Source organism: Paenibacillus sp. FW126-R14 (assembly GCF_058789495.1).
Genome location: NZ_JBYTBS010000061.1, coordinates 1 through 44,714 on the forward strand (window position 1 = coordinate 1; position 44,714 = coordinate 44,714).

Consider the following 44,714-nt stretch of genomic DNA (forward strand, 5'->3'; position numbering starts at 1 on the left):
TTGGGCACGTACGGATCTGTGAGGGGCAAGGGGCACAATCCAAGACGGAAAGGCCCCGCCTACTCGACTATTTTGCTAGAAATAGTCCTTTTAGCAAGGGGATGGGAACTGGGAGCCGCTATTCCGTCATTCCGAGCAGCAAGTTAGATCATTGAGGCGAAATAAGACCCTGTAGTTACCCTCTTGCTCCTGAAAATCCGCTTATCGCCAAAATAAGGGAATACAGTTCCCACATCGCGTGGATCTCAAATTTATGATGGAATAAGACCAATTATCATGCCTATTCATTTGCTGTTACGCATGAAAAGAAGCATACCGATCCATAAACACCGGATAAACGTCATCCGGCAATTCCAACAAATCCCCTGTGGCCCGCATATGTTCTTTGATGTGTCCAAGCAGCGAAAGGATTTTATCCCGCTGAGCGTCTTCAAATGCGAGATTGACCCGTTCTTGGGGGTCATGCCCCGTATCGTACAATTCAAGAAATAGTTCGTCTTTAAACCAGTCCACTATGAGCTTAAAGTTTCCTTCGATCACGCAGCGCTGGAAGTTGCCTCTGGCTCCGTTGCCGTCAAACTGAATGAAAAGGCGCTCACGGTCTAATTGCCCGTCATGCACAAGCGGCAACAACGAGGTTCCCGCAACACCTTCGGGAATCTCAATGCCCAAAAAATCGCATAACGTCGGCAAGATATCTATAGCACTGACAAGAGCATCCGAATCACAGGCTCCGGTCTTGAAGCTTTCGGGGAATTTCATGAATAAAGGAGTGCGTACGGACTCTTCGTACATGCACATTTTCTGCCAGAGGCAATGGGAGCCGAGCATTTCACCGTGATCGCTGGTGAAGATAAGAAGCGTATCGTCATAGATTCCCTGCGCTTTTAATTCTTCAACGATTCGGCCTACGCAGTCGTCGAGCAGCCGGACAAGTCCGGCATACACGGTCCAAATCCGGTGCCAGTCCTCTCTGGAGTAACGGACCCCTATCGCGCCTGTCAGGTTGTAAAGCTGAAGCGGCGACTGGTTTTTGGCCCATACGCCCACATTCTCCGGAAGCGGTATATCTGCTTTTGCGTACATCGAATACCATGGATCCGGAATATCCAGCGGCGGATGGGGAGCGAGGAACATGGCGCTCAAGAACAACGGTTTCGTCTGATCCCGCTGCTGCAAAGCGCATAACGAATCGTTCAGGATGAATCCGTCGAAGAAAGCGTCAAACCCTTCTTCATAACATCCGGTCGCAGGAATGGAATATGTTGCGGCACGGGTTGTCGTTCCGCCTGCCATTTCCGGAACAATTCCTTGGAAAGCAGCTCCCCCAGGCGCTCGTTTTCCTTGCTCTTTGAGGTGCTTGGCATATCGACCCTCCAGCGGCAGCCAATGGGTTTGCGAGCGGACGGAACGATCGAAGCGATCCTCTGTCAGCAGATGCTGCTTCCCCGTATGCCAGCTGTCCCAATCTTTTTCAAGGAGCTTATATAAATTGGGGGTGTTCTTGCGCACGTATCCATGAGAGGCATCCTGCTCCTCCCAAGGATTGATTAAACAGCCGGTCTGATTCGGATACCGCCCCGTAAAGAACGATCCGCGTGCAGGAACACACAAAGGTGAGGCACAGTAAGCCCGGTTGAAACGGAAACTTTCCTGTGATAGCTTGTGGATATTGGGCGCGAATTCGGGAGTGAGCAGATCGATGCGCAATTGATCTGCCATAAGGATGACGACGTGCGGCTTCGTTTGATTGTTCATATGCAGTTCAACTCCTATGCAACTTCAAATCTCATACTAGCATTCACTCTACGTGCACATAAGAAAGACTGTCAATGAAGCTGACGGAGAAGTAACAAATCGGATACGCATATCGGAATCGGATACCGGCGGAAGTTGGTTTTGGATGATGCATCCATGATATCGCTGATTTCTAATCGCTCGCCGGCTAGCTAATATAGTTTTGTAACCGCTGTTACAGGGGGCCATAAAGGGAGGATGAAGGTCATATGCAAATTCGAAAGTCATCAAGTTCGAAAAGAAACCATAGGGCAAGCCTGCTGCTGATATGTCTTTTAGTAGGTAGCCTGGCTGCTGGATGTACGAATCAAGGTTCTACCGGCGAAAGCGCAGCAACTCCAAAAAGCTCGGATAAAAGTTCGGATAAGATCAGTTACAAATACTGGTCCCCGCTGAATCCGAATGCGGCATCGGTCGTCAAAAATTTGGGCGAAGTAGAGATGTATAAGAAACTGGAGAAGCGGACGGGAATCCATGCCGAGTTCTCTCACCCGCCACAGGGGAACGAGAAAGAGCAGTTCAATCTGTTAATCGCTTCACGAGATTTGCCTGACCTGGTTGAATATGACTGGATCACGTATCCGGGAGGACCGGAGAAGGCTATTAATGACAAGGTCATCATTAAGTTAAATGATCTGATTGATAAGTATGCGCCTAATCTGAAGAAGTATTTGAACGATCATCCGGAAAGCGCTAAGCAGGTCAAAACCGACAACGGCACCCTGTATGTGATTCCATCGCTCGGAATCGGCAAAGTGAATACGTTTAGCGGTCCCCTTATTCGTAAAGATTGGCTGGACGAACTGGGGCTGGCAGTCCCGGAGACGCTGGACGAGTGGACGAAGGTGCTGCGGGAATTTAAAACAAAGAAGGGCGTGGCGGCGCCGTACACGACTTATATCGATAAAGCGGATCCGAATAAGCTCAATGACTTCGTCGCCGGCGCGTTCGGGATCGGAAGAGATTTCTACTTGAACAACGGTCAAGTGAAATACGGTCCGATGGAGCCTGCCTACAAGGAGTATTTGAGCTTCCTGCGCAGCTGGTATAAAGAGGGATTGATCGATCCCGATTTTGGGGCCAATGATAAGAAAACGCTCGATTCCAAAATGACTTCGGGCAAGTCCGGGGCGGTCTTCGGCTATGCCGGCAGCAGCATTGGCGTCTACATGAAAAGCGGCGTGGAGAAGGATGCCAAATATAATCTGGTTGGCGCCCAATACCCGGTGCTCAAAAAAGGTGACGAGCCTCAGTTTGCCAACAAGGACTTTACGTACCGCTCCAAGGGAAGCGTAGCCATTACGACAGCGAACAAGCACCCGGAAGAGGCCGTAAAATGGCTTGACTACTTGTTCAGCGATGAGGGCCATATGCTGGCAACTTTCGGCGTGGAAGGAACCAGCTTTAAGATGGAAAACGGTTCTCCCAAATATACCGATTTGATCATGAAAAACCCGGATAAGCTCGCCGTCTCTCTCGCCATGACCAAATATACGCGTGCGAACTACCCGTCTCCCGGCTTAATCAACGATGATCGTTACCTGGAACAATTCTACGAGCTTCAGCAGCAAAAGGATGCGGTTCAGGTATGGGGGAAATTCGAGAAAAACACGGATAAAGTCAAAATGCCTTTAGTCAGCGCAACGCAGGAGGAATCGGAGCAGCTTGCTAAAATCATGGCGGAAGTCAGAACGTTCAGCGATGAAATGTACACGAAATTTATTATGGGCTCCGAGCCGGTCGATAACTTTGACCAGTACGTCAATCAGCTGAAGAAGATGAATGTTGAGAAGGCCATCCAACTGCAGCAGGCTGCGGTAGAGCGTTACAACAAAAGATAACGTTGAAAGAGGTGTAGGCTATGCCGCATTTGCCAAGTCATCCAGCGCTTGCGGCAAAAGCCCGTAAACCGGGGTCGCCTCCCCTTGCGGGCTTTTGCCGGCTTGCCATGAAAGATATTGTACGGAACAAGGCCATTTATGTCATGCTCCTTCCCGTTCTTCTTTATTATGCGATCTTTCAGTACGGTCCCATGTATGGGGCTGTCATCGCCTTCAAACAATTCGATTTGGCTGCGGGAGTTTGGGCCAGTCCGTGGGTAGGGTTTGATCATTTTCGCGAATTTTTCCAGGGATACTATTTCTGGCGGGTCATACGCAATACGTTTGCTATCAGCCTGCTGCAGTTGGTGTTCGCTTTTCCGGCACCGATACTGCTTGCGCTTTTATTGAACGAACTCACGCGAAAATGGTTTAAGCAGCTTGTTCAGACCGTCACCTATATGCCTCATTTCATCTCTCTGGTTGTCGTATGCGGGATGATCGCCCAATTTACATCGAGGGATGGCATCATTACGAATATCGTCGTTTGGTTGGGAGGAGAGAGAACCTCCCTGCTTGCTCACGCGGACAACTTCCGAACGATCTTCGTCACATCAGGCATATGGCAGCAGGTCGGTTGGGGCTCCATCATTTATTTGGCCGCATTGTCCGGCATTAACCCTGAGCAGTACGAGGCTGCGACTGTGGACGGGGCCGGCAGGTTCCGCAAGCTTTGGACCATCACGATCCCGGGTATTCTTCCGGTCATCGTCATCCTGTTTATTTTGCAGATCGGCCATATGATGGATGTTGGTTTTGAGAAAATCGTGCTGCTGTACAATCCGAATACGTATGAAACCGCTGACGTCATCAATTCGTTCGTGTATCGCCAAGGATTGGGAGGAAGCTTTGAATACAGCTTCACAACGGCAGTTGGCTTGTTTCAATCGCTCATCAACTTTACCTTGCTCATAAGTGCAAACTATATTAGCCGCAAGCTGAATGAAACGAGTTTATGGTAAAGCGCAGAAAGAAAGGCGGTTAGCATTGTGCACAAAAAATCATACGGCTCTGTGCTGTTCGATGCTTGTAATGTCGGGTTGATGTGTTTGTTCATCATCGTTACAGCGTATCCTTTCCTTTATGTCATTGTTGCTTCCTTAAGTAATTCCGATTTGCTGATGAGTCACAACGGCTTGTTATTTAAACCGCTAGGATTTCAAGTGGATGCTTATAAAATGGTGCTGAAGAACCCGAATATTGTTTCGGGTTACCGGAATACGCTGTTCATTGTCGTTGGAGGAACGATCCTCAATGTATGTTTAACTTCGCTGGCTGCGTATGCGCTGTCACGCAAATCGCTGCTGTTCGGGCGGCCGATTATGATCGCCATTGTGTTTACGATGTTTTTCTCGGGAGGTTTGATCCCTACTTATTTACTCGTGTATAATACTCTTCATCTGGGTAACAATCTGCTCGCCCTTGTTTTGCCGACAGCCATCTCGACATGGAATTTAATTGTCTTGCGAACGTCGTTTGCGGCCATTCCCGAAAGCCTGCTCGAATCGGCCAAAATGGATGGCGCAGGGGAATTTACGACTTTGTTTCGGATTGTTGTCCCCTTATCTATGCCCGCTATTGCCGTTATGATTTTGTTCTATGGTGTGGGTCATTGGAATTCATGGTTTCCGGCGATGATTTATTTGCGGGATCGTGAACTATATCCCCTGCAGCTGATTATGAGGGAGATTCTCCTTCAAAATAGTACGGATTCGATGACGGGCGCAGGGGACCAGTTCTCGATTGGAGAAAGTATCAAATACGCTACGATTGTTGTCGCTACCGTGCCGATCTTATTTGTATATCCGTTCTTGCAAAAGTATTTTGCGAAAGGCGTGATGGTCGGGGCCATTAAAGAGTAAGAAAATGAGAAGAGGAGGGGCGGTGATCGAATTGAAGAGAAGAATCAAATTTCAACGTTGGAGCATCTTGTGGTCATGGTTTCTCTCCTATTCGCTCATCCTGCTGATTCCTATCTTGATTGGTTTTTTTGTGTACGTGCAGGTCCGGCAGCTGGTGGAAACAGAGATCAACCGCGCCAATGCGGCACTTCTCCAGCAAGTCAAACAGGTCCTGGACGCGCAAATCGAGAGCGTCAATCGCATGAGCGTACAAGTTGCCTTCCTGCCTCAGGTCAGGGGGCTTCTCTATGCCGAACAGCCGTTGACCGAGCAGTCGCGGTATGCCATCACCTTGGCATTAAGCGAATTCAAAGGTTTAAGGATGGCCCACGAGATGGTCACCGATTCTTACATCTATTTTCGAAAAGGCAACTTTCTTCTGTCGCAAAGCGCTGTCTACGATCCCGACGATTATTATCAAACGCATCATGAAACGGCGAATAACCCGAGAAGCGAATGGTATTCGCTGCTTAACCGCAAGTATATGGGCGATTTGGTTGTGTACCCGTATACGAACGATGTCGGAATCACGAAACAGGCGATTCTCTACATGCGGTCTCTTCCCGCCGAAGACCGTGGGGAGCCGCTTGCTACGAGTGCCATCGTATTAGAGATGGAACGTTTTCAAGAACCGATTCAGAAAGTGAACTGGATTAATCAAGGTTCTGTTTTTATTTTAAATGAAGAGAACGGCGTTCTGGCATCGACCAAAGATATTCGCCTGCCTTCCTCCATTTCCTATGATCTGCTGCCCGGGAGCAGCGGTACGGTCTATGAAACCTGGGATGGGGAAAAAATGGCGGTGTCCTACATTTCCTCCGAAAGCGCCAAATTGAAATATATATCCGTGCTGCCTGTGAAAGTATTTCAGGAAAAATCTTCGTATATCCGCAATCTGACGATTGCTGGGCTTCTGGCAACGCTTATGATCGGCGCGGCAACGGCTTATTGGCTTGCCAGACGCAGCTATCATCCGGTACACAACCTTGTGCGTTCGCTGTCAAGCCAAGCCCAGTTTTCGCTGGCTGAAGTCAAGAACGAATATTCGCTAATTTTTCACGCACTCGATCAGCAAAATAAAGTGCTGCGCAATTATTTGTTCGAACGTTTGATGAAGGGGAGGTTGGAAGTGAATTTCCCGCTAAGTGAGGTATTGGAAACGTACGGTATCACGTTTATTGGTGAACGCTATGCTTTTTTGCTGATCTATATGGAAGATTACTCGGAAATGTTCAAAAATGAGCAGGGCGACAGCGAACGCCAGAGCAAGTTCGTTCAAATGATCGTAGGCAATATTGTCGAAGAAATGTGCCGGCAGCGGCATCTCGCCTATGTGACGGATTTGGACGATATGCTGGCTGTACTGATTAATGTGCAGGTCGGCTCGGACGAAGAGGTGCAGGAGGAGCTGTACCGGCTCATGGGTGAAGCGCGGCAGTTGATTAAAACGAAGTTCAATATTCATTTTACAACTTCAATAAGCCGTATCCACCTTTCGACCGGCGGTATTCCCATTGCCTATCTGGAAGCTTTGAAAGCCATGGAGTACATGATGCTGATGGGCAGTACGGAAATCATCCAGTATGAACAATTGCAGAGCCATGAACCCGAGTACTGGTTTACTTGGGAGAAGGAACAACGGCTGATCACAGCGATCAAGGCGGGGGAGACCGTTCTGACGCTTGCGATTCTCGACGAGGTCTTCGACGCTATGCACGCTCATAAGCTTCTGCCAATCGAGATGGTCCGATGCTTTCTTTTCGATATGGCCGGGACGGTTATGAAAGCTTTGTATGAAGCGGACTACAGCCGTGTGTCCATGACGGACCAGCAGAAGGCTTTATGGCGGTTATTGGAATGCGAAAATGTAAACGATATTCAAAAGGGTTTGTCTGACATTTTGGGGCAAATTACGAATGACTTAAGTCAGAAAAAAAGCCGCCCTTCAGCCCTGGTAGATGAGTTGACAGTCTATATCCAGGCGCATTACCAGGAAGCTAATTTGGGAGTGGCTGCTATTGCCGAACATTTTGGCATGAATCCGGTCTATTTGACCCGCGTCTATAAAGAGCATACTAAAGATACCTTGCTGGATGCCTTAAATAAGGCGAGAATACACGCAGCCAAAAATCTGCTCGCGGGTGGCGATCTTGCCATCAAAGATATCGCCGAACAAGTCGGTTTCTTTAGCAGCAATACGTTTATTCGCACGTTTAAGAAGATGGAAGGTATTACGCCCGGGATGTACCGGGACATGCTGAAGGGGATTACGAAGTCCGAGCATTGATCGGAATGTTGAAGATGTGAAAGCTGTCGAGGATGTCAAGGATGTCGAGGATGTGAAGGATGTCAAGGATGTCAATGATGTCAATGATGTCAATGATGTCAAGGATGTCAAAGCTGTCAAGGATGTCAAGGATGTTAAAGCTGTCAAAGCTGTCCAGGCATTCTCCTAAGACGCCTTTGCTTGCAAGATTTAAAGCTCCCAATGCCTTGTTGTTAAGGTGTTTGGGAGCTTTTTTGGCATTATGGCCGGGGAGCTTTCCAGTCTCCAGTTTAAATGCTTGGCTGGAAGATAGGGGGAACTACAAGCCGCTATTTTGAAGAAAAGATCCCTTTGCGTGAGGGAGAGGGAACTGGAGGCCGCTATTTCACCATCCCTGCAGCACGATAGACTGTTGAGGCGAAATAAAACCCTGCAGTTCCCCTTGGGCGCCCGAAATTCCACTTTTCGCCGAAATAAGGGAATGGAGTTCCCATTACTATGGGGGGGCATTCCAGCCGCTTGAGCAGACGTAATGGTGTTAGCGCAGTTCCTGTCGCCAACGGACAGAGAGGCTCTTATTCGATGGAAAAGAACCTTTTCGCCAGAGGGACGGACACCAGCGCTGTTACTTGCTCACTTGAGCATCGATTTTGCCCTGAAATTGGAAAATAAAGTCTCTGTTGTCCGTTAGCAGAGAGCCACGACGCTTTCCGCGAATATAACGGTCGCTGTGTCCGAAACGTGATAAGACATAACCTTCCTTCAACCGAATCGGGTAAGAGAAGTCGATGGCCGCGCTCGATTTTGAGGAACGGTTGGAATTCCTTACCCAATTCTCTCCCCCGTACGCTCCAACGCATGAGTTTAGACAAGGACCTAGCCGCAGGCTGGTTTTTTACTGCAAAGATATAGACAAATGTTTGTTTATAACATAATATAATGTTATAAACAAACATTTCTTAAAGGAGGCGATTTTATTGTCGCGAAAACCAAGACTAAATCGCATGTTCAGCGAACAAGGCAAATGTTTCGACGTTGCCATCGATCACGGATTTTTTAACGAGGCCTCATTTCTATCCGGTATTGAAAATATGAAGCAAGCCATTTCGACCATTGTGGAAGCAGGGCCCAATTGCATTCAGTTAAGCGTCGGTCAGGCGGCGCATCTGCCATCGATTCCCGGCAGCCGGAAAATCGGGCTCGTTTTGCGAACAGATGTAGCGAACATTTACGGTCATACGCTGCCCAGCTATTTGTTCAGCGAGCTTATCGATAAGGCGATTGAGCAGGCTGTCCGCTTGGATGCGGTGTCCGTATGCGTCAATCTGCTGCTGCTGCCCAATCAGCCTGAACTTCATTACCAGTGCGTCAAGAACGTGGCTAAGCTCAAAACGGAATGCGAGAAATACGGCATGCCGCTCATGGTAGAGCCGCTGGTTATGCTGGCCAATGAAACGAAAGGCGGGTATATGGTAGACGGCGATATTCAGAAGATCATGCCGCTAGTTCGTCAAGCGGTTGAATTGGGAGCGGATGTCATTAAAGCTGATCCTTGCGATGATGTTCAAGAGTATCACCGCGTGATCGAGGTTGCTTCCGGAATACCTGTGCTTGTGCGCGGAGGCGGAAGAGCCAGCGATGAGGAGATCGTAAGCCGTACGATCGAATTGATGAAGCAAGGTGCATCCGGCATTGTGTATGGACGCAACGTCATTCAGCACGAGAATCCTTCCGGTATGACAAAAGCGCTGATGTCCATCGTCCACGAGGGAGCCACGAAGGAGCAGGCAATGGCTTACTTGGCTGCGCCTAGCGGTATTTTCAAATAAAAGGAGAGCACCTGGCTATGTCTAAAACAAACATACGCTTCGGCGTTATCGGCTGCGGTTTAATGGGCAAAGAGTTTGCCAGCGCGGCAGCACGCTGGTGTCATCTTACGGGGATTGATTTTGTGCCGAAAATTACGGCAGTCTGCGACGCGAACGAGGCTGCTGCGCAATGGTTCAAAGAGAACGTATCCAGCGTGGAAGCTGTATACACGGACTATAAGGAACTCCTCGCAGATCCTTCGGTCGATGCGGTTTATTGCGCAGTCCCGCATAATCTTCATGCGCAAATTTATGTGGATATTATTACGGCAGGCAAGCATTTACTGGGCGAAAAGCCATTCGGCATCGATCAAGCGGCCAATCAGCTTATCCTGGAGGCCATTGCCCGGCATCCGCAGGTGATCGTTCGCTGTTCCTCGGAGTTTCCTTTTTTCCCGGGAGCGCAGCAGATCTATCAATGGGTGCAAGAACGCAAATTCGGTAAAATCATTGAAGTTGAAGCGGGCTTCTGGCATTCCAGCGATTTGGACCCAACCAAAGTCATCAATTGGAAAAGGCGAATAGCGACGAATGGCGAATATGGATGTATGGGCGATCTGGGCATGCATGTTTTGCATCTTCCGATGCGTTTTGGCTGGAAGCCCAAATCCGTTCGTGCTTTACTGTCCAAAATCGTGCCGGAACGACCGGACGGACAAGGGAACATGGTTCCTTGCGAAACGTGGGACAACGCCATTCTGGCGTGCGAGGTGGACAGCGAAGACCAGCAGTTCCCGATGGTTCTATCCACGAAACGGATTGCTCCAGGGCATGCCAATACGTGGTTTATACGCATCACGGGAACTGAAATGTCGGCCGAATTCACGACGAAAAATCCGAAACAGGTCGCTTCACTGCCCTATTCGCCAGGAGGCGTTCAGGCTTGGCATCTCGTAGATGCTCCCTACAAATCGGCTTATGGAACGATTACCGGAGGTATTTTCGAGTTCGGCTTCTCGGATTCTATTTTGCAAATGTGGGCCGCGTTTTGCGATGAGCTGGCGCACGGCAAGCAAACGCAGCAGCCTTTCTACTGCGCAACGCCGGAAGAGACCGCATACAGCCACCGTATTTTCACAGCAGCATTGGAATCAAATAAGAAGGGGCAAACCATTTCAATAGATTGGAGAGGTTAGCTTTGAGCCGTCAGGTTGCGGAAGTTATCGTCGCGGGGCATATTTGTTTGGATATTATACCGGCGTTGGATGATAAACAGTCCGGAATGGGTGCTTTACTCGTTCCGGGTAAGTTAGTGAATATAGGTCCCGCTGTGATTTCAACGGGAGGCGCTGTTTCGAACACGGGGATTGCCCTTCATCGGCTTGGCAGCCAAGTCAAACTGATGGGGAAAATCGGCAAGGATCCGTTCGGCGAAGCTATCCTTGCGCATTTGCGGCAGCAGGATGAATCCCTGGTAGAAGGGATGATCCTAACGCCCGGGGAACATAGCTCTTATTCCATCGTAATCAGTCCCCCTCATACGGACCGTGCCTTTTTGCATGCAACGGGCGCTAATGATACGTATTCCGCTGCAGATGTTAAAATCAAGCAGCTCGAGGGAGCGCGATTATTTCATTTTGGTTATCCGCCCCTCATGCGGAGAATGTATGAACATAACGGCTCTGAATTGACCCGTATGTTGAAGCAGGTCAAAGCCTGCGGATTAACCGTCTCCTTGGATATGGCTAAGCCCGACCCAGAATCGGACGCCGGGAAGGCGGATTGGATCGCCATTTTGGCCGATGCGCTGCCTTATGTGGATATCTTCATGCCCAGCTTCGAAGAAGTTCTCTATATGCTGAATCGTGAACGCTTTCATCAGTTAGCGAAGGAAGCCCCTTCAGGCGATTTGCTGTCTCTAGCGACCGGATCGCTGTTATCCGAGCTGTCGACGCAATTATTGGAGATGGGCGCAGCGATTGTTGTGCTCAAGTTTGGTGAACACGGTCTATATGTTCGTACGACTTCTGATGAGGGCCGCCTATCGGCAATGGGGCGCTGTAAGCCGTCTCCAAGCATGCTCAAGGAGTGGCTGGGCTGCGAATTTATTACCTCCTGCTTTGAAGCAGAGGTGAAAGGGACAACAGGAGCGGGAGATTGCACGATAGCAGGCTTTCTTTTTAGCTTATTAAAAGGAACGACGATCGAAGAAGCCATTCACACGGCTGTAGGCGTAGGCGCATGCAATGTGGAGCAGCCCGATGCAACAAGCGGCATTCCTCCTTGGTCGGAGGTTGTCAGCCGAATCGAACGGGGATGGGCCAAGCGCAAGATGAATCTTGACTTGACCGATTGGTCGATCAACGAGCGGCAGCTGTGGATTGGACCGCATGATAAAGGGTACCGGACAGGAAGGGATGCCGAATGAAAAGAAGCGAGGTTGTACGCGCGCAAAAGCAAGCGGCGGCGATGTTGGAGGGCAGCGGCATAGCGCTGACGGAGCATGAAAAGGAGCAGATCGAAGTCGCCGGATTCGGCCTCGGTCAGCTTGATCTGCAGGGCTTGCAGTTGGTTACGTATGTGAATACGGATCGATATTGCGCCAAGGAATTAGTGCTGTTTGCCAACCAAACGTGCCCTGAGCATTTGCATCCGCAGGTACAAGGCGAACAAGGTAAAATGGAAACATTCCGCTGCCGCTCAGGAAACGTGTATTTATATGTAGAAGGAGAGGCAGCGCCTGTCATTCAAGCGAAAATACCGGCAGGCAGCGAGGCCTATTACACGGTGTTCCATGAAGTGGCGCTGTCGCCTGGAGAACAGTATACCATTCACCCTGGCGTCAAGCATTGGTTTCAGGCAGGTGACGAGGGAGCCGTCATTTCTGAGTTTTCCAGCACGAGTCGGGATGAGTATGACATTTTCACCGATCCGCGAATTCTGCGCATGCCTGTGATTCAGGAAGATGAGTAGGCTTGCATGAGACTGTACGGGAAAGAGTGGACGAGGCGGGAGTTGGAGGCCCGTGTAGGCCGGATCGAGCAAATTGCCGGCATACGGCGTTTCATGGGCACGGAAGGGAAAGAAGCGGGCGTTGAGCAGATTCAAGTCCGCACCGGAGCAGGACTTAGCTATTATGTTACGCCCACGAAGGGGCTGGACATTTCATTGGCGGAATTCCATGGGGTGCCGATCAGCTGGCAATCCTGCAACGGCGATGCGCACCCCATGTTTTATGAGGGGGAAGGCAGCGGCTGGCTGCGAACGGCATCAGGCGGTTTGCTGATGACCTGCGGGCTCATGCAAGTCGGGTCATCCTGCGAAGATCAAGGCGAGAGGCTTGGACTGCATGGCCGCATGCATCATACGCCTGCGAGCCAGGTTTCTGCCGAAAGCAGCTGGAACGAAGATGAAATGGAAATGAGAATAGCTGGATGTGTGGAAGAGACATCGATATTCGGAGGTCGCCTGCGCTTAACGAGGCAAATTCGCAGCAGGCTAGGAGCGAATTCCCTTCTCATTCAGGACGAGGTGAGGAATACAGGCTTTGCACGTTGTCCGCATATGATTCTTTATCACTTTAATTTCGGTTTTCCTTTGTTAAGCGAAGAGACGACGATAAACTTCCATTCGGCAGCGGTGCAAGCGCGTGAGCAGGAGACACCGACGGATGGATATCAGGTATGGCATGCCCCGGATAAGGATTATCAAGAGCGAGTGTATTACCACCGTACAAGCAGCAATCCGCTGGTGCAGATCGACAACCCGAATTTCCCTCTCCATACTGGAGGGGCGCACGTTCGGGTTTCGCTGCAATGGTCGGCCAATACGCTGCCAAATTTGGTCCAATGGAAAATGCCCGGGGCCGGCACGCATGTGTTGGGTATTGAGCCTGCCAATTGTTACGTCGCAGGCAGAAGGGCAGAGCGTGAGCGCGGATCGCTCGTCTTCCTTGAACCGGGGGAAACCGTCAACTATGAAATAAGGTTGAACCTTGCGTGAGATGTTGGGATAATAGAGACATCGAAATGAAGGAAATGAGGGTGCTCATGACGCAGCAGCAACTGAACCAACGCCAGCAAATCATCCTCGAGCGGATGGGACATGCCGGTGAGGTGAAACTTGCCGAGTTAAAAGAAATGTTCGAAGTGACGGAAATGACCCTGCGCAGGGACATGGAGAAGCTGGAGCAATGGGGGTATATCCGCCGGACCTTTGGCGGGGCTATTTTGCAGGGCAAAGATATCGCCCTGCATGAACGGACGAATGTCCACATCGAGGAGAAGATGCGGATCGGCAAGCGGGCGGCGAGCTTGGTGGGGGTCGGAGACTCCATCTTCCTGGATGGGGGCTCGACGACGCTGCAGATCGCCAAGTTTTTGGTACCGGACCGCAGCATCACCGTGGTCACCAACGCGCTTAACATTGCCGCTGAGCTCCAAGGCAAGCGGATTCCGACGATCGTCGTCGGAGGCATGATGATGGATGACACGGCGACGCTGGTCGGGCCCGTTGCCGCTGCGGCCATCGCGAAGATGGCGTTCAACCGTGTGTTCATCGGAACGACAGGCATCACCGCGCAGCACGGCTTCAGCAACTCGAACATGCACGAGGCGGAAATCAAGCAGCTCGCGATCGCGAAAGCTGCGGAAGTGAACGTTGTGGCGGACAACACGAAGTTCGGCAAACAGGATTTGTTCTCATTCGCGCCCCTGCACGGCGTGCATCGTATTATTACGGATAGCCCGCCGGATGAGACGTTAAGCGCTGTTTTACAGGAAGCTTCTGTAGATATCCTGATAGGCTCTTGATTTTAGGCAAGAAACAAAGAAATCTCTCTTTAGATTGGATGGATGGTATCCCCATTCCGCTAAAGAGAGGTTTCTTTTTTTGTTCTTAATGGGAATGCAGGGACGGGGAGTCTCCATGCCTCGCTTGATGGAGGCTGATGTGACAGCTGAGACGTCGTTTTTCAGTGTTAAAGTAGGCGGAGAAAGCAAAAGGTTGAAGTTAACGCTGCAAAACGAGCTAAAAGTTGTGGAATAGCCCCTCCTCCCCTCACCTTCGCTAACGGACCGAGCTGCCCTTATTCGATGGGATAGAACCTCTTCGAGTATGTAACGGACACCAGCGCTGTTACCTGCTCACTTGGAGAGTGATTTCGCCCCGAAATCGGCAAATAAGGACGCTGGAGTCCGCCAGCAGAGTGACATAACGCTTCTCGCGAAGATAACGGCTGCTGTGTCCGAAGCGTCACGAGACATAGAACCCCTTCAACCGAATCGGGATAAGAGAAAGCTCCCCACGCTCCAACAGGACCTAGCCGCAGGCTGGGTCCTTATTTAGTTTCCGCAAGTTCCCCAAGTTCCACAAGCTCCCCAAGTTCCATTTCCGCGCCTAAGTTTGAAATCTGACTTTTCGGCCGGAATAAGCAGTATTCGAACTATGCAGACTCATCCGGATTCATTAAGGTAAGGGTGCAGACAGCAGCAACGTCAACAGACAGGAAGGAGTATCAGGCTTATGAGCTTCATTAGGGAGATTTCAAGGAACCGTCAGCTGTACGTATTGGCCGTTCCGGGCATTATCTTTTTGGCGATCTTCTCCTACATTCCGATGATGGGACATTTGATTGCGTTCCAACGCTTTCAACCGGTCAAAGGGATTTGGGGAAGCAAATGGGTGGGCTTTGACAATTTCAAGTTTTTTTTCGGAGGACACGATTGGGTGCGAGTCACGTTCAATACCCTGTATCTGAACCTGCTCTTTCTCATCTTCGGTATAGGGATGGCCATCGTTCTGGCGATTATCGTGAATGAAGTCAGGTCGACGCTCTTCAAGAAATTGAGCCAGTCGCTCATTTTCCTTCCCTATTTTATTTCCTGGTTGGTGGTCAGTCTGATGATGCTCGCTTTTATGAGCACGGAAGGCTTGATGAACAGCTTGCTCAAGAGCTTGGGGATGGATACGATAAATTGGTATCAAAGTGTGCATCTGTGGCCGTTTCTTTTAACACTTGTGTACATCTGGAAGTTTTCTGGCTACTATTCCATCATTTTTTTGGCCGCGATTGTTGGCATTTCCAACGAATACTACGAATCGGCGAAGATCGACGGGGCGACCCGGTTCCAGCAAATCCTGCATATCACGATTCCTTCGATCCGCTCGGTGATCGTCGTGCTGATGCTGCTCGGTGTCGGACGTATTTTCTTCGGGGACTTCGGCATGATCTACGGAATTATCGGGGACAATTCGATTCTGTATCCTACCACCGATGTCATTGATACGTATTCGTTCCGTGCACTCCGCCAGCTGGGCAACTTCGGCATGTCTTCGGCCGTCGTGCTGTATCAATCGTTGATGGGCCTGATCACCATCCTCATTTTTAACCGAATCGCGAAGAAAATTGATTCCGATTCCAGTCTTTTTTAGGAGGAGCTTATGGAAGTCACCGTTATGGCAGCACCTGATAAAACGGCCCGAACGCGAATCCAATCGGATACGTCCTGGCGTGAGAAACTGTTTCTAGGTTTCATCTATGTATTCATTGCAGCTTTCAGCCTTGTTTGCGTGATTCCCTTCTGGATCGTCTTGGCGGATTCTTTCGCTTCCGAGGCCAGTTTCCTCCAATATGGGTATCAAATTCTTCCCAGCGAGTGGAGTCTGGACGCTTACAAGTATTTGCTGCAAGGGGGGCAATTCCTCACCAGCTACAAAAATTCTCTCATCGTCACCATTGCGGGAACCGTGCTGGCCGTCATCATGACCTCTATGTTCGCCTATGTGCTGGCGCATCCGAAGGTGAAATACCGCCATGTCCTTTCCTTCTTAACCTACTTGGCGATGGTTCTCGGCGGCGGCTTAGTTGGCTTCTATATCATGGTGACCAATTGGCTTCACCTGAAGGACTCTTTGTGGGCGCTCATTCTTCCCTATTTGCTGAATCCTTTCTATGCGTTCATTCTCGTTGCTTTCTATAAATCGCTGCCTTATGAAATTAACGAGGCCGCAACGATTGACGGTGCAGGGGATATTCGCCTTTTCTATAAAATTATTGTACCGATCTCCACACCGGTCATTGCGACGGTTTCGCTTTTTTATGCGATTCAGTATTGGAACGACTGGTATTTATCGTTGCTGTTCATCGACAATTATAAACTGCATCCCTTGCAGCTGATGATCCGCCAATTAATATCGAATCTCAATGTTTCCTCTTATGTCGGCGGAGGGGCCAGCTATCAAGTATCGGCTCCGACGAGCGCCATTCAATTGGCAACGGTTTGTCTAACGATCGGTCCGATCGTGTTCCTCTATCCTTTTCTGCAAAAGTATTTCGTGAAAGGCATTACGATTGGCGCTGTAAAAGGTTAAGTTCAGGACGGCTTCACCCGAGTCTCTCGGTTTAACATATTTCTACAGGAGGTCGCAACAATGAATCGAACAAAATGGACAGGTACCGCTCTAACGATGGTGATGCTGGCAAGTGTGCTTGTGGCCTGTACGAGTAAAAATGCCGAGCCGGCTGCGACAAATGCGCCTGGCAGTACGGCAAATGCCGTGGGAGCGAAGAAGCTGGACCCCGTCACGCTCAAAATTATGGTGCCCGGAGACAGGCCCAAAGATTTCGACGCCGTGATTCAGGAAGCGGAGAAAAGGATGGCGGGTTCCCTAAACGTGAAATTGGACGTTGTCTTCGTGCCATGGGCCGATCTGGCTCAGAAAACGCAGGTTACGCTTTCATCCGGCGAAAACATCGACTTGATCTTCGATGCGCCGTGGCTGCATCTGACGCAGCAAATCGCCGCCGGCAGCTATGAGCCGCTTGATGATCTGCTCAAGCAGTACGGGCCGAACATTCTTAAGAACCGTCCGCAGCAAATGTGGGATGCTAACAAATTCGACGGAAAAATCATGGGCATCCCCAACGGCAACTCCTTTGTTCAGGGACGTGTTTACTACGTGAGGAAGGATCTTCGCGAACAGCTTGGCATCGCCCCCATCAAAACCTATGACGATTTGATCAAATTTGCCTATGCGGTAAAAGAGAAGGTGCCGAACATCACGCCGCTGGTGCCGGCCGGTCAAGATGTGAACAAAGGCCTCTCGGAAGGCGCATTCCGGCATTATTGGGCGGATAATAAGGCCAATATTCAACCAAGTCCTGCGTTATCCGAATCCCTCACGTTGTACACCAAGAACAATGATGGCAAAGTGTACAATCTGTTTGATGAGATGGATCCGATGGTATGGTCATGGATTCAAAATGCCCGCAAACTGTATCAGGATAAGGTCATCAGCCCGGATGTACTGGCTATCAAAGATGTCATGGAGCCGGCCAAACAAGGCAAAGCGGCGATCATTGCCAGTAATGATTTTGGCGTGAAGGACGATATCCAGAAAGCCCTAAAAAGCGGCAATCCCAAGGCGGAATTCGAAGCTGTCACATTTATGAATCTGAATAAAGGCGCTGTCTTGACGAACTCGCTGCAGTACAATTTCATCTCGGTTCCTGTCGTGAGCAAGCACAAAGAGCGGGCCATTCAGTTCCTGGATTGGGCCAATCAGAAGGATAATTACGATCTGTTAGTGTATGGAGTCAAGGATAAGAACTGGGAAGCGATCGGAGACGACCAGTATACGTTCAAAGGCGACGGCTACACCTGGTTCCCTTATGTATGGATTTGGAATCCGACGACAGACCGGCAGGATGCCAGCCAAAACGAGGAGACCAAGAAGCTGAACAAGTGGACGGCGGATGCCAGCAATTTCACGATCGACAAGCTGTCCGGGTTTACGTTCAACAACGCGCCGGTCAGCAACGAGATTTCCCAATACACCAGTATTGAGGCCAAATACTATTCCGCTTTGTTCAACGGGGTTGTCGATCCTGACGCTTATTGGGCCAAATTCAAAGCCGAAGCGGCGCCTTTAGCGAAAAAAATTCAACTCGAAGAGCAGAAGCAAATTGACGCCTTTCTTGCAAAAAAGTAAAAATCAAACCTCAGAATCAATTTTGGAACCTCACAGTTCTTCCTAAATGTGCTTTAATAAATAGGGACAAGAAACGATGAAGGGGAGTTCAGATGCTGAGATTTCTGCCAGAAAAAACGTACCTTCGCAATTTTTTGAATATGGGACTGCTGTTTACAGTAATCATCCTGTTGTTCTCCTATTTATTAAGGCAGCAATATTCCAAACAGGCTTATGAGGATATCAACCAATTGATGGCAACGAAGACCGACAGTTTGAGTCAAGGCTTCGAGTATCAGCTGGACCACCTTCGTTCCTATGCGTTGAACATTTACCAGGACCCCGAGATTACGAATTGGCTGCTGTCCGATCAGAGCGAGCCCTTATCTACGGCGGCGGCCTTCAGATCCGTTTCTAAATATATGAGTCTGCAATCGTTCATCGCCTCGACGTACTTGGTGAACATGAAGACGGAGCAGGTCATTAATTCGAAAGACGGCATTCATACTTTTGCTAATTTTGAAGATCAGGCGATGCTCACGCGTGTCCGCAATCAGCCGCCGACGATGCTCCGATTTTTCGATCATACACTGGCTAACGAATCTTACTTGGCGTTGACGGTGCCATCCAACCGTTCCAAAATCGCTAGCCAGGGGTATGTCGTTATTTTGCTGAACAAGAGTTTGCTGGAAAAGTATTTGCTGCAAAATTTGAATGATGCGACGGCCAATATTTTGATTGTGGATGGCAATCAGCAGGTCATTCTCGGAGGCTCCGACGCCTTCGATGCCAAGCAGCTGCTCCAGCCGGATTTGAAAAATCATCAAGTATATTTGGACCATAATGTGTATTTGATTCATGCTCACGCGTTTCAGGTGGAGGATTGGACCCTCTACTCGATCGTAAAACTGAAGGATATCAGCAAAAATATTGACAGGATCGAACTGGAAATTCTGGGCATGTGCTTGTTTCTGCTCATTCTGCTGTCGGCTCTGACCTTCTGGAACTCGCGGCGTCATTTCATGCCATTCAGCCAATTGGCCACCCAAATGAAGGAAGCGGTCGCTTCAACTTTGCCTGTGGCGGAGAACAAGCATCCTACAGAGTTTTCGATTATTAAATCAGGCTTGGATCATATGGTCAAAACGATGGAGGAGATGAACAGCGTCATTCGCAACCATCACGAAGTGATTAAGAACGAGTTCCTGCGGCAGTGGCTGCTGCAAGGTAGGTACAATGAGGCTTTTCTCGAAACGGGGAGTGCGCGTCTGCAGAAACTGCTGAGCTCGGACATTTATTTGGCGGTCATGCGTATTAACCGGTTTCAAGCGTTCTCGGATCGTTATTCGTACGCATCGAGGAAGCTGCTCATTTATGCGATGGGCAATATCGCCGGAGAAGTGCTGGAGAAGCATGGCTTCGTATCCGAGACCGTCGATCTGGGAAGCGATCATGTGGCTGTGATGATTAGCGGCGACTTGCATCCCATGAATCTTACGGAGGCTGTCTATCAAGCTAGAGAAGAGATCGGCCATTGGCTGCAATTCCATGTTACCGTAGCGCTAAGCGGACGGACAGAGGTGCATAGCAATATGCGAAGCGTATATGACCGCACGTATGACCTCACCTTGCTGCGATTTTTTAATGAGCAGGATAAAGTGTACGTGGAAGACGATTTGGGTGATTATTGGTCCGAACAACAGTCCGATTTCGATGAAAATCTGGTGCAAGAGCTGATTCAATCTGTGCGCAAAGCGCAGAAGGAGAAAGTGCGCGAGCAGTTGGACGAATTATTCGCGAAGCTGCAGACTCTGTCGTATACGGAGTGCCAGTTCCAGTTGAAGCTGCTGCTGTTCTACATTTTCAAAGCGTTCAATAAAGTCATGTCTGACCAAGAGCCCGGCGGTGTCGATTTGCTTCTTCAGAAGTTCGATACTTTGCTGGATGTGAAGGAATGGGTGTACAGCCAGTTCGTTACCATTATCGACAGCGTTGCGCTCAAGCATTCCGCCTCCAACCGGAAGGAGGAACTGGCTTCGGAGATGTTCGACTATGTCAAGCAGCATTTCCATGACCCGATGCTTACATTAGAAAGTATTGCCGATTATTTAGTGCTTTCCGTCAGCTATGTTCGGCTTGTTTTCAAAGAAACGTATCTCATCACACTGTCTGATTTCATTCATCAGGAGCGTCTGGAGCAAGCCAAAAAGCTGCTCGTATCGACGGATTTGCCGGTGCTTCACATCGCGGAACGCTCGGGATTCCAGTCGAAAACGACGTTTTTTACCTCATTTAAAAAGTACACGGGCTTAACGCCTAATCAGTACAGGGAGCAAAACAACGACTAATCATTCGAAATCATTCAAAATTTCTTCATGGAGGAGGGTTTTATGATGATGGACAAAAGCAAAAGATGGATCTGTTGGTTGTTAATAGGGGTGCTTGCGCTCTGTAATTTGCCCGTACATATCGCAGCGGAGGGCGGCCCCTACACGCTGGATAACTTGCTTGCGGCCGATATGGATACACACTTTGACGGAGGGGTAAGCCCCTTTACGCCGGCAAGCGACACATCCGGAGGATCGCAAAGAATCGTATCGGTCAATGGCAACAATGCCCTTGAGTTTCGCGATGCTTCCCTTGGGACGAATTTAAGCAGTTCTTTTTATTATCAGCTGAACAGCGGCAGACTCAAGAATCGGATGAATGAAATCTATAATATGCCGGTAGGCAGCCCTCCTGTCGAGTTCGTCTTTTCCTACAAGCTGATGCGCAGCGCAGCAAGCAACAAGCCTGTAGCCAAAGACATTTACGCGCAGATTCAATTGGCTCCGTACGATAATGTGCTGGTTCCTCGTTTCCCGGCAGATATGCCTAGTATTTCGGGAACGGCAGCCTACCTGAACACTGTGCCCAATGAACTGAAAACCGTGGACGACAGCGATCTTGCCAGCTATCGATTCAAGGTATATCCCAATGGCGGGCAGAAGACTATTACTAGTGTGAAACTAACGTTCTCGGTTCGTGTGGATACAGGCGGCACGGACGAAGCCTATCTCGTTGACGATTTGGCGATTTCCGAAGTGAAGAGCCCGCAGGAGCTGGACACGGAAGCCCCGACAGCTCCAACCCAGTTAACGCTTGCGGGGAAATCGGATACGAGTGTTAACTTGAGTTGGACAGCATCGACCGACAATGTAGGAGTTACGAGATATGACATTTATCGCGATGGTTTCCCGGTTGATTATGTAAGCGGTTCCGCCACGGCGTACACCGTTGTTGGTTTGTCACCGAATACCACCTATCGCTATTTGGTGAAGGCGAGAGATGCAGCGGGCAACTTGTCAGCAGCCAGCAATGAGGTAGCGGTTACGACAGATCCGTCTGTCGGCGGTTTGCCTGAGCCGCTCGGAGATCGCGATATCGGCAATGTGAAACCTGCGGGCAGCGCAAACTACAACCCGGTTACGGGCAGGATCAAGGTGCAGGGTTCCGGCAGCGACATTTTTGGCACCGAGGATGCGTTCCATTATGTGTACCGGCCTTGGACAGGGAATGGGCAGGTTGTGGCGCGTGTCTATGGCATCGAGAACGGCGTAACCTGGACGAAAGCGGGCGTTATGATCCGTGCGAGCATGTCGGAGCAGTCGCCTAATGTGATGATGGCGCTGACGCCTGCCGGCGGGACCTATTTCCAGGATCGGCTGCAAGCGGGCGGGGCCTCCACCTCAACGGCGGGAACACAAGTGAGTCCGCCTTATTGGGTGAAGCTGGTTCGTAAAGACAACGTCATCAGCGCGTATGATTCCAGCGACGGCATCAACTGGACGCTGATTAAGAAAGAGACGGTGAGTTTGCCGGAGACGGTGTACTTCGGGTTGGCGGTGACGAGCCACAATACCGGCAAGCTGGCTGCAGCGGAATTCGACCAAGTGAGCATCGGTGAAGTCCCGCCGGCGGAAAGCACGAACTCCCCGTTTCCCGGTACAGTGGAAAGCCGGAGACAGTGGCTGTGGGACAAAACAAAAACGATGTCGGAGATGGGTCTGCAGCTGAACATTGTCCAGTATGTCGCCCAAATTGTTGATGGACAGAACGTTGCCGGAAATCTGCAAAAAATCGATAAGATGTTTCAAGCTTATGATGCCGAGCAGTATAAAACAGTTTCCAAAATGTATGCCTACCTGATGGTTGGCAATCAATTCAACAGTACGATGATCGATCATGTCAAAGCGTATTTCGCGCAGTATGCGTATGCAAAGCTGCCGCAAACGGAAAATCTCCGAATGAGCAATTATACCGCAGGCTATTTGGTAGGCCAGTCTTTCCCTGATCTTCAGGATTTGAATGGCAAATCCGGCGCCGTTCTGAAGAGCGAGAACAGAGCGAATATTGAAGAGATGCTGAGCGCCGGGGTTCGTTACGGGTGGGCGGAGTATGAAAGCCCGGAATATACGTTCATGACCTACTTCTGTCTGAATGCGTTGTACCAATATACAGATGAGCCCGATTTTAAGCAGAAGTTAAAAATGGCGATGGACGTCATGTGGTTCGAATGGGCCAATGACTGGATCGACGGCACTTTCATCTCCACCTCGAACAGGGCCAAAGGCGATTCTGTCTCGGCGAGCGATCTGACATGGAGAGGGGCCGATCATACGGCGCTGTCCTGGATGTATTTCGGCGGCAATCGCGCGCAAGAAGGGATCGGCGAAACGGATGCGTTAGTTCCTTCCGCGTACCGCCCTTATCTGGAATACTTGGGCATGGTTCTCTATCGCGGCATGAGCTATACGCCGCCCGAAATGGCTGTCCGAATCGGGCAATCCGGCGATAAGAGCTACGCTTCGCGCAAGACGAATCTGCAAAATTCAAGCGGCCGCAATTTGAAAACATATCGTCAGGCGTATGTGAAGCCGGCCTGGGGCCTGGCCACGGAAGTTACCTACAATCGGGTCGATAACTGGATCGAAGATATTCCGGTTGTCCTGCGCTGGCATTCGGCCAAGGCCAATCCGCTCTTCCGGGTGAATGCCGACCAAGGCGACAGCCCGATCGGCAATTATGATCAGCCGGCTAATCATCGCATCATGCAGGACGGCAAAGCAGCCGTCGGTGTGTATAAATTGTTGAATAGCCCTACCTCGAACTATTTGAATGCGATGTTTCCGGACACGGGTTCCATTATTTCCCGAGAGGAACAGTCCGGATGGGTTTTTAGCAATGCCGGCCCGATGTATTTTGCCTTTAAAATGATTAAGCCGTACTCATGGTACTACCAAACGCCTACGGACCCGGCGAATAAAGTGAAAACTACGACGAAGCTGCATCCGACCAATCAGCTTTCGTACAACTACAATATTTTGCGCAGTCAGGCTGACAAAAACGGGTGGGTGCTGGAAACGGCGGACGCCTTGGAATATGCGGACTTCGCCAGCTTTAAGAACGCGATTCTGACGAAAACGACGGTCGACAGCTCGCATATTGATGAAGCTAATCCGCGCCTGATTTACCGGAGCTTAAACGGAGACTCGCTGGATATTACCTACGATGATGCCGCAAACGCTTATAATAACACGCATAAAATTAATGGCAATGCCATCAACTACGGAGCCTTTAAGCTTTTTGATACGCCTTGGCTTCAGCAGGATCAGAACGGGAATCTTTTTACGGCTGCGCAGGGCGGTGAAGTCCTGACTTACGACTTCGCCAACTGGACGATAACGAAACAAAGCAATTCTGTCGCTGTGCCGAACAGCAGCTTCGAGAATGGAGCGGCAAGCCCTGATTACTGGACGGATAAAGCTTGGGCAGGCAGCCCTGTAAGAGCATGGGATTCAGTTACGTCGAGGACGTACGGACATTCCGTGAAAATTGCCAATGCAGCCTCTGGCGATTACGGCGGATGGAGCTTGGCAGACAGCAGCCTGATCGCGGTCAGTCCTGGAACTGCTTATACGCTCAAAGCATGGGTAAAGAGCGATAATGTCAACGCAGCCGACGGAGCTCACATTGGCATAACGTATTATAAGAGCGACGGAACTACGGTTACGGGCAGTACGTATTTGTCTCCTAATGTGAGAGGCACCAACAATTGGATCCCGATCGAAGCAACGGCGACGGCACCGGAGGATGCGTCGAAAGTCAGGCTTGATTTGAGGCTTAAAGGAACAGGAACAGCTTGGTTCGACGATGTTGAGCTGCTGAAACAAGCCGATCGTCCGGTAACGCTGGAACCGTTGTTTGAGGACAGCTTTGCGGCAGGGATTGGCAAGTGGGATTTATTCGGCAGCACGGACTGGCAGGTGCAGGGCAGCGGTACCGAGGCTCAGCTGGCAGGCACGACAACGGCGACATTCCCCCAACGCGCGGTGGTGAAGCCATCTTTGCTACCTTACAGCAGCTCTAATTACACTTTGACATTCTTGGCTAAAGGGGACCGCTTCCGGACGATGTTCCGTTACGCGTCGAGCACCGGTTATTATTTTCTGGAATTTAAAAATACGAAAGTCGTGGAATTGTGGAAGTATCCGAATACCTCTGTCAATGAGCAGGTGGGCGCCCAGGTAGATATCGGCGCTGCGCTGCCGGGCTTCAACGTGGCGGATTGGCATCAATACCAAGTGGAAGTGAACGGATCAACCTACAAGCTAATCATTGACGGGATAGAAGCTGCTTCATTTACCGATACATCTTTGACGGCAGGAGGGATTGGATTTTCTTTAAAAAGCGTGGGAGCTCCCGTATCCATGAATGTGAAGAATGTGGTCGTGAAGCCAATCGTCAATTCGCTCCCCGGAGGTAATTGATGTATGAAACAGCCCATCAGAAGCTTATGCCTGCTGCTGGCCATCGTTCTGCTGCCATGGTTTTCGCTGAATGCCGTGGCAGCGGAGCCCTCTCCGCTGTTCGCGGACAGCTTCACGGGAGGGTTGGGGAACTGGGATTTGTTCGGCACCACAGCCTTTGTCATAGAAGGCAGCGGTTCGCAAGCCCAGCTCAAAGGCACGACAACGGCGACATCTCCGCAGCGTGCGGTCGTCAAAACCACCAAGCTTCCTTACAGCTCCACGGATTACGATATTAGCTTTACGGCGGCGGGAGATCGCTTCCGGCTCATGTTCCGTTATTCTTCGGGAACGAGCTACTATTTTCTGGAGTTTAAAAATACGAAGTCAGTTGAACTTTGGAAATATCCAAATTCCTCGACGAATGTGCAGGTAGGGACACCTGTGGATATCGGGGCTGCTATTCCGGGATTTAACTTGTCGGATTCTCATGCGTATCGGCTGAGAGTCAAAGGGAGCGAGTTTAGACTCTACCTGGATGAAACATTAGCTGCGGCATTCACCGACACGTCGCTTACGGCAGGAGGAATCGGATTCTCTTTGAAAAGCGTCGGTCCGGCTGTTAATCTGGCCGTCAAGCAGGTTGTGGTGTCGCCCAATAATACGCAGGACACTTTCATTCACACCCCGGCGGCAGAGGTTCCGTATAATACGGATTTGCCGTTAACGTTCACCCTTGCCGGTACGGCTTCGGCGACCAATGCTCAGATTCATTATGCGTATGGGGATGAAATCCAGGGTCAGATCGTTCCGGCGGCAGGAAGCGGGAGCGGCCCGTATGCGGGCACGATTCCCGGATCGAACCGCTATAGGCAAATCCGTTATTACTTGACGGCGCAAGATGCCGAGGGTAGGCCTATGCGCTATCCGGAATCCGGGGAGATCATCGTGCCGATCCAAACGATTGTGCCGTATCGCAATAATTTTGAGGGCGAAACGGTTGGCGCAGCGCCTGCGGGCTGGAAAACAGGCGGAAACACCAGGGTCATTCAACTGCCGGACGGCAACAAGGTATTTAATTTGAATGGATCGGGCAGTGCCAAGCTGAATCTTCCGATGTACCAGAATGCGGATAATTTCAACGTTAAATTCAAGGCCAAATATGAACGCACAAGCACGGCCGTGCAAAATACTTGGCGCTTTCGCTACCGGGCTGTTGACGATATGAACAACAATGCGCTGGAGTGGGCGACGCATAATTCCAAATATTTTCTGATGCGGAAAACAACGCTTGGCGGCAACTATTATTTAGCCAACTATGTTCAATCCCTGCTGGATGATTGGCACGATTATGAGCTTCGCGTAAGCGGCATCACCCACAAGCTGTTCATAGACGGGGTGGAAACGGCCAGTGGGGACGATTCCGATGCGTTGGCGCTGGCAAAAGGCTATTTTCAGTGGAATGTTGTCGGCGGCATCAACTTGATGATCGATGACTTTGTGATCGAGCCGATGCCGATGCCATATGTCATTGATCTGCAGCCCGCTGGTAATTATGCGGGGATTTATACGCAGGCGGAGTCGCCTGGCTTCAAGCTGGCCTTGGAAGCGGGCGCGGAGGCGCATGCATTTCAGCTTGACTATACGGTACGCCGCGCGGATGGCGACCAAGGTGTAGTCGCTTCCGGAACGAAGTCGTACAGCTTGGAGGCTTATGCGACGGATACCGAAGTCGTCGCTTTAACGCCAAGCTTGAACGCGATTGGCACCTATGAGGTATCGGCTGCATTCTCGGTTGACGGCGCAGCCCAGCCAGCCAAAAAGATCCGGTTAGCTGTCGTTCAGCAGGCAGCCCCGGTCAAGGAGCCTGATTTGGATAATGAAAGCAAATTTGGCCTGAATACGCACTATGCCTTGAATTGGAATGACGATATTATTGACGGAGCGCGCAAGCTGGGAGCTCGTCATCATCGCTCAGGCATTTCGTGGGACGATGTGGATAAACATGTGCAGGATGGATCAGGTAAGACGGTTTATGATTACAGCAGAGTGGATCCGCAATTAAATAAATTATTTACTTACGGTTTTAATCAGATTACGGTGCTGGGCATTGATCGAAATGCCAGCTACCAAGAGGGGACGGCGACGACCACATCCGCTCTCAAAGCCATGGGCGATTTCGTCGCTGCCACGGTTAACCGGTACAAGGGGCAAATAAGGCAGTGGGAAATGCCCAACGAGCCGGAAATTTTCTCTAAGCCTTATGTACCAAGTGAATTTGTCCAGCTGCAAAAAGTCGCCTATTTGAACATGAAGAAGGCGGACCCGAATGCGATGCTGCTGGCGGGCGATCACACCTCAAGCGTGCGCAGCGTGCTGCCTAAGGAGCTCGAGGCCGGATCGTTCGATTATGCCGACGCGTATTCGTATCATCCGTACGTTTACAACTCCATGCCGGATGGCAATCTGCCGAGTCTCATCGCCGGTGTCAAAGATCTGGTCAACGCTTACGGCGGCTGGAAGGATTATTACTTGACCGAGGGAGGCTGGCCGACGGCCAAAGCGGGGTATCCTTCCGTATCCGAGGAGGTGCAGCGGGACTATATCGTTCGCGCTTTTCTGAACTACATGGTCACCGATCAAGTCAAAGCGTATGAATATTACAATTACAAAAACGACGGGACCGATGATCGGTATTACGATATTTTCTGGGGAATCACCGACAATGACGGCAGGCCGAAGCTGGCCTATGCAGCCGTTAATCAATTGATGACAACGCTGGATAAAGCGAAATATCTCGGAACTTGGGATACCGCTGACCCTGATGTTGCCGTTCATGTATTCCTGAATGGAGAAGTACCGGTACTTGTTGCATGGAAAAAAGTGGACCATAAGGACAATCCGGCTGTTAAATCGCCTACCAGCACGATTACGCTTCCCTTTGGCGCATCAGGGGTGACCGTGAAGGATATTAACGGTGTGAATGTGCCGGTAACTAGCGATAATGGCGGCGTGCAGCTTGTCGTTTCGGGATCTCCCGTTTATCTCACCGGGGCATCTACGTCATTTGTGTTTCAAACGGCAGCGAAGCTGCTGCGAGGCAAACAGCAGGAGGCGGCCGGCAGGCTGCTTGCTGTGAAAACAGCGCAAAATGCGGCGCTGGTAGATGCCGATTTGGCAGAGCTTAGCCGCATCGAAACAGAGCTGGAAGCAGCTGCGGGAAGCGGGAGTCGGGCTGCGGGCTTGGAGCAGGGAATCAAAGACATTTATACGTTGATGGTGCAAATGGCCGATCAATTGAAGAACGGCTATGTGGAGCGGGCTTCAGGCTACGTGGCGCTGGAGGCTTTGTACAACATGGCGGAGAGTGCTTCGGTGGCGCTTGCCTATGCGCTCGGCGGCATCAGCGCCAATTCATTAGACTATGCCCCATCTGTGCAAGCTTTGACGGCCTCGTATCAAGCCAAAAAAGGCGATAACAGCGTCATGCCGATCTCGACAGCGGCCGTGCTTCGCACGAACCGATACGGGAGGCTGGCGGAGGCGGCCCGCACAAGAGGCAGCTACGCGGAAAGCTACGCCTATAACTTGCTGGCGAGGGAGTTTGCGCGCGCGGCGTCGGCGATCGTCCAGTCGGAGCCGGCCAAATTCATCGGCGTGCTGGCTAATGCGGTGCCTACGCAGGTGAACGGAGAAGCCGGATATGCGAGTGCGCTTACGCTTTCGCTCGTGAACAACACCGAAGTTCCGCAGCAGGTGCAGGTACATTTGCAGGTCCCAAGCGGATGGGAGTCCTCCCAAGCGGCACAGGCGGCAGCGAGTGTTGAGATTCCGGCACAGAGTTCGGTGGATCTGCCTTATTCTGTGCCGGTGCCCGAAAATACGCTGAAAGGCCGTTATGAGGTTGCCTTTGAGATTTTGTATAACGGAGCCGCCTTTGACACGAAGAAGGTCCAATTGACCGTGGAGGACGGTCTTGATGTTAAGCTTGTTCCCGTGAAGAAAACGATCGAACAGCTCGATATTTTATCCGTGCAATTGACAGGCACTTCATCCTTTGCCAAGACGGGCAAGGTGAGAGTCAAAGGTCCGGACGGCGCCTTGCTGCAGCCGGTTGCTTCGGATGCCTTCCAGGATTTGAAGAAAGGCGATCGTGTGCAATTGGACTTCATATGGACGTACCATGAGCCGGCGGCATTCAATGAATACACGGTTGATATGCAAGTTGAAGAAACAGCCAGAAACAAGATCATTTACCACGATCCTGATCTTCCGATTGAGTTCAACCTTGTCCAGAAGGCAAACGGTTTGACGATCGATGGCGATCTGAGCGACTGGCAGGACGCTTTCCCGTTCCATCTTCGCAGCAAAGCGCAGCATTCGAGCGGCTATCGCGACCCTGCCAATTTGGAGGCGACCGCGTATGCCAAATGGGCGTCCGATGGCCTTTACTTTGCCGTATCCGTTCACGACGATATCCATAAGCAATCTGAGAATGCGGCGAACATGTGGAAAAACGATTCCGTTCAAGTCAGCTTGGACCCGCTGAATAATCGGGAGTCGCCTTACGGGCCGGACGATACGGAGTGGGGCTTCGCACTGGCTGATGATGGGACATTGCTTGTGAATATTTTCTACTCGACATCGCCGAATCCGAACGGAGACGTGAGCGGGCAGACACCGTTCCAAGCGGTGCGCGATGAGGCCGCAGGTCGGACTTACTATGAGTTCCAGATCCCAGGCTCCTATGTCAAAGATTTGAAACCGGAGCTTTTCGGGAAAATTGGGTTAAACGTTGCGGTTAACGATGCTGATTTGCAAAACGGACGGGACGATTTTATACAGTGGACCCAAGGGACCGCGGATTCGAAGAACACAGCTTTGTATGACTCGTTTGTGTTTATTGATTACACGCCGCCTGCGGATATCTCTGCGCCAATTTGGCCGGCAGACGCTAGAGTGACCGCATCCGATCTAGGAAGTGATCGTGTCACGCTGAATTGGACAGATGCGCAGGATAATAGAGCAGTAACAGGATACCGAATCCTGTGGGGGGAAAGCGTGACGGCTAGCGTCTACGGTTTCGTGGGGAGCGGTGAGGTGAGCAGCGTTATCGGCAGTGTTTACCACAGCGAATACACCACATCTACCGCCAAAGTCATTACGGGCTTGTCGGCGAACACGTCATACACCTTCATCGTTCAAGCTCAAGATGCAGCCGGAAATTGGAGCGTGTATGCGCCCTATGCCACTTTTATTACCGAGCAGGCAAACCGGGCTATGTTTTTGCCTGAGAGGGCCTCAAAGGCCGTCTCGGTAGACAAAATGGCGCTAAAGAATCGCGAGCCGTCCAAAAAGGCCGTCTCAATCGACGGGAGCAGGCAAACCGGGTGATGCCTTTGCCTGAGAGGGCCTAAAAGGCCCTCTTAGTAGACAAAATGGCGCAAAAGCATCGCGAGCCGCCCAAAAAGGCCGTCTCAGTCGGCTCGAGCAGGCAAAGCTCCATGCCCCGCAGGATGTTAGGGGAACTACAGGGCACTATTTTGCTGGAAACAGCCCGTCAGGCAAGGGAGTGGGAACTAGGGTCCGCTATTTCACCATTCTGAGCAGAAAGTCAAAGTACTTGGGTGAAATAAGACCCTGTAGTTTCCCATAAACACCCAAAAAGCCCCATTTCGCCGAAATAAGGGAACAGAGTTCCCTCCCATCCCGCGAATTTCAAGATAAGCCGGTCCCAACCTAATTGAGGAGGGGACCCTTTATTTTTTTCCTAAAAAGATTCGGCGTTATGCCTTCTTCTGTTTTGAACGTGTGGAAGAAATGAGAGAGATCGTTGAAGCCAACGGTGTATGCGATCTCTGTAATAGAGAGGGGGCTGTCCATAAGAAGCCGTTTTGCCTGATCGATGCGATAAAGGGTCAAATAACGGTTGATGGAAAGTCCGGTCCATTGTTTGAAATGATCGTACATATGGGATCTGGAAACATTAAAGTGTTCATGCAAACGACTGGACTCGATGCGGTCCGCATAATGCTCGGATAAATAATGTAGGATTCGTTCGGCCAAATGCAGCGGTGTAAGGTTCGTTTTCGCGTGATCCGTGGCGGGTTCTTCCTCCCGTTCAAGCACAATCAACAATCCGGCAAGCAGATGCAGCGCAGCAGCCTCGTAATGGAGCTGCCTGCCTGCAGCTTCTTGCGAAATTTGCGCAAGCATGGCATGAAAGAACGTGATTTGCTCAGCGGAAACTTTTTTATGCAGCGAGGAAGAGTCGGATTCCAGCAAGAAGCTGCGAACGCCGCCGTCGCTAACGGGAAGTCCTTCAAACCATGATTGAACGTACCGCTCATGAATAGAGAGAACGAAGCGATGCAATGGCTTTGTTCCGCTGACACGCGGCCAGTGCAGCACAAAGGGCTTGATGATGGTGAAAGTTCCGGGCTCAAGGGCATATACGCGATCCCCCACCAGCAGTTTTCCTTGCCCTTCCGTACAAAAATAAAACTCGTAACCGCGATGCGAATGCATCTGCGATTGTCCGATTGCCCCCGTGCGAAATTGGCAGTGGATCGGGAATTCGTCCAAAAACTGATTCGTTACGGTATCCAAAGCAAATGGGGAAGGATGTGAGAGGGAAACCATAGGATCACCTCCATAGTTTTTTGATGTAATGCTTATTGTATCACAGCCCGTTTAGCGGGAGTCGGAAACCTTGGAAAATTCCCCATAAAATTCGGACGCTTATCCAAGTTATACGTGAGAAAAACAGGTACTTTGAAGGTGTAAAGAAACGCATGAAAAATACGCATGAAAAAAACCTTCAAGGAGTGAGATCAGGATGAATAGGGACGATCTGAAAGCGGCGGCAGAAAGGGTTTATCGGAGAATGGTCGGAGTGCCTTCCACGGAATGGGGCATGAATTTGGATAGCTGGGACTGGGTGCCGGGGGTCGGGGTCATATCGATCCTGGCTTATGCCGAGCATGCGCAGGAACAAGAAGTTATCGGATTTTTACGGCTGTGGACGGAACGCAATCATCATTTGAGCGAGCAGGTGAAAGTGATCAACTCGTTAGCTCCTTATGCGATCTTCCCGGATCTTTACCGCCATACAGGGGACCCGTGGTATTTGGAGACGGCGAAAAAGATCGGCGACTGGCTGCTGGCGGAAGCACCGCGCACCCGCGAAGGCGCATTTGAGCACACGGTGACGGAGAAGGCAAGTTTTCCTGAGCAGGTATGGGCGGATACGTTGTTTATGGCCGTGCTTTTTTTAGCCCGGCTGGCGAGGCTGACATCGGAGAGCAAATATGCGAAAGAGGCGGCTTTCCAGCTTTTTGTTCATTTGCGCTTGCTTCAAGACCCGCAAACCGGCGTGCTTTTTCATGGATGGAACTGTGCGGAAGGCGGCCATATGTCAGCGGCCCGTTGGACGCGCGCCAACGCCTGGGTTGTGCTGGCTTGTCCGTGGATTGTTCAAGAAATCGAATCGTTAGTTGACATTTCGAGTGAAATTCCGGAGCGGTACCGGAAGCTTGCTGCAGGGCTAAGGGAGTATCAAGGGGAGGACGGACTATGGCCTACAGTCTTGGACGAACCGGAATTTTACCGGGAAACTTCCGGAAGCGCTGGCATTGCGGCAGGGTGGCTAGCCGGAGTCCGCAGCGGTTGGTTGGATCAGAGCTATCTTCCATTGGCGCAGAAAGCATTGCAGGGGATATGGCCATTCATAGCGCCCGATGGGACGTTAAACGGTGTGTCCGGAGGTACTCCGGTCATGCCAAGCATTGCCGCGTATCAAGCAATTCCATGTTACCCGACCCTATACGGACAAGGGCTGGCGCTTATTTTACTGTCCATGGCGATGTCAGATTCATAATGTATCACCACTTAAAGTTACAGGCGGCAGCCAAGTTCTTCTTGGCATAGTCCGCCTTTTTTCTTGCGGTACGGAGTATTTTTGACTATAGTCCAAGATAGGAAGAAGGCTAACGAAGCAAGGAGTGCTTGGAATGAAATCAGCTAGAATGATGTATGCGAATTTAAGTTTGAGAGTACGGCTGACTTCTTCGTACATTGCGCTGATCGTCGTCTCGATGACCGTACTGGGCGTTGGTTACTATGTGAAAAGTTCGGAAGTTATTTTGAAGAACGCGAGCGGAACGTATTTGGGGTTAGTAAAAAGCAGCAATCAATCCTTGGATGCGAAGTTTGCGAGTGTCGAGCAGAGCGCGATCAACATGCATTTGGATGAAGATTTATTCAATGTATTCAATACAACCGATTTGCAAAAGAAATATTTGGATTATGAAAACGATCGAAAAGTAACCCGGGTCCTGCAGAAATATTTTCCTACTTCGGAAGATGTATATTCGGTCAATTTGGCCACGAAAGAGTATACGTTTGGGGGAAATCCTAATTTTTGGATCCCGAAAAAGGACTTTTCCGCCTCCGATATTTACCAGATAGGGATCAACTCTACAGACCGCACTTTGTGGGTTCCAACGTATAATTTACTTGAGAAATTTTATGCCTCCTCCGCGGTATCCAGCACGAAAGACCAGTACGTATTCACAGCCACGAGGCTGATTAACTTATCGCATGTCTCAAACAACTTGTTGAGATCTATGGATAAAGACGCAGAAAGGCCGATTCTTCTCGTTAATTTTCAGGAATCCATGATCGGCAGGGCGTTTAAGGAGAGTCTTGTTGTGAAGGATTCTTATTATTATGTTTTGACAGGCGATAATGCGGTCGTTTCAACTTCCAATCAAGGGGGCCTCCGGTCCGTGAGCCAGGAGTGGATCAACAATGCCATCACCCGGAAGAGCGGGACGGAATTTGTGCAAGTGGACGGGAAAAAGATGGTCGTCTGCTTCGATGTGATCGCTACGACAGGCTGGCTGTCTGCGGTATTCATCCCGTATGACAATCTATTGAAAACGATGCCAAATATGTTCAGCTATACGCTCTATTCCACGATATTGGTCATTGTCCTGTCCATATTTCTTGCCTCTTTTTTTTCAAGTCGAATTACTATGCCTCTTAAGAAGCTAATGTGGGGGATTAAACAGATTGGAGAAGGGAATTTCAATACGAGGATTGACACTTATGGCACTAGCGAAGTCAACCTCATCATCCATAAATTTAATCAGATGAACGATAAAATCCAAGTATTGATCGAGGAGAATTACGAGACGCATCTGAAGGAGATGGAGGCCGAATTAAAAGCGCTGAATTTCCAATTCAACCCGCATTTTCTTTATAATACACTCAATATTATCAACTATTTAGCCATCGAAAATAAGCAGACGGTGATCAGCAATATGCTCGTGGAGCTTTCGGAGATGCTGGAATATACGGCCAAAAAATCCGGCGAAGTGGCTTTCAGCGAAGATGTGAAATATCTGCAAAATTACGATTATATTATGAGGCAGCGGTTTGAAGATAAATTCCAAATTGAATATCAGATCGATCCGGCCTTATACCGCTACACGGTGCCCAAATTTTTCTTGCAGCCTTTTATGGAGAATGCGCTGATTCATGCTTTGGAAGACACGGAAACAGGCGGATGGATTCGGGTAAGCGGGAGGATTGACGGTACGACGAGGGTATTTACGATTGAAGATAACGGGAAAGGCATGGACCCGGATACGCTGGTGCGCGTGCTAGCGACCATAGACGATCCTGTCAGCATGAGCAAATCGATCGGTATCGCCAATGTGAACAAGCGCGTGAAGCTTATCTATGGTTCTCAGTACGGTGTAGAAATCCATTCTCAAGGGAATAAAGGTACTAAGATAACAATTACTTTGCCGCTGCCGCCGGACTCCACATCCATGCTGAACGAAGATGGCGGAGGAAGCTAACCTTATAAGCATACCTGCTCAAAGGGCTGTCCCATAAGTCATAGAAATGACTGGCGACGGCTTCTTTTTCATGATGAAAATCAAAAATGTAAGGGTTTTCGGTACAAAAGTCCACCTTTTCACGTTTTTTAGAGTAGGATTGGCCGAATCATCCACGATATGATGAAAGCGTAAACAAGATAACGTTCATGGAGGGGTTAAAATGAAAGAAGGAAAGAAAGGGCTGCTCGCGGTCACTAGCTTACTCACGGTATCCCTGCTTGCCGGATGTTCCACAGGCGGACAAACGAGCTCAGGCGACGCTAACGGAAACAACGGCCAAGCTGCCCAAAAGGAAGTGGAAATCTCCTACTGGAGACCGCAAGCGAGCGGTCCGGAAGACGATTTCTACGTTAGAAGAGTCGATGAGTTCAATAAGGCTTACCAAGGGAAAATCAAGTTGAAAATGGAGCCGATTACAAGAGGAAACTCTTTTGCCTATGAAGATAAAATTAATGCGGCTGTAGCTTCCCATACGCTCCCGGACGTGCTTTCCATGGACGGTCCGAATGTGGCGAACTATGCAGCATCCAAAATTGTCATCCCGCTGGATGAGTATTATACCAAGGACGATTTCAACGACTTCGTTCCATCCATCATCCAGCAGGGGACTTATAAAGATAAATTTTATGCCGCCGGGCTGGTCGAGTCCTCTGTTGTCTTGTTTTACAACAAGAAGATTATGAAGCAGTACGGCATTGAGCCGCCGACGAATATGAAGGACGCCTGGACTTGGGATCAGTGGTATGACGTGATGAAGAAGACGGCGCAGAACGACGTATTCGGCACGAACATGATCAATGATAAAGGCGAGTGGATGACGTACGCTTTCGAGCAAATGTGGATTTCGGCGGGAACGGACATTGTGAATAAAGAAGGCACATCGGCGAAAGGTTGGGTAAACAGCGACAAGGGACTTGCGGCTGCCAACTTCCTGCAAAAACTGGCCAAGGAAAAATTGTTTAACATTGATCCGAAGCCGACCGAGTTCGAAGAAGGCAAAGCGGCGACAAAGCTGGGCGGACCGTGGAACATTCCGGGCTTTAAGAACTATCCGGATTTGGAATGGGGCATCACCTATTTCCCTAGGAAAGCTGACGGCATCTCCACCTCTCCATCCGGCAGTTGGGCTATCGGCGTAACCACGGACAGCAAGCATCCGAAGGAAGCGGCGGAAGTGGTGAAGTGGATGACGAACAAGGATAGCTCCGCTCAGCTTGCCAAAGCCATCAGCATGCCGGCGAGCAGGAAATCGGCCTATGACAGTCTGCCGGAATACAACGAGCTTCCATTGCGGGTTATTAAGGAACAGGTGACGACGGTATCCCATGCAAGACCTGTAACACCGGCCTATCCGGTGCTGACGCAAAAGTTCGCCGAAGCATTAACGGACATCATGATGGGAGCCGATGTGAAGAAATCTTTGGATAACGTAGCTGCGTCTTATGATGAAGAATATAAACGAAACTTTAGCAATTAAAACTTTCAATGATTACGCAGAAGCGGCATCAAGACAGGCTCGAATTCAGCCGGATGCCGCTCTCCGCGGTCATTCAGAAGGGAAGTGATGATCGATCCATGCAGAACGTTACGACACAAGTTCACACAAACACGAAGTCTAAAGTGTCATCAATCGGACTTCAGAAGCGAAGAGAGTCCATCACGGGCTATTCGTTCATACTGCCAGCCGTGCTCCTGCTCTTTGTATTCCTGCTGCTGCCATTTTTGCTGGCGGTGGTGTTCGGTTTCACCAAATTCAATTTATTGCGGCCGGATCAGATTAAATTTACAGGCTTGGATAATTACATGCTCCTATTTAAGGATAAGCTCTTTTATAAATCTTTATATAACACGATGTATTTCACAGTTATCGTTGTTCCCGTTCAGTCGGCGGTAGCGCTGCTGTTGGCCTTGTTAGTCAACAATCAGCTTAAGCTGAGAAATGTATTCCGGATCTCTTACTTTAGCCCGGTTATTACATCGATGACGGTCATCGCGATTTTGTGGATTTCCCTGTATAACCCGAATGAGGGACTGATCAATTCCGCTTTACATCTGTTTGGCATACCGAAACAGCCCTTTTTGCGAAGCGCGGATCAGGCGATGAACTCTATCATCTTCATGTCCGTATGGCAAGCGGCGGGATATCAAATGATGATTTTTTTGGCGGGCCTTCAAAGTATTCCGAAAGATTTGTACGAAGCCTCGGCGATGGACGGTGCGAACAGGTTCCAACAGCTCAAATTTATTACGATTCCAAGCTTGTATAATGTCATCGTATTCGTTCTGACGATTACTACGATTCAAGCGGTGAAGCTGTTCACTCAACCTTATGTGATGACGGGCGGCGGGCCGGAGAATTCCACCAGAACGCTTGCGCTGCTCATTTACCAGCAAGGTTTCCAATTCAGGAACGCAGGTTATGCCTCCGCCGTATCCGTTATTTTCTTCCTCATCGTAGTCGCGATTTCGTTTTCTATGAAGAAATTTTTTAAAGACAGATAATAATAGAAAGGAGATGTGCTCATGGCTGATCGTAAGATTAAAATATTCCTCTATGCGTCTAATATTGTCATGTCGGTGCTCTTTTTGATCCCGCTCGTCTGGATGGTCGTTTCATCGCTCAAACCGGAAAATCAAATTTTCGCAGATCTAGGCTCGATCAAGTCTTTACTTCCTACGACTATAACATTTGACAATTATATAAAAGCCTTCAACCGGATTCCCATGATGAAATATTTATTTAACAGTCTGTTCTATGTTTCGATTATCGGCATAAGCGGCTTAGGGGTTAACTCGATCTGCGGGTATGCGCTGGCCAAGCTTAATTTTAAAGGAAAAGGCGTCATTCTTACCGCCATCATTGCGCTGATGATCGTACCGTTCGAAAGTATAGTGATGCCGCTCTACTTCGTCGTCAACGGCTTGAGCTGGGTGAACACGTGGCTGGCGCTTATCGTCCCGTTCATTGCGAACTGCTTCAGCATTTTCATGTTCCGCCAGTTTTTCATGGATATTCCGAACGAACTTCTGGAATCGGCGGCGATAGACGGCTCGTCTCCTTTGAAGACATTTCTGAAAATTGTCGTTCCCCTTTCAGGACCCGTATTTACGACGGTTTTCATTCTGGATTTTATCTCCCATTGGGGGGATTTCATGTGGCCTATTCTGGTCACCACGGGAGAATCTTTGAGGAACATCCAGCTCGGTATTCAAACGTTCTTTACATTGCCTCCTATTTTCTACGGACAAATTATGGCGACGCTTACGTTTACCACTTTGCCGATCGTTGCGATTTTTCTGCTTCTGCAAAAGTATTATGTACAGGGGATCACCAGCACCGGTATCAAAGGGTAATTAGACTCGGCTAATCGGGCCGGGCAACATTTTATAGGAATAGAGGTAGTTGTATGACGAGCGAAATGACTAACGAATTGACCAACGAATTGTACAGACCGCAGTTTCACTTTTCTCCCCAGCTTAATTGGATGAACGATCCGAACGGACTCGTCTATTTCGATGGCGAATACCATTTGTTTTATCAATATCATCCTCATGGAACGACATGGGGACCGATGCATTGGGGCCATGCGATCAGCAGGGACCTTGTGCATTGGGAGCATGCGCCGATTGCTTTGGAGCCCGATGAGCACGGGCAAATTTTTTCCGGCAGTGCCGTTGTGGATTGGAAAGATACGAGCGGTTTTTTTGACGGAGAAGCCGGATTGGTCGCTATTTTTACGCATCATGATCAAGAACCGGACAGCGGTATTCCAAGAGAACGCCAAAGCTTGGCTTACAGCCGGGATTCCGGCAGAACTTGGACTAAATACAGCGGCAACCCGGTGCTGACCGATGCCAGGTTTCCGGATTTCCGCGACCCTAAAGTGTTCTGGCATACGCAGACAAACCAGTGGATCATGATACTAGCCTCCGGTCAAACGGTAAGCATCTATCATTCGGCGAATTTGAAGGATTGGTCCTTTGCCAGTCAATTCGGAGAGGGAGAAGGGGCGCATATCGGTGTCTGGGAATGTCCCGATTTATTCGAGCTTGCGATAGACGGCGATCCTGCGCGAACGAAATGGGTGATGCTCGTCTCCATTGGCAATTCCCCGGAATATCCCGAGGGCTCCAGAACACAGTACTTTATAGGCGATTTCGACGGTACGGTGTTTAAGAACGATGCCTCACCCGAAACGGTCGCATGGCTTGATGGCGGGAGAGATAATTACGCGGGAGTTAGTTGGTCGGACATTCCGGCCAAGGACGGCCGCCGCATCTATATCGGATGGATGAGCAACTGGAAATACGCGCAAGTGACGCCAACGACAAGCTGGCGCAGCGCCATGACACTCCCAAGAACGCTGGGCTTAAAAAGCCGCAAGGATCAAATCATGCTTGTGCAGCAGCCTGTGCATGAATTAAACCAGTTGAAAGTAGACACTTCTAACTGGCAGGATACGATCGTGGAGCCCGGTCACAGCGCGCTGCCTGTATTTGATCTTTCGTGCTTTGTGATAGAAGCAGAGTTTGAACTGCAGACTGCCGCGGAATTTGGATTCAAAGTCCGGACATCCGGTTTATCTGAAACTGTGGTAGGCTATAAAGTAGAAAAGCAAGAGATTTTCGTCGATCGTTCTCGTTCCGGCGAAGATGCCTTCCATGCCGATTTCTCAGGCAGACATGCGGTCAAGGCGGAAGCGCAGGAGCGGCGGTTCAAGCTGCACATTTGGGTGGATGCGTCATCGGTCGAAGTGTTTGCAGGCGAAGGTGAAGCCGTTATTACCGACTTAATATTTCCCGGGAAAGAAGAGAAAAATCTGGAGATCTATGCGCTTCAAGGAACAGTTAGACTGATCTCGCTAAACATATCTCCGCTGAAGAGCATTTGGACATAGAGGGATTTTTGATCGGAGGTCAAAGTCTCACATTTTTAGGAGGCTGGCATGCAAAACATTCTGGTAGTGGATGATGAGGCCATACAGCGAAGAGTACTCGCCAAAATGATCAGGGAAGCCAGACCTGACTGTCAAGTGTTGGAAGCCAAAAACGGTCAAGAAGCCTTAGGAATCATCCACTGTAATGACATCGATATTGTGTTCACGGATATTAAGATGCCTATACTGGACGGTCTAGAGCTGATTGAGAAGATGAATGCTTCATCGCATGACATCAAGGTGATTATCCTCAGCGGTTACCGGTATTTTGAATATGCGCAAAAAGCGGTCCAATTGGGTGCCTTTGACTATTTGGTCAAGCCCGTGAAAGAGGAAAGCATAGCCCAAACCTTGGAGAAAGTGGAGAGCAGCATTCGAAAAGAACAAACGAATCTGCTCGAAAACGAAGAAATCAAGCAGCAGTTGAACAGGACCTTATCGGTCTATTATGAACGTCTTCTCTCTGACTGGGTGACGGGAGGAATAGCCGAGTCCAAATGCTCTGAGATCCGCCAACAATTTTCCCTGGAAAACAGGGGGATCGTCATTGCCGCTAAACTGAACGATGAAAGTCTGCTGATGGAACCGTTACATAGTGCAGATCGCATGAAAAGCGATATGTTAAGGGGGATGGAAGGCCGTGTGAGCAGCATCGGTCCTTCCGTCTCGTTCTTCTCCGGCGAGGATAAGGGCTTGCTGATCACGGTGCTGACCATGGATCGGCCTTATGCCATAGAAAGCGGGACGTTGACGACGCTGTTGAATCAGTTCGCGGCCCAAACGTTTGAGCAATTCGGCATCACTTTGACGATCGGGATTGGAGAGGAGCGAAGCCATCTGTTTCAGGAAGCGAGACATGCTTGCAAGGAAGCGCTGACAGCGGCTTCTTTTCGCTACTTTTTGCCTGCACAAGATGTGATTCGGTATTCGGATATTAGCGGCTTTATTCGCCCCATGCATTATGATTATTTGAAAGAGGAAGAACTGTTCAAGGAAGCTATCCGTAAAACAAAAAGCGAGCAGATCGCTAAACATGTCGATGAATGGTTTGAACGTGTCCTGGAAAACGGATTTCCTTATCCCGATCAATGGAATAAAGCTGTCATTCGTATGGTGTCCGGGACAGCTGCTGTGATTAAAGACTTTGTGACGGAGCAGGACTATACCGATATTCTGGTGAAAGCCGAAACGCGGCTGACTGCCAGCAGTGACTATGCAAGTTGTAAAAGCCGGTTTCTCGAAACGCTTTTGCTGTTTATGGACATCCTCCTGAAGAGCCGTTCCAAAAAACACGAATCCGTTATCGAAACATGCGTTCATTATCTGGAGATGCACTATATGGAGGACTTGTCTCTGGATCGGGTAGCGAATCATTTGTTTTTTAGCCCGAATTATTTGAGCCTGATTTTCAAAAACCATTTGGGGATGACATTCAGTAAATATTTGACCGACATGCGGATTAAGAAAGGGATCGAACTGCTGCAAAACAGCACCATGAAAGTTTACGAAATCGCACCCAGAGTCGGCTTCAAGGATGAAAAGTATTTCTATAGAGTGTTTAAGAGCCGGTTCGGAGTGACGCCGGACGAATATCGCAGGAACATTCATTTGCACAAGAAGGAGGTATATTGAGATGCTGCGCATTGGAGCCATTGAAGCTGGAGGGACTAAGTTCGTTTGCGGTATTGGAAGTGACTCCGGCGTTATTGAGGATCAAATTAGTTTTCCAACGGAACGTCCGGAACAGACTTTAGAAAAAGTGATCAACTATTTTACGGATAAAAATGTGGCGGCAATTGGCATAGGATCGTTTGGACCTATTAATGTCGACCCTAAAAGTCCTACCTATGGCTATGTTACTACGACGCCTAAGCCGGGTTGGGCTAATTATGATTTTCTAGGTACATTGAAGCAAGTTTTCGATGTGCCCTTCGGATGGGACACGGATGTCAATGCTGCGGCTTTTGGAGAAGCGAAATGGGGAGCGGCCAAAGGGCTTGACAGCTGTGTTTATTATACGATTGGTACCGGAATCGGAGTAGGCGTATACATGGAGGGGCGCTTGGTGCATGGACTTGTGCATCCGGAAGGCGGTCATGTGTTGGTCAGACGTCATAAAGAAGACGCTTTCGAGGGAATATGCACGTATCATGGGGATTGTTTTGAGGGGCTGGCTGCGGGTCCGGCTATTGAGAAGCGGTGGCATTTGAAAGGAAACGAGCTGCCTGCGGATCATCCTGCGTGGGATTTAGAAGCTTATTATATTGCCCAATCCATAAGTTCTACCATCTTAATGCTGTCGCCGAAAATCGTCATTTTGGGCGGTGGCGTCATGCACCAAAAGCAATTGTATCCAATGATTCGTTCTTATGTTCAAAGGAATTTGAACGGCTATATTAACACCCCCGTTTTACTGGAGGATATTAATGGCTATATCGTAGCTCCAGGTTTAGGGAATAATGCCGGCTTGTGCGGAGCGCTTGCCCTGGGCGTTGAGGCTTTAGTGAGCTTTAATGAAAGTAGGCATTGATTACATTGAAGGATAAATTCAGACATTGATTAAATTGCAGGACAAATTCATGATGGGATTAGGAGGAGCTTGCTATATGGCGGCTTCTTTTTTTGACGACCAAGGCATCGCCTGCTCACCCGCCACTCGCTTGACAGGATAGTTTCTTATAATCAATTAGTCACTGTCCGGACATCTGAACGGAGGATAAAATGATTGATATACAATAAGAATTGTGGGGACTTATTCATGAAGGATATCCATTTTGATCAAATTATCACCAGACTTCGGGCTGCCGGGTGTGTTTTTGCCGAGGATGAGGCCCGGATGCTTATTTCAGCGGCGGAAACGCCGGATGAGCTTGATGCTATGGTAGGTCGGCGCGCACAGGGCTTTCCGATTGAGCACGTTATTGGTTGGGCGGAATTTTGCGGTCTGCGGATCGCGGTGGACCCGGGAGTCTTCATTCCTCGCCACCGTACGGAGTTTCTCGTTCGTCAGGCTGCCCAAATTGCCAGGTCAGGAGCCGTCGTCGTTGATCTATGCTGCGGTTCGGGCGCGTTGGGCGCTGCGCTGGCTGCGACATTGGAACGGATTGAGCTGCATGCAGTGGACATTGACCCGGCGGCAGTTCGGTGTGCACGCCGCAATCTTGCAGCTGCCGGGGGGCGCGTGTACGAAGGCGATCTTTTCGAGGCGCTGCCTGCGGCATTGCTTAACCGTATCGACATCCTGCTCGCCAACGTCCCCTACGTACCAACCGCGTCTATCGAGCTTCTCTCGGGTGAAGCCCGTATTCATGAAGCTCGGATTGCGCTTGACGGGGGGACGGACGGGCTTGATGTGCAGCGAAGGGTGGCGCTGGCCGCACCGCTCTGGCTGGCGCCGGGCGGCCACCTGCTGGTCGAGGTCAGCGAACGGCAGGCGCCGCAGGCTGTCGAGATTTTTGCCCGGAGCGGGCTAATCCCGTCGGTTGCCAGATTCGAGGAGCTGGACGCTACCGTCATCGTTGGAACTAAGCCCGCCTGCTAGAGCGGACTTGACTGCTGACAGGTCATGCGAAACTTGACTGGGAACGTGTGTTCTGGTATTGTTTTAAAGCATGGAAGCAATTCTGAGACGAGGGGAATGTTGGAACAAATGAAAGCACCTCATGTAAAGCTAAACATTTGGTCGGATGATAACCTTGATTTACTTCGTCTGATCAATGCTCCTGAAATGATGGAACATCTCGGAGGTTCGGAAACGGAAGAGCAAATCGTAAATCGGCACAAACGGTATCTGGAGATCGACGGAAAAGGGACCGGCCGCATGTTTAGTATTGTGCTGCTGCCTGGAAACGAAACCGTCGGCAGTATCGGTTACTGGGATAGCATGTGGAAAGGCGAGAGCGTGTACGAGATTGGCTGGAGTGTCTTACCGTCATTTCAAGGCAGAGGAATTGCGACCGCAGCCGTCGTAGAAGCTGTTGCAGATGCAAAGGCTGAGAGAAAGCACAAGTATATTCATGCATTCCCGTCCATAGACAACCCGGCGTCCAACGCAGTTTGCCAAAAGATTGGCTTTCAATTGATGAGCAATTGCGAATTTGAGTACCCTCCAGGAAACTTTATGCAATGTAACGATTGGAGATTGGAAGTAGATGCGGCCAATATTGTTTCTGATAAAAGGTTGTAATACTTTTCAATCCATGGTATATTGCAAATCCACCAATTAACGCGAATGCATTCTTTGGATGGACATCTTAAATAAACGACATGGAGCCGTTCGGATGGTCGTTTAAAAAAAGATAAAAAAACACTTGCAATTGAATTTTATACATGGTATATTACTCCTCGCTGCTTCGGTGACGCGGCAGTGAACGAAAGAAATTGATCTTTGAAAACTGAACAACGAGTGAGTAAGCACAGTCGAGCAATCGACTATAAATGAGATGAATAATCTCGC

The 44,714-nt window shown here is 49.8% G+C and carries 30 protein-coding genes; 27 read left to right on the top strand and 3 right to left on the bottom strand.

The window, feature by feature from the left end:
- Nucleotides 1-294: 294 nt before the first annotated feature.
- Nucleotides 295-1,758 carry a sulfatase family protein gene (locus AC3WRW_RS27635; RefSeq protein ID WP_492549444.1) on the bottom strand — a complete coding sequence of 488 codons (1,464 nt, stop codon included), beginning with the start codon at nucleotides 1,756-1,758 and terminating at the stop codon, nucleotides 295-297.
- A gap of 248 nt (nucleotides 1,759-2,006) precedes the next feature.
- On the opposite strand from AC3WRW_RS27635, the gene AC3WRW_RS27640 reads away from it, so the two are divergent.
- The 11 genes from AC3WRW_RS27640 to AC3WRW_RS27690 all read left to right on the top strand — a co-directional run bounded on the left by AC3WRW_RS27640 (nucleotide 2,007) and on the right by AC3WRW_RS27690 (nucleotide 14,463).
- Entirely contained in the window at nucleotides 2,007-3,638 is a 1,632-nt protein-coding gene (locus AC3WRW_RS27640) for an extracellular solute-binding protein (RefSeq protein WP_492549445.1), read from the top strand.
- A 107-nt stretch (nucleotides 3,639-3,745) separates the two neighbouring features.
- On the top strand, nucleotides 3,746-4,639 hold the full coding sequence (locus AC3WRW_RS27645) for an ABC transporter permease (RefSeq protein ID WP_492549471.1): 894 nt from the start codon (nucleotides 3,746-3,748) through the stop codon (nucleotides 4,637-4,639).
- A gap of 24 nt (nucleotides 4,640-4,663) precedes the next feature.
- Nucleotides 4,664-5,539 carry a carbohydrate ABC transporter permease gene (locus AC3WRW_RS27650; protein ID WP_492549472.1) on the top strand — a complete coding sequence of 292 codons (876 nt, stop codon included), beginning with the start codon at nucleotides 4,664-4,666 and terminating at the stop codon, nucleotides 5,537-5,539.
- A gap of 22 nt (nucleotides 5,540-5,561) precedes the next feature.
- Nucleotides 5,562-7,865, top strand: coding sequence for an AraC family transcriptional regulator (locus AC3WRW_RS27655; RefSeq protein WP_492549446.1), 2,304 nt, complete (start codon nucleotides 5,562-5,564; stop codon nucleotides 7,863-7,865).
- 16 nt (nucleotides 7,866-7,881) lie between these two features.
- The gene (locus AC3WRW_RS27660; protein ID WP_492549447.1) at nucleotides 7,882-8,034 is read left to right on the top strand and encodes a hypothetical protein; all 153 of its coding nucleotides are present in this window, start codon (nucleotides 7,882-7,884) and stop codon (nucleotides 8,032-8,034) included.
- 814 nt (nucleotides 8,035-8,848) lie between these two features.
- Nucleotides 8,849-9,673 carry a class I fructose-bisphosphate aldolase gene (locus AC3WRW_RS27665; RefSeq protein ID WP_492549448.1) on the top strand — a complete coding sequence of 275 codons (825 nt, stop codon included), beginning with the start codon at nucleotides 8,849-8,851 and terminating at the stop codon, nucleotides 9,671-9,673.
- Nucleotides 9,674-9,690: 17 nt separating this feature from the next.
- The gene (locus tag AC3WRW_RS27670; RefSeq protein ID WP_492549449.1) at nucleotides 9,691-10,848 is read left to right on the top strand and encodes a Gfo/Idh/MocA family protein; all 1,158 of its coding nucleotides are present in this window, start codon (nucleotides 9,691-9,693) and stop codon (nucleotides 10,846-10,848) included.
- Between the two features lie 2 nt (nucleotides 10,849-10,850).
- Nucleotides 10,851-12,080 carry a carbohydrate kinase family protein gene (locus AC3WRW_RS27675; RefSeq protein ID WP_492549450.1) on the top strand — a complete coding sequence of 410 codons (1,230 nt, stop codon included), beginning with the start codon at nucleotides 10,851-10,853 and terminating at the stop codon, nucleotides 12,078-12,080.
- Nucleotides 12,077-12,625: a D-lyxose/D-mannose family sugar isomerase gene (locus tag AC3WRW_RS27680; protein ID WP_492549451.1), complete on the top strand. Its 549-nt coding sequence runs from the start codon at nucleotides 12,077-12,079 to the stop codon at nucleotides 12,623-12,625. The genes AC3WRW_RS27675 and AC3WRW_RS27680 overlap by 4 nt, the downstream gene beginning before the upstream one ends.
- A 6-nt stretch (nucleotides 12,626-12,631) precedes the next feature.
- Nucleotides 12,632-13,654 carry an aldose 1-epimerase family protein gene (locus tag AC3WRW_RS27685; protein WP_492549452.1) on the top strand — a complete coding sequence of 341 codons (1,023 nt, stop codon included), beginning with the start codon at nucleotides 12,632-12,634 and terminating at the stop codon, nucleotides 13,652-13,654.
- Nucleotides 13,655-13,701: 47 nt separating this feature from the next.
- Nucleotides 13,702-14,463 carry a DeoR/GlpR family DNA-binding transcription regulator gene (locus AC3WRW_RS27690; RefSeq protein ID WP_492549453.1) on the top strand — a complete coding sequence of 254 codons (762 nt, stop codon included), beginning with the start codon at nucleotides 13,702-13,704 and terminating at the stop codon, nucleotides 14,461-14,463.
- A 275-nt stretch (nucleotides 14,464-14,738) separates the two neighbouring features.
- Here the strand turns inward: AC3WRW_RS27690 and AC3WRW_RS27695 are convergent, their stop codons facing one another.
- Nucleotides 14,739-14,909, bottom strand: a complete 171-nt coding sequence (locus AC3WRW_RS27695; protein WP_492549454.1) for a hypothetical protein — start codon at nucleotides 14,907-14,909, stop codon at nucleotides 14,739-14,741.
- Between the two features lie 266 nt (nucleotides 14,910-15,175).
- On the opposite strand from AC3WRW_RS27695, the gene AC3WRW_RS27700 reads away from it, so the two are divergent.
- The 6 genes from AC3WRW_RS27700 (at nucleotide 15,176) to AC3WRW_RS27725 (ending at nucleotide 30,804) form a co-directional block, all read left to right on the top strand.
- Nucleotides 15,176-16,084, top strand: coding sequence for an ABC transporter permease (locus AC3WRW_RS27700; RefSeq protein WP_492549455.1), 909 nt, complete (start codon nucleotides 15,176-15,178; stop codon nucleotides 16,082-16,084).
- A gap of 9 nt (nucleotides 16,085-16,093) precedes the next feature.
- Nucleotides 16,094-17,023 carry a carbohydrate ABC transporter permease gene (locus AC3WRW_RS27705; protein ID WP_492549456.1) on the top strand — a complete coding sequence of 310 codons (930 nt, stop codon included), beginning with the start codon at nucleotides 16,094-16,096 and terminating at the stop codon, nucleotides 17,021-17,023.
- A gap of 60 nt (nucleotides 17,024-17,083) precedes the next feature.
- On the top strand, nucleotides 17,084-18,643 hold the full coding sequence (locus AC3WRW_RS27710; RefSeq protein WP_492549457.1) for a DUF3502 domain-containing protein: 1,560 nt from the start codon (nucleotides 17,084-17,086) through the stop codon (nucleotides 18,641-18,643).
- Nucleotides 18,644-18,735: 92 nt separating this feature from the next.
- Nucleotides 18,736-20,970 (top strand): AraC family transcriptional regulator, encoded by a 2,235-nt coding sequence (locus tag AC3WRW_RS27715; RefSeq protein WP_492549458.1) that lies wholly within the window; start codon nucleotides 18,736-18,738, stop codon nucleotides 20,968-20,970.
- Nucleotides 20,971-21,015: 45 nt separating this feature from the next.
- Nucleotides 21,016-25,431: a fibronectin type III domain-containing protein gene (locus AC3WRW_RS27720; protein WP_492549459.1), complete on the top strand. Its 4,416-nt coding sequence runs from the start codon at nucleotides 21,016-21,018 to the stop codon at nucleotides 25,429-25,431.
- Nucleotides 25,432-25,434: 3 nt separating this feature from the next.
- Nucleotides 25,435-30,804: a sugar-binding protein gene (locus AC3WRW_RS27725; RefSeq protein ID WP_492549460.1), complete on the top strand. Its 5,370-nt coding sequence runs from the start codon at nucleotides 25,435-25,437 to the stop codon at nucleotides 30,802-30,804.
- Nucleotides 30,805-31,149: 345 nt separating this feature from the next.
- Here AC3WRW_RS27725 and AC3WRW_RS27730 read toward each other — a convergent pair whose 3' ends face one another.
- Nucleotides 31,150-32,052 (bottom strand): helix-turn-helix domain-containing protein, encoded by a 903-nt coding sequence (locus AC3WRW_RS27730; RefSeq protein ID WP_492549461.1) that lies wholly within the window; start codon nucleotides 32,050-32,052, stop codon nucleotides 31,150-31,152.
- Nucleotides 32,053-32,248: 196 nt separating this feature from the next.
- Here AC3WRW_RS27730 and AC3WRW_RS27735 point away from each other — a divergent pair, with 196 nt between their 5' ends.
- From AC3WRW_RS27735 to AC3WRW_RS27780, 10 genes are all read left to right on the top strand, one after another.
- The gene (locus AC3WRW_RS27735; protein ID WP_492549462.1) at nucleotides 32,249-33,289 is read left to right on the top strand and encodes a glycoside hydrolase family 88/105 protein; all 1,041 of its coding nucleotides are present in this window, start codon (nucleotides 32,249-32,251) and stop codon (nucleotides 33,287-33,289) included.
- Nucleotides 33,290-33,422: 133 nt separating this feature from the next.
- Nucleotides 33,423-35,279, top strand: a complete 1,857-nt coding sequence (locus tag AC3WRW_RS27740; protein WP_492549463.1) for a sensor histidine kinase — start codon at nucleotides 33,423-33,425, stop codon at nucleotides 35,277-35,279.
- 202 nt (nucleotides 35,280-35,481) lie between these two features.
- A complete protein-coding gene (locus AC3WRW_RS27745; protein WP_492549464.1) occupies nucleotides 35,482-36,798 on the top strand; it encodes an extracellular solute-binding protein in 1,317 nt (438 codons plus the stop codon).
- An 8-nt stretch (nucleotides 36,799-36,806) separates the two neighbouring features.
- Nucleotides 36,807-37,823: a carbohydrate ABC transporter permease gene (locus AC3WRW_RS27750; RefSeq protein ID WP_492549465.1), complete on the top strand. Its 1,017-nt coding sequence runs from the start codon at nucleotides 36,807-36,809 to the stop codon at nucleotides 37,821-37,823.
- A gap of 21 nt (nucleotides 37,824-37,844) precedes the next feature.
- On the top strand, nucleotides 37,845-38,675 hold the full coding sequence (locus tag AC3WRW_RS27755) for a carbohydrate ABC transporter permease (RefSeq protein ID WP_492549466.1): 831 nt from the start codon (nucleotides 37,845-37,847) through the stop codon (nucleotides 38,673-38,675).
- 53 nt (nucleotides 38,676-38,728) lie between these two features.
- Nucleotides 38,729-40,219: a glycoside hydrolase family 32 protein gene (locus AC3WRW_RS27760; RefSeq protein WP_492549467.1), complete on the top strand. Its 1,491-nt coding sequence runs from the start codon at nucleotides 38,729-38,731 to the stop codon at nucleotides 40,217-40,219.
- A gap of 48 nt (nucleotides 40,220-40,267) precedes the next feature.
- Nucleotides 40,268-41,890 carry a response regulator gene (locus AC3WRW_RS27765; protein WP_492549468.1) on the top strand — a complete coding sequence of 541 codons (1,623 nt, stop codon included), beginning with the start codon at nucleotides 40,268-40,270 and terminating at the stop codon, nucleotides 41,888-41,890.
- 1 nt (nucleotide 41,891) lies between these two features.
- Nucleotides 41,892-42,788, top strand: a complete 897-nt coding sequence (locus AC3WRW_RS27770; RefSeq protein WP_492549469.1) for an ROK family protein — start codon at nucleotides 41,892-41,894, stop codon at nucleotides 42,786-42,788.
- Between the two features lie 228 nt (nucleotides 42,789-43,016).
- The gene (locus tag AC3WRW_RS27775) at nucleotides 43,017-43,799 is read left to right on the top strand and encodes a putative protein N(5)-glutamine methyltransferase (protein WP_492549473.1); all 783 of its coding nucleotides are present in this window, start codon (nucleotides 43,017-43,019) and stop codon (nucleotides 43,797-43,799) included.
- A gap of 96 nt (nucleotides 43,800-43,895) precedes the next feature.
- Entirely contained in the window at nucleotides 43,896-44,444 is a 549-nt protein-coding gene (locus tag AC3WRW_RS27780) for a GNAT family N-acetyltransferase (protein ID WP_492549470.1), read from the top strand.
- The last annotated feature ends 270 nt before the right edge of the window (nucleotides 44,445-44,714 follow it).

Coding starts and splice junctions, on each gene's coding strand:
- AC3WRW_RS27735 (WP_492549462.1), top strand. CDS start 32,249: ATGAATAGGGACGATCTGAAAGCGGCGGCAGAAAGGGTTTATCGGAGA.
- AC3WRW_RS27765 (WP_492549468.1), top strand. CDS start 40,268: ATGCAAAACATTCTGGTAGTGGATGATGAGGCCATACAGCGAAGAGTA.
- AC3WRW_RS27750 (WP_492549465.1), top strand. CDS start 36,807: ATGATTACGCAGAAGCGGCATCAAGACAGGCTCGAATTCAGCCGGATG.
- AC3WRW_RS27710 (WP_492549457.1), top strand. CDS start 17,084: ATGAATCGAACAAAATGGACAGGTACCGCTCTAACGATGGTGATGCTG.
- AC3WRW_RS27730 (WP_492549461.1), bottom strand. CDS start 32,052: ATGGTTTCCCTCTCACATCCTTCCCCATTTGCTTTGGATACCGTAACG.
- AC3WRW_RS27715 (WP_492549458.1), top strand. CDS start 18,736: ATGCTGAGATTTCTGCCAGAAAAAACGTACCTTCGCAATTTTTTGAAT.
- AC3WRW_RS27690 (WP_492549453.1), top strand. CDS start 13,702: ATGACGCAGCAGCAACTGAACCAACGCCAGCAAATCATCCTCGAGCGG.
- AC3WRW_RS27760 (WP_492549467.1), top strand. CDS start 38,729: ATGACGAGCGAAATGACTAACGAATTGACCAACGAATTGTACAGACCG.
- AC3WRW_RS27680 (WP_492549451.1), top strand. CDS start 12,077: ATGAAAAGAAGCGAGGTTGTACGCGCGCAAAAGCAAGCGGCGGCGATG.
- AC3WRW_RS27720 (WP_492549459.1), top strand. CDS start 21,016: ATGATGGACAAAAGCAAAAGATGGATCTGTTGGTTGTTAATAGGGGTG.
- AC3WRW_RS27665 (WP_492549448.1), top strand. CDS start 8,849: ATGTTCAGCGAACAAGGCAAATGTTTCGACGTTGCCATCGATCACGGA.
- AC3WRW_RS27635 (WP_492549444.1), bottom strand. CDS start 1,758: ATGAACAATCAAACGAAGCCGCACGTCGTCATCCTTATGGCAGATCAA.
- AC3WRW_RS27670 (WP_492549449.1), top strand. CDS start 9,691: ATGTCTAAAACAAACATACGCTTCGGCGTTATCGGCTGCGGTTTAATG.
- AC3WRW_RS27645 (WP_492549471.1), top strand. CDS start 3,746: ATGAAAGATATTGTACGGAACAAGGCCATTTATGTCATGCTCCTTCCC.
- AC3WRW_RS27780 (WP_492549470.1), top strand. CDS start 43,896: ATGTTGGAACAAATGAAAGCACCTCATGTAAAGCTAAACATTTGGTCG.
- AC3WRW_RS27745 (WP_492549464.1), top strand. CDS start 35,482: ATGAAAGAAGGAAAGAAAGGGCTGCTCGCGGTCACTAGCTTACTCACG.
- AC3WRW_RS27640 (WP_492549445.1), top strand. CDS start 2,007: ATGCAAATTCGAAAGTCATCAAGTTCGAAAAGAAACCATAGGGCAAGC.
- AC3WRW_RS27770 (WP_492549469.1), top strand. CDS start 41,892: ATGCTGCGCATTGGAGCCATTGAAGCTGGAGGGACTAAGTTCGTTTGC.
- AC3WRW_RS27755 (WP_492549466.1), top strand. CDS start 37,845: ATGGCTGATCGTAAGATTAAAATATTCCTCTATGCGTCTAATATTGTC.
- AC3WRW_RS27700 (WP_492549455.1), top strand. CDS start 15,176: ATGAGCTTCATTAGGGAGATTTCAAGGAACCGTCAGCTGTACGTATTG.
- AC3WRW_RS27725 (WP_492549460.1), top strand. CDS start 25,435: ATGAAACAGCCCATCAGAAGCTTATGCCTGCTGCTGGCCATCGTTCTG.
- AC3WRW_RS27685 (WP_492549452.1), top strand. CDS start 12,632: ATGAGACTGTACGGGAAAGAGTGGACGAGGCGGGAGTTGGAGGCCCGT.
- AC3WRW_RS27775 (WP_492549473.1), top strand. CDS start 43,017: ATGAAGGATATCCATTTTGATCAAATTATCACCAGACTTCGGGCTGCC.
- AC3WRW_RS27740 (WP_492549463.1), top strand. CDS start 33,423: ATGAAATCAGCTAGAATGATGTATGCGAATTTAAGTTTGAGAGTACGG.
- AC3WRW_RS27705 (WP_492549456.1), top strand. CDS start 16,094: ATGGAAGTCACCGTTATGGCAGCACCTGATAAAACGGCCCGAACGCGA.